Below are 57,671 nucleotides of genomic sequence, written 5' to 3'. Positions count from 1 at the left end.
TTTGCCGCAAGCGCGCAAGCGCTGTAAAAATTCGCCAACCTGAGGGCGAATTTGTATTTTGTGTTTCACTTCTTCTTTTAAGCTGGAAATATCCACATCCAGCGCATTGGACCAAAATTCCAGGCAGTACCATTGCAGTGTGCCTTCGTGCTGGCGAATATCACCCGCTAATTTTTGTCGTGCGGTGGCCAGATCTACATTGTGAATTTGCGCGTAGCGCTGGGGCAGGTGATCCAGCCAAAAATAATTATCGAAATGCAGATCCAACAAGGTACCATCCATATCCAGCATGACAGTATCTATTAAGTCCCAATTGATCATAAAATTGTCTCTATCACTTTCTGCGAACTGTACTCTACGACTTATGCCGACCAAGCCCAGTATTTTGAAGCGCGCGACTGTTGCGCGCAGCCGATTATTCCGCGCCGATGAGCTGCACCTGCGATTTAGCAATGGCCAAGAGCGCACCTACGAGAAACTCTGTTCCGGCGGGCCGGGGGCGGTGCTTATTGTACCCTTGCTCGACGACAATACGGTGCTTTTGGTGCGCGAATATGCCGCCGGAATCGAGGATTACCACCTCGCGCTGCCCAAAGGTGCTATAGATCAGGGTGAAACTCTGCTGGCGGCGGCTAACCGCGAACTGAAAGAAGAAGTGGGATACGGCGCGCGCAAACTGCAATTTCTCAAACGCATCAATCTATCGCCTGCTTATATGGAGCACGGTATTAACATCGTCATTGCCTGGGATCTCTATCCCGAGCGTTTGGAGGGCGATGAGCCGGAGCCAATTGAGGTGGTGCCTTATCCGCTCGCGGATTTGCTGCAACTGATTGCTCGCGCCGATATGTGCGAAGGGCGCAGTATCGCCGCGCTGTTTATGGTGCGCGAATGGCTGGCGGGCAATTATCAAGCGGCTGAGCCGGTGTTGGACTTATCCTCTAGCGAGGTCACACATAATGACTAATCACCCTATTAGCCCTGAGTTAATTGCTCGTGCGGTTGATGTCAGTCGTCGCGCCGGTGCGGCGATTATGGCTATTTATAACAATCGCGATAGTTACAACATTGAACAGAAGGGTGATGACTCGCCCCTTACTGCGGCGGATTTGGCCGCGCATAGCTTGATTAGTGCGGAGTTACCTGCGTTGCTACCGCTGCCGATGATCTCGGAAGAGGGCGATATCCCGGAATTTGCCGACCGCCACTTATGGGAAAACTATTGGTTGATTGATCCACTCGACGGCACCAAAGAATTTATTGCAGGCAATGGCCAGTTCACCGTCAATATCGCCTTGATCCAGCGCGGCCGCCCGCTGTTGGGTGTGGTGCATGTGCCTGCCACCGACATTACTTATCTCGGTGTATTGGATGCAGAGATGAGCGAAAGCATCGGTGCTTTTAAGTATGAGCATGGGGGCAATCCTGAGCGGATAGCGGTGCGCCCGCTGCTGGAACGCTTTTCACAGAAACAATCCTTAACCGTATTGTTGAGTCATCGCCACGGCACTCAGGCCAATGTGGACTTGATGGCGACAATCACCCGCAATTGGCCGGGTGAGATAGAGACAACCAATGCTGGCAGTTCACTCAAGTTTTGCCTTATCGCGGAGGGGCAAGCAGATTTCTACCCGCGTTTGGCGCCGACCTGCGAATGGGATACCGCCGCAGCGCAAGCGGTGCTGGAAGCGGCTGGCGGGCAAGTGGTCTGTGCTACCCCCACTTTACAACCACTGGTTTACAACAATAGAGACGATTTAATTAATCCTCATTTTTATGCGCTGGGGGATAGGCATTTTTGCTGGGAGCGGTTATTAGTCGCTGATGAGCTGGTGCATTAAATCGATTGGTATTGCTAATGCACCTATTAAGTGCAGCGGCAATGCCGCTGCTTTTATAACCAAACTTTCATAGTGCCGAGAATAAAATATTCTAAGTTAAATTGGCTCATGACGGCGCTTCTAGGCTAGTCTTCATAAGGCAGGGAACCAAAACATCGCGCTGCAGTTTACCCAGTATTTTTTCCCGCTAGCGTTACGCGATACCGCTACACGATATTCAGTATTTTGTTCTTAGGGAGCGTTACCAATGAGAAGACAAAGCAAAAATTTAAAGGCCGATTTTAATACCACTCACTCTGATTTGATGCGCGATAAATTAATGCGCGAAATTTCCGATTACGAGCGCCAGCTCGCCGAATTAAAATTAAATGGGGCGCAGGTGAATTTCACCATGATTCAAACCTACAAAGATTTAATCAACGCCCGCCAAGCCATGCTTAAACGTTTGCCTGTGCATTATTAATTGACGGCGAGGGTATTTAAGCCGAGCGATTTTTACTGCGCTGCGCAACACTAAAGCGAGGATCAACAAATTCTTGCGGAACACTAAAGGCTGTTGTTAATCTGGAGAGGGCGTTTCCTTTTTCCTGATTAGCAATAGCCTTTGTTGTTTTACTTACTTTTTTTGCGTTGTATTGGTCTGTAGTTGCACGCAAAGACTTATGTTGCAACCATGCATTGGCATCATCAAAGGGCATGGGGCGATGAATAAAATAACCCTGCACTTGATCACAGCCCAATTCGCGCAAGCTACCTATCTGTTCAAATGCTTCTGCCCCTTCGGCGACAACCGCTAAACCCAACGCATGGGCTATTGAGACTATGCCTTGGGTAATGTCCCAATCCACTTTGTTAACAGGTAGCTCCGCTACAAATGAACGATCAATTTTGATCATATCGAGCGGCAGACGTTTTATATAGGTGAGTGATGCATAGCCAGTGCCGAAATCATCTACCGCCATGCGCGCACCTAAATCGCGGCAGCGCAGCATTATACGTTTGGCGCGCTCCAAATCTTCCAGCATTGCTGTCTCGGTAATTTCTATGATTAAGGCCGCACCAAAGCCCTGTTGTTGCTCGCAGAGTGTTTGTAATTCCGCTAAAAATGAAGGATGTAAAAAATGACGCGGTGAAATATTGATATGAATATCGGGTGCCAGTGAGTTTTTACTCCACAACTGCATTTGCCGTGCGGCTTCGCGCAAAACCCAATTGCCTAAACGGAATTCCAAATCGCCGCGCGCGGATTCAAATGTTTGAATTAGTGGCCCGGCGCTGATGATTTCACCATCTGGTTTGCACCAGCGCAACAGTGCTTCAAAACCGACTAACGATAAATCGTTTAACTGACAAATAGGCTGATACCACAGTTGTAATTCGTTGCGTTCCAATGCGCCTTCAACATCTACAATCGAAATTTGTGTTTCTTGTGGCAATTCGCTTTTTACCGAAGCGCGCTGAAAACGATCGCCACCTTGGCTTTTGGCGACATACATGGCCGCATCGGCTTTGCGCAGTAAATTAATTTCATCGACTCCATCTTGTGGTGCCAGCACCACACCAATGCTGCCACTTAAGCGCCCGCGTTTACGCCCTGTGCCATAGGGGATGCGCAATGCTTGTAAAAAGCGATTGGCTAAAATATCGATATGGGATGCGTCGCACTCGGCGATAATTAAAAATTCGTCACCCCCTAAGCGACCTAATTGATCGCCTTTGCGCACTACGTCCGATAAACGCTGGGCGACATCGCGCAATAGCACATCGCCAGTCTCATGCCCCCAGTGATCATTGGCCGATTTAAGCCCATCTACGTCGATAAAAAATAAAGCAAATGGGCGATTGTAGCGATGCAGTTTTTCCAAGCTGTCATCGACGCACTGTAAAATTCCGCGGCGATTTAATAACTTTGTCAGTGGATCAATCGTGGCAAGCGCGCGCAGTTGCGCTTCCAGTTTTTCGCGGTGACAAGCGACTGCAATCTGGCTGGCAATGCGCTCTGCCAGCGTCAATAATTGCGGGGAAATGTCTGCAACAGAATTGGTGTGTGCAAACCAGGAGGATGCCAGTACACCTAATACTTTGTCGGAAGAGATAAGCGGGATCACCAGGTTGGATTGCAATCCTGCGTCGATTAGTTGTTCCATAGCATCTGGTGCATTGGGGTAGTCGCGCGTAAAAATACTGGTTTTGCTCGTTAATACACGGCCAGAAATTCCCGTCGTAGCTGAAAAGCGCAACCCTTTAAATCCATTCAGTAAATGCTGTTGTTCACCTTCGAATAGTTTGTATTCAAAGGTCTGGTTATCATCATCAAGTAAAATTAAAGCAGTGCCGTCGGCGCCCAATAATGCGCGCACGGCCGCAGCCGCTTTTTTAAAGAAAATTTGGAAATCCGGTTCGAGTGTTAAGGCATCCATGGTTGCCAGCAGTGATGGCACTGCTGTATGTATCAGTAACGAATTATTCATGGAGACCTGCTCACAAATACATCAGTAGCACCTTGTTAAGGCATGGATTCAGAGAATTGCAATTAGCTTGCCAGTCACCTTGGGGCGAGCACTTTTTTACAAAAGGATGGGGTTTTGTTGATTGATATGACAAAAGCACAAAAAACACACGAGCAACAATGTTCGTGTGCTATCGCGCTCACCAAAACAATGCATCAAGGTTATCGGGTGGCATTAAATTAGTGCGGAGGTAACTCGGCGGTGAAGAAGATGGATATTACTTATTAATTTGTAACTGCCCAACAAAATTGCAAGGTCTATGGCGACTGTCTAATTGTTCTTTGATAATTTTTTCCCACGCGGTGGTGCAGGCACCGGTTGAGCCGGGCAAACAAAAAATTAAGGTGCGATTGGAAAACCCTGCAGTCGCGCGGGATTGAATCGTTGATGTACCAATTTCTTCGTAAGACACCTGACGAAATAATTCACCGAACCCCACGACGGTTTTATCAAACAAAGGTGTTACGGCTTCGACCGTGGAATCGCGCCCCGCAAACCCCGTGCCGCCAGTAATTAAAACGACTTGCGCTTGTGTATCAACAATCCAGTTGGAGAGCACGGCGCGAATTTGGTAAATATCATCTATCACTAATTTGCGATCGTGCAATCTGTGGCCTGCTGTGGTTAATAGATCTTGCAGTTTTTGGCCGGATGTATCGGTTTCCAACGTGCGGGTGTCGGAGACGGTGAGTACACAAATACTTAAGGGTTCAAATTCTTTTTGGGATGACACTCTAACCTCCAGTCATATTCATAAACCGCACAATTTGCGGTTCATCATCTAAATCAAACGTATGTTTTTCTGGCTTGTGTTGCATAGCATTGATAATGCGCGTGCGCACTTCGCTATGCGGATTTTCACTTTCACGTAAAGCTGCGCGCAAATCCACGCTATTTTCCTGACCTAAACACAACAATAATTTTCCGGTAGCGGTGACGCGCACGCGGTTGCAGCTGCTGCAAAAATTATTGGAGTGGGGCGAGATAAAACCAATCTGTGAATCATAACCGCTTGCTTGCCAGTAGCGCGCGGGTCCGGCGTTGTCTTGTTTGGCAGCAACTGGCTGCAGTGAATGATGTTGGCTGATGCGTGTGCGCAACTCATCGCTGCTGACAAATTCGGCGGCGCGGCCATGTTCATCGATTCGGCCGAGTGGCATCTCTTCGATAAAACTGATATCCAATCCCTCATCTAGTGCAAATTGCACCAGTGCGGGCACTTCATCGGCATTGTAGTGTTTGAGTGCAACACAATTGAGTTTGATGCGTTTAAAACCTGCTGCTTGTGAAGCCTTAATGCCCGCCAGCACTTGTTTGATGTCGCCCACGCGGGTGAGTTGACGGAAGCGTTCGGGGTTGAGACTATCAAGGCTGATATTAATACGGTCTACTCCCGCATCTTTTATTGCCTGTGCGTACTGGGGTAGATGGGTGCCATTGGTGGTCAGGCACAGTTCGGCCAAGCCGGGCAATTGCCCTAATCGCGCTAGCAGATCAACAATGCCGCGCCGGATTAAGGGTTCGCCACCGGTGATGCGCAATTTGGTTACGCCCAGTGCAACAAAGGTCTCGCCCAGTGTTGCTAATTCTTCAATGCTCAATACTTCGGCGCGCGGCAGAAAAGTCATTTCCTCCGCCATGCAATACACGCAGCGCAGGTCGCAGCGGTCAGTCACTGACAGGCGCACGTAATTGATGGTTCGGCCAAAGTTATCGATTAACTGCATATATAAAGAAGCTGATTCCAGAAAGATGAGGCACTCTAGCGATGCTATCCATTTCACTCAAGGCAATTCGATCTGGCCATTTCAAGTGGGGCAGCAGCATTGTGATTAGCAATCGGCTGGCCAGCTTTTCCAGCGCCTGGGCGGAGGCCTCTAAAAACCCTGTCCCAAAATGGGGATTTTTAAAATTCTACACCTTTAATTACCGCTCCCTTAGGTTTTTGTGTAATCACATCCAGCCTGAATAGCCAGTTATTCACCTGAAATCTACCTAAAATTTATAAAATGTTTTTATGTGGTGCGCCGTGCACCATAACAATGTTTTTATATGGTGCATTTTGTAAAAAAGCAAAAAGGCTATTTTGCTGTTCATTGGTGCAGCTTTGCACCATTTAAATTCACTGCGGCGCGTTATGAATAGAAGGGCTAAATCGGCTGCGCTGGTTACTGACTTTGTTTTCAATTATAAGCATATGAAACATAAGGGAAAATAATTTTTTTTTGCGTTTTGTGCGATCTGGCACTGAGCTTGCAAATATACACCTGTAACCCAATAGCAGGTGTATGCCATGACCCAATTTTTCAAAGCCAGCATAGAAACTCTTCCTTCTGCCATGCTGAAACAGCGCAGTGATGCTAATGACCGCGCTAAAAAATCCCGCGTAGGCAAGGTCTGGTTGGTAGGCGCAGGTCCTGGTGATGCTGAATTGTTAACGGTGAAAGCACTGCGTGCAATCAGTACCGCTGATATTATTTTTTACGATTATTTAGTTAGCGCCGATATTCGCGCACTCTTTCCTAAAAATATTCCCGCGCACTATGTTGGCAAAGCAAAAAACCAACACAGCATCGCGCAAGAAGATCTCAATCAATTATTAGTTAAGCAGGCACAGCTTGGTTTGACTGTGTGCCGCATAAAAGGTGGCGACCCTTTTGTGTTTGGTCGCGGCGGCGAAGAATTATTGGAATTGCGCAGCGCCGGTATCGAAGCCGAAGTGATTCCAGGTATTACCTCTGCCTCTGGCTGCAGCACCTATGCCGATATCCCCCTAACCCATCGCGGTTTGTCGCAAGGCTGTACTTTTGTTACCGGTCATGCAGAAAAAAGTTTGGATGTAAATTGGAATGCGCTGGCGCAATTGAATCACACCCTGGTGTTTTATATGGGGCTGACTCGCGCCGACGAAATCGCTAGCAAATTATTGGCCGGTGGTTTAGCTGCCGATACGCCGGTTGCCATTATCGAAAATGGTTGCCGCAAAGATCAGCGCAACATTATCTCTAGCTTGAATGAATTTCCCGCTGCGGTGCTACGCGAGCAGGTGCAATCACCGGCGTTGATTATTGTCGGCGAAGTGGTGCGCATGAAAGAAAAATTACAGCTGGCCATACAGGAGCATGCAGCACAAGCGCATGTCGCTGAAACCCAATACCTTTTGGCTTGATTGTTTTTTAGTTTATTTCTTATTCGTTAATACAACGTTATTTAATACAAAGTTATTTAATACAAAAAATCACGACCGTGAGGCAGATATGAAGAAGCGCATTGTAGTAGTCGGCAACGGCATGGTAGGGCATAAGTTTATCGATAATCTGGTGAATCACGCCGATGCGGATCAATACCAGGTCATTACTTTTTCAGAGGAGCCGCGCCTTGCCTATGACCGCGTTCAGCTCTCAAAATATTTTTCCGGTTCAACCGCTGAAGATCTGATGCTCACCAGCGAAGATTACTACACCGAAAAATCTGTTGAATTTATCCTGAAAGATAAAGTGGTCGATCTGGATTTTGAAAACAAAGAAGTGATCACTGCATCGGGTCGCCGTGAAGGTTACGACAAATTAGTTCTTGCGACGGGTTCTTTCCCATTTGTTCCTCCTATTCCCGGCAATAACGGTGAGCACTGTTTGGTGTATCGCACCATTGAAGATTTGGAAGCCATTACTCGCTCGGCACAACAGAGCAAAATTGGTGTAGTGGTGGGTGGTGGTCTGCTCGGTTTGGAGGCAGCGGCCGCATTAAAAGCTGCTGGCCTTGAAACTCACGTAGTGGAGTTTGCTCCGCGGTTGATGGCGGTACAGCTCGATGAAGGCGGCGGTAAATTATTGCGCCGTAAAATTGAAGCAATCGGCGTAAAAGTACACACGCAAAAAGCGACCAATGAAATTGTCGCCGGTACTGAAGCGCGCTACCGCATGAACTTTGCCGATGGCAGCCATCTTGAAACCGATATGATTTTGTTCTCTGCTGGTATTCGCCCGCAAGACGAACTCGCGCGCAAGTGCGGCATTCAAGTAGGTGAGCGCGGCGGTATTGTAGTCGATAACAATTGCCAAACGAATTTGGATGATGTGTACGCAATTGGTGAATGTGCACTCTGGAATAATCGTATTTACGGTTTGGTTGCCCCAGGTTACCAAATGGCAAAAGTCGCTCTGTCGCATATCACTGGTGGCAGCGAACAATTTATGGGTGCCGATATGAGCACCAAATTAAAATTGCTCGGCGTCGATGTGGCATCAATCGGTGATGCCCACGGCGCAACTCCCGGTTCATTAAGTTACACCTACAGCAACGATGTAGAAGAAGTCTACAAGCGCATGATTGTATCGGCTGACAATAAAAAATTGTTGGGCGCAGTATTGGTAGGCGATGTTGAAGCCTATGGTACTTTGCAGCAAATGTGTGTGAACGGCATGGATTTGCCGGAAGACCCCAACTGTTTAATTCTGCCCAGTGTTGATGGCGCAGGCATGGCCATTGGTGTAGATGCTTTGCCAGAAACCGCGATGATCTGTTCGTGTTTTGATGTGAGCAAGGGCGCGATTTGCTGTGCAGTGCAAGACGGTGCGCGCACCATGGGCGACATTAAAGCCGTTACCAAAGCCTCTACCGGTTGCGGTGGCTGTTCAGCATTAACCAAACAAGTGATGGATGCCGAGTTAGTGAAGCTCGGGGTAGAAGTAAGCAATCATATTTGTGAACACTTTCCGCACTCGCGTCAGGAATTGGCCGACATAGTGCGCATTAAACAAATTAAATCCTTTGATGATTTGTTGGATCAGCATGGCCACGGTTTGGGTTGTGAAATTTGTAAGCCAGCAGTGGCCTCAATTCTCGCCGCTTTCTGGAATGAATTTGTGTTGGATAAAAAGCACATAGGCCTGCAGGATACCAACGACATTTTCTTGGGCAATATGCAAAAAGATGGCACCTACTCCATCGTGCCGCGTGTTGCAGGTGGTGAAATTACGCCCGATAAATTAATCGCGCTTGGTCAAGTTGCTAAAGAATACAAGCTCTATACCAAAATTACCGGTGGTCAACGTGTCGATTTATTTGGTGCGCAATTGCATCAGTTACCCGCAATTTGGAAAAAATTAGTCGATGCCGGTTTTGAAACGGGCCACGCTTACGGTAAATCATTGCGCACGGTGAAATCCTGTGTTGGTTCAACCTGGTGCCGCTACGGTGTATTGGATTCAGTTGGCATGGCGATCACGCTGGAGAATCGCTACAAAGGTGTACGCGCACCGCACAAAATTAAATTTGGTGTGTCGGGTTGTACCCGTGAATGTGCGGAAGCGCAATCCAAAGACTTTGGTGTTATCGCCACTGAAACCGGTTGGAGTTTATATGTGTGTGGTAACGGCGGTATGCGCCCACGTCACGCGGATTTATTCGCCACAGGTTTGGACGATGCCACCTTAATTAAATATATCGACCGCGTAATGATGTTCTACATTCGCACCGGTGACCGTCTGCAGCGTACCTCGGTATGGATGGAGAATATGGAAGGTGGTTTGGATTACCTCAAACAAGTGGTGATCAATGACAAGCTGGGTCTCTGTGCGGAACTGGAAGAGCAAATGGCTTACAACATCAGCCAGTACCAGTGCGAGTGGAAAACCACGGTGGAAAGTGAAGAGTTGCAAAAACGCTTCAAACATTTCATCAATGCCGATGTGCCGGATAACAATCTTGCCTATGTGGTTGAGCGCGAACAAATTCGCCCGGCAACTGCACTGGAGCGCACCAATAGCAGTATTCAGTTTGTTGAGTTGGTAGATTAACTATCAGTAGCCCGCATGGAGTCTAACGAAGTGCGGGGTTTACTTGCCGATTGAATTTTTTCCCGTATTGCGCAAGGCGCCATAAGGGCTACGAAGAAACTTTTCAGTGAGAAATATCATGAGCGAAAAACCCTGGATTAGTGTGTGTGAAATAGATGACCTTTTTCCTGATACCGGCGTTTGTGCCCTGGTGAATAATCAACAGGTAGCGATTTTTCGCTCGCGCCGTTTAGATGAAGTTTTTGCAATATCAAATTACGACCCCATCGGTGAGGCCAATGTATTGTCGCGCGGCATTATTGGTTCGATTGGTGATGAGGTGGTAGTGGCATCGCCACTGTATAAAGAGCACTATAATCTACGTACCGGCGAATGCCTGGAAAAACCTGAATATACAGTCGCAGTATATCCAGTGCGTGTAGACGATGGTTTGGTGCAAGTGCAGGCGTAATTTCCTGTATGGAAATTGTGTTGTGCAATTGTTAGTTTTTGTGTGAGCTTCCCCTTCTTCTTCGACTGCTTCATGAGTCGGCTTAATGGGCAACCCAATGGGTTGCCCTTTTTTATTGAGTAGTAGTTAAACCGTTTGGGCAGATTGTGCGTGTTTTTGTTGATACATGCGTTGATCGGCAATTTGGGTAAGTTCGCGTGGGTCGCTGCTATCGTTAGGATAAAATGCCGTGCCGATACTACAGCCAATTTGGATTAGATGGTCGTCGATTAAAAACAAATCGCCGAGTGCTAGTTGAATCTTTTCACTCACTGCGCGCGCTTGATTAAGGTCATCAATTTGGTGCAGCAAAATGACAAACTCGTCGCCACCAATGCGGGCAACCGTATCCGAGGTGCGGACTACCGCTAGTAATCGTCGCGCCACTTGTTTTAATAATTCATCGCCAAGTGCATGACCGTATTGATCGTTAACGGGTTTGAATTTATCGAGGTCGAGCAGCATCACCGCGAGCACTCGTTGGTGGCGCTTGCAATAATGTAGTGCCTGATTTAAACGATCGGAAAATAGCGCACGGTTGGGTAGCCCGGTTAAGCTATCGTGCTGCGCCAATTTGCGATGGCGCTCCTCGCTTTCGCGCAGTGCCTCTAGTGCCCATTTTCGTTCAATTGCAATCTCCGCCAGATAGGCAGACTCTTCAATCAGTTTGATGTCTTCAGCGCTGGGCTCCGCGATTTGTTTTTGGTAGATGACAAAAGTGCCGAGTACCTCGCCGCGATGATTGATAATGGGTTCGGACCAGCAGGAGGCAAGGCCAGCTTTGGTGGCTAGCTCGCGTGCTTCTACCCATGCTGGGTGAGCTTGAATGTCGCTCACAATCACCCGTTGACCGCTAGTAACGGCCATGCCGCAGGAGCCAATTTCGCGCTCGGCAGGCAGTCCATCTACGGCTTGGTTGTAAAAATCAGGCAGGTTCGGCGCCGCGACTACTTTGAGCGTATTGGTGGTGTGATCGAGCAGCAAAATACTGCAAGTCATCTCCGGCTTTATGTATTCCACGCCCACAACAATGCCGAGCAATATATCTTCCAGTGCATCGTCGGCGACAATTTGCGCCAGCACGTTGTTGTGGCCGCGCTGCCAGACGTCTGCCCTGCGCATCAAGCGCACCATGTTGCGCAGTTTTTGGTTGGTTCGGTTGACGTGCACGGCGGCGGCGATCACCACCACTACGCCAAATAATGCCGCGAGTGCGATATATATACTATTCACTTCTATCCTCGCTGCGCAGCTTCAGTTCCGCTTTGGCGATGGCAACTTTTAAGACGCAACTTGTCGTCATTCAATACTCTCCATGAACGAATAACTCTACTTGGCACAATCAGTGTAGCGACTGACGTGAGCAATTTTATCAGTGTAGCCAGTGAATGCTGGGTCTAGTTGATCGAGCGCAAGGCTTCACCTAATTTTATACAAGTGTCTTGTGCAAATTCAGTGCCGTCGAGTGCGTGATGGGTCAATTCATCCTAATTGTACGGGAGGTGAATTGGTGCGCCATGTTGGCAAAGGTATGTTTATTTTGCGAGTGTGTTTGCATTTTTTGGAGGTTGCTTCATAAATTGTGTGCTCGACCCTGAGTTAGTTGTTGCAAGGTTATCGTTTGAGGCTTGAGCTAGATCGCCAATTGCTTCAAAACTGTAAAGGAATTCGATGTTTTTTGGTGTGCGACAGATTTTTAGACGGATTGGGCAAGATAATTATTGTTGTTGCTGTGAACCTTGTTCCGGTTTTTTTTGTATGAAATTGGATAATGGCGCCGCTAATCTCTGGTGCATAACAATAACCAATAATAATGCCGCATCTGTTTTTACACAGGGCGTGCGCGCCCGAAACAAATTCACCGTTAATGCAATGTAAGGGGTAATTTGTTTTTATATTTTTGCCATTGTTTGTTGAATTGCAAACAATAAGGCGATGCCAATGCCTATGCAAAAATACCAACAATAATAAGATCCGCATGAATGCGATTGCGATAGTTTCAGTGAGTCTGGTGTAGAGGCAATCGCCTTGGGGAATAACACCAATAAACACATGCCAGACAGAAAAAATTGCTCAGGATAAGGAAGCCCCCCGTGCCTACCCAGGCAAAAGCCCAGTATTGGGCTTTTGCTTCCCCCATCGTACAAATTGCTTGATCTGCGTTAGTCTGCTGTCATTCGTTGATGTTTATGGCCGCTTGCTAAGGAATCATAGCTATTGGCGCAGCTGATCTTGTAAAATTCGCCTATTTGCACCTACGAGATTCCCCTCCATGAAGTACCTTTTGGCCCTAATCGCACTGACCAGTCTAAGCATGAGCGCATTTGCCGATATATTCGCCGTATTTCGCGAAGAAGATGGCAGCACCAAATGGCAGTATGTTGCCAATACCACGGCTAGCGTATTGATTCTCTCGCTGTTGATAGTGCTAATTTTTTTAATCCGGGCGCATCTGCGCTCCATGCGCGCCAATCGCGCGTTGACCAATATTAAAGCAACACTGGAAGATCGCGTCGCACATCGCACCGCAGTATTGCAGGAGACGACTGAGCAGCTGCGGGCGCGCGAGGCATACATTGCCAGCATCGTTAATTCTATGCCGGTGATGTTGATTGGTTTGGATCAAGCCTTGCAAATCACCCAGTGGAACAAAAAAGCAGAAGAGATTACCGGGCGGCCATTTAAGGATGTTGTAGGCAAAAACTTATGGGAAGCCTATGCCGCTATCACCCTCACTCAGGAGCAGGTGCAATCGGTATTGGAGTCAGGTGAAACGCTGAACCTTAAACATGCACAGCGCGGCCAATACAGTTTTGATATCACTCTTTATCCACTCGACCACAAAAACGACACCGGCCTGGTGATTTTGATTTCCGATGTCACCAAACAAGTAAACGCTGAAAATAAAGTCGCCGAGCGCGATAAGGTTTCGGCGATGGGCGAACTGGCGTCAGCCATGGCGTACGATATCAGCTTGCCGATGCAAACTATTTTGTCGCGCGTCACTCGTGCGCGGCAGGAAATTGAAGCAGCGGAGTTGGGAGAAGTAAAAGAATTTTTATTGCAAGAAGTTGAAACCGTGCGGTTGAGCGCGCATCAGGCTACGGCGATTGCACAGAACTTGTTGGATCTTGCCGGTAGCCATCGCGATACCAAGCAGCTTGCCGATGTGCCGCCAATTATGGATCGTAGTATTGCGCTGGCGACAAAATTATTTACCGATGTTGATAGTCTCGCATTTAAACACATCAATATTCGCCGCAATTATGCCGCTACGCTGCCGCAAATTCCCTGTTTTCCGGCAGAGTTGGAGCAAGTATTTGTGCGCTTGATGCGCAATGCGTTTTATGCCCTCAACTCAAAAGTCTGGGATGACAAGAACAAACCCTGGATCAATATTGAGATCGGCGAATTTTACGACTCACTCTGGATTAAAATCGAACACAACGGAAAATGTTTGAGTCCAACAGAGCAGCTGGATATCTTTCAGCCATTTTTTGCCATCACCAAACACGAGTCTACCTGTCCGGTAGAGCAACGCCTTTCCTACTCCTACTTCATCATCACCGATCATCATCGCGGCCAAATGGCTGTCACATCAGATGATAAAAACGGAACCTGTTTTAATATTCAGTTAGCGTTGAGTTAATTATTTAACGAATGCTGGTTAAAAGCTGCTGCCAAAATCTGACAGCAGCTTTTTTTATGCTTGCCATTTTTAACCGGAGATAGGCTCAGTGAGCGATACCGATAATAGTCCGTTGATGAAAGATGGTTTGGGTGTCCATGCAATCAAACGTATCGCTAACAGTGTTGCATTGGTTGTGCCGGGTTTTAATGCCAAAGCGTTTCAGAAAGATGCTGAGCGCGGTCTGGATGAGCTGGAATTAAAGGCGCGAGTGCATCACCTGATTGCGGTATTGCATCGCCATTATGATTTGCCATTTAAACAACTCAGTAAACACTTGCAGAAATTGCCTGAGGTGTGGGATAGGGGCAGTGCAGCAGATGCTAAGGCTGGTTTTGCCGCCTGGCCACTGATTGATTATGTCGCGGTACATGGTTTGCAACATCCTGAAGCGGCGCTGCAACTGCTAGAGAAGTTAACCCACCTGTTCAGTGCAGAGTTTGCGATTCGCCCATTTATCCAACAACACACGGAATTGACTTACGCAACATTATTGCAGTGGTGCAAACATCCATCGGAACATGTGCGCCGTTTAGCGTCCGAAGGAACGCGACCACGTTTGCCCTGGGGTATGCGACTGCCGCAATTTATTCACAACCCAGAACCGCTGCGGACTATTTTACAAACATTAAAGGTCGATGAGAGTTTATATGTGCGCCGGTCGGTGGCCAATAATCTCAACGATATCAGTAAAGACAATCCTGAGTGGATGATTGATTTGTGTCGCAGTTGGCTCGCTGATACGCACGAGCATACCGATTGGATTGTAAAACATGGTTTGCGCAGTTTGGTAAAAGCTGGTGATGTGCGGGTGTTCCCATTATTGGGTTATGCGGCAAAACCCAATGTGCTGGTGAGTGAAATTCAGTTGGATAAAAAGCACATCAAGTTGGGTGATGCAATAGCGTTTTCATTCACGCTGAGCGGCAGAACAATTGCGCAGAATTTGGTAGTGGATTATGTGGTCTATTTTATGAAGGCTAACGGCAAGCTGGCACCCAAGGTATTTAAATTAAAGAATATCCTGCTAGCTAAAAATGAAACAGTGGTGATAACTAAAACACACTCGTTTAAACCTATCACTACTCGTCGTTATTATGCCGGTCAGCATCAGCTTGCTATTCAGATCAATGGTCAAGAAATGGCTCGAACGCAATTTCTGTTGGATCAATAAAAGCCTATTTATTAGTGTTGAACTGGCCAAGGTGGTTTTTATAAAACACTGAGTGCGGTATTTAGTTTGTTTTCCAGCTCGGCTTTGAGTTGTAAATAGTGGCCAAGTTGCACACCAGTTTGCTGTGCTATGGTCTCGTGGCAGAGGGATAGGTCGAGATCGGTAATGTAGCAGGGGTAGCGTTCACCATGCTGGCGACGACCGATAATATAACTTGCTACTGCGCTAAATAATTTATTGCCATAGGCCAATGCAGAAAATTCTTGTTCGTTGCAAAAAATGGTAAAGCGCAAACGTTGCTCTGCATCTATTTCGGCAATTGCTTTGATATTAATAAAATGCAGTTGGCTTAAATCACTTTGTAGTTGCCTGCGCTCGGCATGGCCTTGCTGCTGTTTTATATTGCCGACCAGTTCGTAGATGGCAATATCTTTACTGTCGGGCAGTGTGCCGCTGTTGTCGCCATCTAATAATTGGCGCCGCATTGCGGCATTAATAAAATTAATCAGTGGGCGCAGCAGTGTCTGTTGGTTGTGGTATTCGGTGTGTGTGGTAAATACTGAACCTTTTTCATCAACAATGGTTATGCGTGCCCGGCCATGTTCCAGTTGATAAAAAACATAGATGCCGCGCTGTTTGATCTGCGCGCAAATAATGCGCAAAGGTTTATCGCGCAGGCCATAGCGATCAATCACTATGGGGCTGAAATCAGTTTGTGCCTGAGCTAATTTTTCTAATAGTTTATCGTAGTGTTTAAAACGCTGTATTTGCAGTTGCTGTTGTACAAATTGCAGTAGTAAATACTCATCGCCCATTTCTAAAATATAACGGCAGCTGCGTGGATGGGTGCCGGAGTAATAGCAGCTAATTAAGTCGCGCCACAATTCGGTCAATCGCTGGGTGATGTTGTTGCCTTGGCCACTGCTAAAGCAGCGCACACTCAACTCGGGCAAGCTAAATTGTTTGCCCGGTGGAAATAAACGGAAATAATGTTGCAGGCAATTAATTAATGCATCCACTGGGTAGTGGCGGCAAATTAATTCGCCCCAGGAGTTAAGTTGAATAATATCGGCACTAATCATCAAGTTTTCACGCAAGCCGCTATAGCCAAGGGCATCGTTTTGGCTGCTGAGCATTTGCATACCCTTTTTATGCAGATCCGCTTGTGGTTCAACGCCGGTGTTGACGATGATTAAAAGTTTTTCGATAGCTGCAGCGCGGGTAAATTGTTGATGATCAACTGCCAGTGGCACGGGTAACCACTGTTGTATTGCTTGAATAAGTTGCTGCTTTTGATTGGCACTTAGGAAAAAATCCCGGCCAATAATATCGACTTTGGTGTGACTCGCTAAAATTTCGTTTGCATGGCACCAGAACAGCAGTTCCAATAAACTGCGCGACCGTTTGATTGGGTCTACATCTATATTGCGCAGTGCTAAATCATGTTGGCTTCCCCGTACAACTTGCCAGCTTTCGCCGCTATCGTTCTCTTCGCGAATAAAACACAGGTTGTCTTCACTTAAATCCCGCGATATGCCGGGGTTAATCCATTCAATTTTTCCCGCCTTGCGCTCAAATGCCGCGTGCAGTTTTCGCCCGAGAATATTTATTTCATCGCTGCTGATGGCTATATCATGCTGTTGGTGTTTATTTAACTCATTCAGCAAGCGGTAACTATGGTTGAGTTCATTGACTAACAGCGCGCGCTCGGCAATCACGTGGGGAGCTTTCCAGTAGGCGCGGTTATCGAGCATATGCAATTGGTGAGATGACCAGTGCCAATCTTTTACTAGCTGCTCCAATAATTTTCGCTGCCAGGACTTGTTAGGTTGGCGATTGGTGCGCGACAGAGGTTTATTCACTTTAAAATAAAAACAGCGGCGCACCAGATCCAGCCGCTGCAATTGATGGTGTTGTTGTAAATATTGCTCAATGTGGCGATACACCATTACATAAGGGTCTAGTGTATCGGCATCTGGCTCTTGCGCGTAAAGTGCGCGTTTAAAACTGAGCGCCAAGGGCTCGCTGGTGAGAGGTTGGTTTTGTTCAATCGCGCTCGTTGTATCTTCTTGTCGGCTAAGCGCTGCATTGATGCTGTCTTGATATAGGTTAATACCTGATGATGTATCTGTGGCAAGTGTTTGCGTATGGCTGGCGTGTTCATTATTTAACTCGCTGCTAGCATAAACTTCCAATAGCAGTAGTTTTAAAACGGACTTGTAAGGTGATTCAATCGCTTTATATAGTTGCCAAATTCCTGCTCCGATAAATTCATTGGTGGGAATAGTGGGCAGACCGCCAAAATCAATAACATCTTCCTGTTTGAGAAAACGTTTACCTAATAATTTATCGCGATAGTTGTTGTAATTGTGTTCTTGTGATGCGGGAATAAACCACCAGAGTGGATATTTTCCGGCGAGCCACAGGGCTGTGCGATAAAATTCATCGAGCAATAAAAAATGTTGCGCTGAGCCGCTGGCTTCGCTGCTTAGTGATTGGCGGCGTTGGCCAGAAAATTCATCGCTGCGCATTAAAAAGAAATGTACTTCCAAGTGAATCTGCACGGCGGCCCACTGGCTAATCAGTTGGCACTTGCGTTCTAGTTCAGGTAAAAAAGGATGGCTCTGGTCGAGACTGTGGCACACCCATATATCCAAATCGCTTGAATCGCTTTGGGCAATAGTGCCCACACTGCCCATCACAAAAAGCGCATCAATCGCGGGTTGTTTTTCAGTAAGGTCGCGATTGTATTGAAAGCTGCGCGCCAGAATTTTTGCCAGACGCAATTCGTCATTATTGGGTGTGTATTGATAAATGCCTGCAGGTGTGCTGTGAGAAATATAACCGGGCAGCATCGGGTGGTTAACATGAAACAAGAGCGGTAACGCTTGTAGAAATTGTTGTTGGCGCTCAGTCAGTGCCGCGCAGGTGCGCGTGTAGCGCTTTGTATTTAAATCCAGAAAGCGTTGCTTGAGTTGTGTGAGTTGCTTGCGGTCAACACCCTCATCAATATCGTGTATATCAATCGAACGAGAATACATAAGGCTCAGGATTGTGGATTTTGGTGAGTTATTTTTTTCTTGCGTAAGATATCGGCGAGCGTGGTGTAGAGTAATTCCGGGTTAACCGGTTTGGATAAATAGCCGTTCATGCCCGCCGCCAAGCAGCGTTCGCGATCGCCGCGCATGGCTTGCGCAGTGACTGCGATAATGGGAATGTCCTGCTGTTGATTGTTGGTGCGTAATTGTCCGGCGCGGATTCGTCGTGTTGCTTCTATACCATCCATTTCCGGCATTTCCAAATCCATTAAAATTGCATCAAAAACGTCGCTGTTATTTTCCAGCAGTTTCAGAGCTTCAATGCCATTGGCGGCGATAGTCGTAATAATCTTTTTCTTTTTTAGTATGCCGCGAATCACCTGCTGGTTAACGACATTGTCTTCGGCGATTAATAGATGAGTATTTTCCAGCAGCGCTAAAGTGTCATCTGCACTAGTCAGTTCCGGACTAAGATCTTGCAAAAACTGCTCGCGGCCAATTGCTTGGCTAATGGCATCAAACAGACGCGATTCGCTGACTGGTTTGCTGAGGAATTCATCGACCAAAATAGCATTGGGATCGGTATTGGAAATCTCGTCACGGTGATAGGCGGAAATTAAAAACACTCGCGGTTTGTGTTTTAAGCTGCGATCGGATTTTATTAAACCTGTCAGTTGCAAGCCGTTCATATTGGGCATGCGGTAATCGAGCAAAACAAAGTGATAGGGTTGGCCGAGGTTATCTGCTTGGCGAATACGCTCTATGGCACTAATCGGATTGTCGATTTCATCAACCTGTAAATGAATACTGCGTGCGGTACTGGCAATAATAGTGCGCGCAATACTGTTGTCATCAACAATGAGCGTGCGAATATTATTGAGATCGCGGGGGTGATTGACCAGGGTTTTTTCACCTAGATGGCTGCGTTCAAAGGATGCGCTAAACGTAACTTTGCAGCCTTTATTGAGGTGTGAATCAATATTAAAGTCACCTTGCATTAAATGGACTAAATGGCTGCAAATGCCCAGACCATAGGTATGTTTTTCATGTTCATTTGAATTTATATTGAATACCAGCCGCTCTTTAATGTGCGCCAGTTTTTCTTCGGTCATACCCAAGCCTTTGTCTTCAACCGTAAACTCCAGCATGACCTGTTTGGCATTGTGCGCGCGGCGGCGAACACGCACCAGCACTTGGTTGGTATTGGAGTATTGGAAGGCATTGCCAATCAGATGGCCGAGAATTTGACTGAGGCGCGACGCGTCGCCGCGTAAAAAGCGCGGCACATCGGGTTTGATGTCATACACAATGCTGACAGACTTGTGCAGCGCACTGATTTCAAACAAGCGCGAAATTTTTTCAAATAGCTGATCAAGATCGAAATGGGCGTGTTCTAGTATGACTCGCCCCGCTTCAATTTTAGAGAAGTCGAGTAATTGGTTGATGATTTGTAGCAGCGAATCCGCCGCGGAATTCATGCTGGTGAGATAACTTTGTTGCTGTTCATCCAGCTTGGTGTCATTGAGCAAATACCCAATGCCGATAATCGCATTCATCGGGGTGCGAATTTCATGGCTGATACGAGCTAAAAATTCGCTTTTAGTCTTGCTCGCTAAATCCGCTTGGGCATGGGCGCTAACGAGTTCTTCGCGCGCATCCATAAAATCGTTGATATTGGTGTTCACACCTACGCAGCGAGTGGGGTGCCCCTTGTGGTCGGGTTCAAAAAATTTGGCTTTTGACAATACCCATATTTCACTGCCATCGCGGTGCAACATACGCAGCTGCAACTGCAGTGAATCGCGATTGTTATCAATCGCTGCCTGATATTCGCTGAGCATGTTGTCCAGATCATCTGGGTGGACAAAATAGTCGCGCAGCGTATCCAGGTTACCGGGCAACTCTTCGTAGTCGTAACCGAGCATACGCAAATAGCTGCGGCTGAAATAAATTTTATTGGTTAGTAGATTCCAATCCCACAAACCATCGCTGGAGGCTTCCATCGCATAGCGGTGGCGGATATCACGGTCATTCAGGCGGGCGAGCTCGTCCTCTAGCTGCCGGATTTTGGCTGCCAGTGCCTCTTCAGCTTCACCTGAATGCAATGATTTTTTACCCATAGTGCCTACCTGTGTCCCTTTCAAGCGCTCAGCCTGCTTGGACAAAAAACAAACTGCCAGACCTAAAGGCTAGTCTATTTTGCTGTAAATACCAGTGGTTAGCGGGAATATAAAAGCGATTTTGACGACAGCGACATTGGCTGGCAGGAGCGAGGGGAAATAGCTGAGTGGTGTGGTGCAAACACCTCCCCCTTTTGGGCGGGGGAGGCGAGGGAGTAGGGTGTTACTGACGGCTTTCCAAGCTGGCTTTGGCGCGCCCAACGGCGGCTTTTACCTGCGCTGGCGCGGTGCCGCCTATATGGTTGCGCGCGGCGACCGAGCCCTCCAGCGTCAACACCGCAAATACATCCTGCTCGATCACGGTAGAGAACTGTTGTAGCTCGGCCAGCGTCATTTCCGACAAGTCTTTGCCCGATTGCACGCCATAACCTACCGATTTGCCTACAATCTCATGGGCGTCGCGGAAAGGAACACCTTTGCGCACCAAGTAGTCGGCCAAGTCAGTTGCAGTGGAGAAGCCGCGTTTGGCCGCTTCGTACATCTTCTCTTTGCGCGGCTGAATGGCCGGAACCATATCGGCAAAGGCGCGCAGGCAGTCTTTGACGGTATCGATGGCATCAAATACCGGCTCTTTATCTTCCTGATTGTCCTTGTTGTAAGCCAAAGGCTGGGATTTCATCAGGGTTAACAGTGCGGTCAGGTGACCATATACACGGCCAGTTTTGCCGCGCACCAGTTCCGGCACGTCAGGGTTTTTCTTTTGCGGCATGATCGAGGAGCCGGTGCAGAAACGATCCGGTAAATCGATAAAGCTGAATTGCGATGAAGTCCAGAGCACCAGCTCTTCGCTCGCGCGCGACAAGTGCATCATCAAAACGCTGGCAAAAGCGGCGAATTCGATCGCGAAGTCGCGGTCGCTTACGGAGTCGAGTGAGTTCTCGGTCGGCGCTTCAAAGCCCAATAGCTGCGCCGTGTAAGTGCGGTCGATCGGGTAAGTAGTTCCGGCCAATGCAGCTGCGCCTAACGGCAAATAATTCATCCGTGCGCGGCAGTCCATCAACCGCGAATAATCGCGCTGCAACATTTCAAACCAGGCCAACAAGTGATGCCCAAAGGTCACTGGCTGGGCAGTTTGCAAATGGGTAAAGCCGGGCATGATGGTATCGGCATTGGCTTCTGCCACTTGCAGCAAGCCCTGTTGCAATCGGGTCAGCTCTTTGGCGATAGCATCGATTTCGTCGCGTAAATAGAGGCGAATATCGGTCGCCACTTGATCGTTGCGCGAGCGTCCGGTATGAAGCTTTTTACCGGTGATGCCGATGCGCTGGGTGAGTACCGCTTCGATGTTCATGTGTACATCTTCAAGACTGACCGACCAGTTAAATTTGCCGGCGACGATTTCTGCGCGTATCTCCTCCAAACCAGTGATGATCTGGTCGCGCTCGGCGTCAGTGAGCACACCGACTTTGGCGAGCATGGTGGCGTGGGCGATTGAGCCGTTGATATCGTGATGATAGAGGCGTTTATCAAAGTCGACGGAAGCGGTGAAACGCTCGACAAAGGCATCGGTGGCTTCGCTGAAGCGGCCGCCCCAGGGTTTGATGGGCTGATCGTTTTGGCTCATGAGCATGTGTCCACAAACTGGAAAGAATGAAAGAGATGTCGGGTGCGATTAGGCTACCATTGAGCATGGCACCACAGGCCGCGCATTATAGCCCAATGCCTATTCAAAAACCGTCCCGGCGATCTATTAATGGAAACCGCGTTAACACCATGAAAGCACCCGCATCCGACAAAACCAAGGCCAAATCCAAAAATGGCGTGCCGCGCACCGAGCCTGCCAATCCGTTTTTGCCGGATTTGTGCAGCAGCCAGTCGGTTTTCTTACTGGTATTGGTGGCGGAGTTGCTGGCCGTGTTGCTCACTATTAGCGGGTCATCCGGTCTGCAACATTTTAACTGGGACAAGCTCGCATTCATCTCAGTGCAGGTGCAATGGATTGTGGTATTCAGTGCGGTGGCGCTGTGTCGCCTGCGTTTTTGGCTGGGCAGGCAGAATCATGTGCGCGCGGGCAGTGTGAGTTATGCGCTGGTGTTGGGCATCACTTTGGTGCTCTGCGCCGCCGGGCAGTGGCTTATTTATGGCGCAAGCGGTATGGCATTTGCGGGCGATCAGGAATTTCATTTTGACGGTTGGCTGCTGCTTAACAATATGGTGATTGCGGCGATTTTATCGGGCATTTTATTGCGCTATTTATATTTGCAGCAGCAGTTGCGCAATCAGCAGCAGGCCGAAATGCACGCGCGGATTCAGGCGCTGCAATCGCGCATTCGCCCGCATTTTTTATTTAATAGTATGAATTCGATCGCCAGTTTAATTGCGACTGATCCGGATACCGCCGAGCGCGTGGTAGAAGATTTATCGGCATTGTTTCGCGCCAGTCTTGCTGAGCCTACATTGATTCCACTGGAGCGGGAATTGGCGTTGTGCAAACACTATTTGGATATAGAACAATTGCGTTTGGGGCGCCGCTTGCAGTTGGAATGGCAAATTGGCAGCTACAATAAAGAGCTTAAAATCCCCAGTTTGATGATGCAGCCGCTGGTAGAGAATGCGATTTTCCACGGCGTAGAGCCGCTGCCCAAAGGTGGAAAAATTACTATTCGAGTGTCGCAAAACGACAAACAGCTCAGCATAGTGATTAGCAATCCTTATCTGTTGGTGAAAAAAAATAATCACCAAAATGACGCCTCGGCGCGCCATAACCGCATGGCGCTGGACAATATTCGCCGCCGCTTGACCGCGCACTTTGGCACCGCAGCGCGCTTATCCAGCAGCGCTGAAAACGGTGTGTTTACCACTTATATTTTTTGTCCTTTAACGTTGTAATCAAATTAAAATCGATACCAGGCGCAAATAAATAAGAACGCGTTTACTACAAAAAAGCCAGAGACAATAACGATGGATATTTTAATTGTTGATGATGAAAGCCTCGCCCGGCAGCGCCTGCTGCGCATGGTGGAAAAAATCGAAGGATTTACGGTGGTTGCCGAGGCAGATAATGCCGAAGATGCGCTGGTCGCCATCACTCAATATGACCCGGATATAGTGCTGCTGGATATTCGTATGCCCGGTCGCGACGGCTTGAGCCTCGCGCAGGATATTGCCGAGTTGGATGATGCACCTGCAGTGATTTTTTGCACTGCGTTTGATCAATACGCATTGGATGCCTTTGGCACTAACGCCGTGGGTTATTTACTCAAGCCAGTGAAAGCCGAGCAGCTGTTACAGGTGTTGGACAAGGCGAGCAAACTCAACAAAATCCAGCGTGTGGCGGCGCAAAAAGATAATGCGCCGCAAACCGATAATCAGCGCACCCACATCTCCGCCAAAACGCGCCGCGGCGTAGAGCTTATCGCGCTGGAAGATGTGCGTTATTTTCTTGCGGATCACAAATATGTCACCGTCTATCATCGCACCGGTGAGCAATTGCTTGACGAAACCCTGAAGGAATTGGAAGAAGAATTTAGCGGGCGTTTTGTGCGGATTCATCGCAACTCGCTGGTGTCGATCAAGCATATTGAAGCGCTGGAGCGCAATGCGCAGGGACAGTATCAAGTGCGCTTGGCGGATATAGAGTTGCGCCCCGTGATTAGTCGTCGCCATGTGAGCAACTTAAAAGAATTATTAAAAGTGTTGTGATGATGGTTTAATTTTCTCGCTAAAAATCCCTCGCATATTATTCACTTCCGATATTTATCGTCACTCCCGCTTGCGGGAGTCCAGTTGTTGCTCTTGATGTTGATCATGGATCCCCGCTGCGCGAGGATGACGACTCCCTATTTCCGTAGGTCATCGTCATTCCCGCGAGCAAGTATTAGAGAGTTTAATTAACGGCAGGTCACTGCAGGCATTTCTACACTGCCGCCATTGGTATTGCCCTGAAATCCAAACTCAACAGTTTGCCCTGCGCCTATGGTGCTATTCCAGCTCACGCCAGTTGCGCTGTAGGGGTTGCTGCCGCTGAGGCTGGTATTCCATGAACTGGTAATGCGGTTGCTACCGGAATATTGCCAGCTTGCTGTCCAGCCCGATTTGCTACTGGTGCCCGTATTGGTCACGCGAATAGCGCCGGTAAAACCTGATCCCCACGAATTGCTCACCACATATGTACAGCTTACGCCACCGGTATTTGCAGCGCTGCTTGCCGCTCTGCTCGATGCCGGAATTGAGCTGGGTGCAACACTGCTCGCTGGCGTGGAGCTGGGCGCGACACTGCTTCTGCTGCTCGATGCAGGCGTAGAGCTAGGCGCGGCGCTGGAGGTTGCGCCACCCTCAATGCCGTAGGGCGCGGGTAATGCGGCGCAGCTGGTGCGACCGACACAGCTCTGCTGATTTTCCCAACCCCAGCCACTCGCGGTACTGGTGCAAATCGGGTAGCGGTTGCCATACCAATTACAGGTGCCGCCACTGGCGACCGACGATGGTGTGCTGGAGCGGCTGGATGAGCTGGGTGCTACCGATGAAGGTGCTGATGAGCTAGGGGCGACGCTGGAGCGCGCGCTACTGGCAGCGCTGCTGGTGGTACCAGTGAAATGTGTGGCTAATTTGGAGGTAGCCTTGATCCCGTTGGTACTGTTGATCAGATAATTGCCCCAGGTGCTGAGCGACGCCGCATTCCAGTTATTCACTATGTCCAACTGCGCACAGCAGCTGCCATTGCCCGACCAGCTCCAGCCCAGATAGCCAATGCCCATATCCTGCGCGTATTGCAAAATCGCCTCTTCCGCCACATTGCTGCCGCCGTGTTCGGCGCCAAATTCCCCAACTACCAGCGCTAAACCACGGGTTTGAAAGCTGTTCATATAGCTCTGCACAATGCTGGCGTTGCCGTACACCTCGTACATGTGTACGGAAAAGATCGTATTTTTCAGCGTGTCTGCAGCAAAAATGCTCGGTGCATTATCGCGCATCGCGTTTTGCCAATCCTGCCCCCAGTTGGCTGCATCGACCATCAGCATATGGGTCAAACCACCACTGCGCAGTGCGCGAATGGCAGTGATGTGATCGGCAGTGTAAGTCGCTGCCGAGGTGCCATTGCCAAAGGGTTCGTTGGCGATATTCACAATCACATAATCTTCCTGCCCGGTAATGGCCGCCTTGATGTCGCTGCTCAGCCAGTATTCGGTCGCGCGGCTCATATGGGTCGCGGCAGCACTTTCGCCATAGCCGGTCGAGTCGTGTACTTCTAGCACGCATACGAGTTTATTGGCTTTACATTGATTGATCACATTGGTCACATCGGCGCCGTTGTTGCGCGTCCACTGGGTGCCGTTGCTCAGCACCACACGCACCGAGTTGGCACCGGTCGCGGCTATATCTTTTAACGACTGGGTGAGGCGGTCGGTATACCAACTGTGCGCGTGGTTGACCCCGCGAAACACAAACTTGTTGCCGTTAGGGTCGAGCACTTGGGTGCCGTTGACCGTCCAACCGGCAAACGCCGGCGCGATCATGGCGGAGGTGATGAAGGCTAAAGCGGTCTTTTTGAGAAGCTGTTTTTTGAATGTCGTCAGGCGTTTCATAGTGGTTTCCTTTGGGCAGCAAAAGGCCCTTGCAGGCGGGATTGCTGCAAATAAACGTTATTGTGGGTATTGGGGCGACTGCGAAGCTGCCGGTTGATTACATTGCTCGATTGCCCTGAGGTGCTGCGGCGCTTACTGGAGAGGTATCGCCTGTTGTTATTGTTACAGTCAGGTTTGCATGATTTCTGTAATCGGTTACATGATAGGCTTATTTAGAAGTGAAAGACAAGCCCGGCACTGTGTACAAGAGTGCACTGTTGCACAAAAATGCTAATTCAGTGCGAAGCGCAGGGCGTCACAATTCAGCTACAAATTGGGTGCTGCTGATCGGGGGTGGTGGAACCTTAGGCGCGCTTGCACTCGGTGCATCAAACAAACGAAAAATCATTGGGATACTGATGGTAGCCATCAAAGTCGCCTTTGCTTAGCGGCACACCTACCTGCCGGGCGATGCTGTAAACCATACACAGGTGAAAGAAAAAATTGGGTAGAGCGTAGCAATTCAGGTATTCATCAGCGGTTAAACTCAATTCGTTAAATCCTGCTTTATCCTTAACCCGCTCTGGCGGCTGATGGAAATCAGCGGCGGGAATCGCCTGCAGATAGGCGATGGTGTCATCCAGCTGTTGTTGCAATCCTTCATAGGTTTCCTGCGAGTTATCAAAATTGATGCGTTCGCGCCGGGCGAGCGGGCAGCAAGTGCGCAGGGAAAAATTCGCGGCGGTACGTATTTGCGCCAGCAGCGGCAGCATGTCGCTGTGCAGGCTGGTGTAAAGCAGTGCGGGATTGTGCTGTTGGTGATCAGCAATTTTTATCACTATCCGTTTGAGTTGGTTCAGGTAGTGGATAAAAATTCCGGTTGGATTTTGTTGCATAACAAATCTCAAAATTCTAATTCAATGGTGCGATAGGCTTGAGCAATGCGTTTCGCCCATTGCTCAATTCCGGCTTGGGTGGTTAGTCCATCCTGACGTATTTCAATCATGGCACTGGGTAAACCACGCGCCTCACCGTGCACGGGAATACTATAGTCGAACGCATCCTCAATGGGATAGGGTTCGTTCAAGCCGACAATAATGTCTTCCTGTTTAACTAGTGCCTTATATAAATTTTGGGCGAAGCGGTCGTCACTTTTATGTGAAACACCTATGTGCCAAGGGCGCTGCTGATTAAAAAGAAATGGAGTAAAACTGTGAATGCTCAAAAATGCAATCGGACGCAACGTTTGTTCGAGCGTGCGCTCAGCCACTAGTTTTTCGATTGCCTGATGATAGGGAATAAATAAATGTTTGATCCGTTGATCGCGTTCGTGCGATGACAAATTTTGATTGCCGGGAATGATAACGCCTGCGCTCTGTTGCGGAATTAAATCACTACTCGCCAGTGGCCGGTTGCAATCAATCACTAACCGGGAATAACCACTCAGCAGCAGCGGTGCATCAAGGTCTTGCGCCAGCAAGCGCGCCACTGCCGCTGCACCTGGGTCCCAACCAATATGATCGGCTAGTTGCACATCGTTCAAGCCCAATTGCTGTAAACATTCCGGTACGCGGTTGGAGGCGTGATCGCACACCAACACAAGATTGCGTTTACCTTGCTCGTTGAAAATTTCGACTGCTGCGGGTTCAGTCGCTAATAAAAATACTGGTAGAGTTCGTGAATCATTCATTTTTATGTGGTTTTACTTCATCGGTCCAAACGGTAAAACTTTTTAAGGTGTTGGGGCCAAATACATTGGTGAGGGGAACATCGGTTGCATCGCGCCCGCGAGCGATAAGAATATGGCCGATACGCGGAATATTGTTGCGCGGGTCAAAGGTGTGCCATTGGCCATCCAGATAAGCTTCAAACCAAGCGGAAAAATCCATTGGGTTAGGTGAAATTGGCACGCCTATATCGCCCAAATAACCGGTGCAATAGCGCGCGGGAATATTCATGCAACGGCACAGAGTAATCGCAAGATGAGTGTAATCCCGACATACACCAACCCGCTCATTATAGGCTTCGAATGCAGTTTTGGTTGCGCGAGCATATTGGTAACCAAAGGTAATATGGTTGTGTACAAAATCGCAAATGGCTTGCACGCGCGCCCAGCCCATAGGTGTATTGCTAAATAAATTCCACGCGATCTCGGATAAACGATCTGTTTCGCAATAGCGGCTGCCAAGTAAATAAACAATGGTGTCTGAGGGCAAGTGCTCTACAGCATGTTGGTGCGCATAGGGAAAAACAGGATCAACTAACCCCGAGTCTCGCAATTGTGCATCGGTTGAAATCGTAAATATTCCAGGTGGTGCCACAATGCGGCTGCACCAGTTGCCAAAGTCATCGCGGTACGCGTTGATGGGAACCGCGGGGTTAGTGATGATGTGATCGGGAATGACAATATCGGAGGCGCGGGTGAAGTGCAGGTTTAAAGTAAGCAACATGGGAGTTGGCTGTGGGCATTCATAAATTAATTCATAGCCGACGCGAATATCCATTCTATATTTCCTCGTATAACAATTGGGTTACTGATACCGCAAGCAGGCATCATTTTTCCAAATCTGTCAGTTCGCTAGCGCACTTACGTACAAATACAGGGAGACGGAAAATCTTGGGCGAGGGTGTAACGCGATACAGAGCGAGGGGAGAACGGATTGCACCTAAATAATGCAATCCGTTTTTGTTGTCGAAAAAATAATTATTTTTTTCTAAATAACAAAGTCACCCGATTGGATTCACCAATCGCCTGATTTGCGGCTTTTTGCTCATCGCTAGTTCTTAAGCTTGGCGGTAAACGCCACACATTGTCGTCAGCTTGCGGATTATCTTTGGGGTTTTTGTTGATGTCATTTTCGCCCACAAATTCAAATCCGGCGGCGGTCATGGCGCTAATCAACATCGAGCGTTTTAAATAACCACGGCTGCCATCGGCCCAGGCATCGGGTTTATCTTCGCTCATTGCGTGTTGCACTATACCGACTACGCCGCCGGGTTTTAATACGCGATGGGTTTCTGCCAATGCCTGTGTTAAATAATTTCCTTTTGCATCAAACCGTGCGAGGTTGTGCAGTGCGCGAATAAATAATACCGCGTCAACTTTGCCGGTTAATTCTGCGGGAAGATTTGCAAAGGTATAAGCTTCTGCCGCTGCGCCGTCGGCACCACCCCAGGTTTTTGCATCCACTGCCCACTGCGCAGGCCAGGCCTTGCGCCCGTCAATAAATTCCGGTGTTGCCCAGGCGCCAAATTCCGGCCACATGGTGAGGCTGTAATCCACCCCAATCAAACGCCCTTGTTTACCCAAATAGGGGAACAGGATTTGTGAGTACCAGCCCTCGCCGGGCAGTGCTTCTACTACTGTATCGCCCGGTTTAATACCAAAAAATTCGAGGGTTTCCACCGGGTGACGTGCATTGTGACGAGCTTGGTGTTCAGCGGGCATGCTTTGGGTTATTTCAACCAGCCGTTGTTTATCTGCAGTGGTGAGCGATGTGCTGGTGGTATCTGTCGCACAGCCGTGCAAGAAGATGGCGGCGGCCAAAAGGGCAAATCTTTTCATGTCAGGATTCCTTTATTGATGAGAAAGCTCGCTAGAGTGTGCCAGCCAATGGCTTCAGCCAACAGCGTGGAAGGATTATTTTTTGTTAAGGAAGGGTATTGAAGGGAATGTTAATGGCGTAAAAAACCCGCCGAAGCGGGTTATTTTGGTTTTGACCGAATGCCATCCATGATCTTGTTTTTCGCTTGCTGTTTAAATTAGTAGACCAGAGTTTGCATCGCGTGAGCGGGGATGTTTACGCTGGTTTCTATGTCGCCAATATACAGGCGATAGTCAATGGCTGCATCAGTGCTGTTCATCACCACGGTAATCAGTTGGTTGTTGGTGTTCAGCCACGAGGTGGTTTGCAATGAGCTGCGGCTGGGTACGGCGCTGACGCGTTTGGCATCGGGGCGGATAAATTTGGAGAAGTGGCCGAGGTAGTAATAGGTCGGGGTGTAAATTAGTTCGCCGTTGTTTTCATGGATTGGTGCGAAGCAGAAATTGCCAACATGGTTGGGCCCGCCGGTGTTGTCGAGCAGAATATTCCAATCAGTCCAGGCGACTGCACCTGAGTTGAAGTCGTTAATGATCGAATCACCGTAGCGCTCAGCGTTGGGCCAGTAGTGGAAACGTTCGGCATTGAATTTTTCTACTGTGGCTTCGGTCACTAACAAGTTCAGATTGGGGTAGGCGCGATTCACTTCCGCAACATTGCCGTACATCGGCTTGCCGCCCGCCCAAGTCTCATACCAGTGGAAACCAACGCCCCACACATATTTTGCCGCTTCCGGATCATTCATGATGGTATTGACGCGATGCACAATTAAATCGCGGTTGTGATCCCAGACAATAATTTTTTTATCGCCCAAACCTTCTTGTTGCATTACCGGGCCGAGATGATTTTTTAAAAAATCGCGCTCGTCTTCGGCAGTGTAAATCATCGACTCCCAGGTCTGTTTTGCCATAGGTTCGTTTTGAATAGTGATGCCCCAAATCGGAATGCCTTCTTTTTCATAGGCTTTAATAAACTTGGTGAAGTACATTGCCCAGGCGTGGTTGTATTCGGGCAGTAATTTGCCACCTTGCAACATATTGTTGGTGTCTTTCATAAACGCCGGCGCGCTCCAGGGGCTGGCGTAGGTGGTGATCTCGCCGCCCGCTGCTTTGATGGCCGCTTTTAACATGGGTAGACGATATTTTTTATCGTGCTTGATGTTAAAGGTTTTTAATTCTTTATCGCCTTCTTCGATGTAAGTGTGGCTGCCGCTGGCGAAGTCGGAGCTGTGAATAGTGGTGCGCAGTAAGCTGTAGCCTATGCCGTCTTTTTTATCGTAATAGGCTTTGAGAAATTCGGCTTTTTTCTTGCTGCTTAATTTTGCAAATGTTTCTGCGCTCGCATCGGTAATCGCTCCGCCAAAACCTAAGAAGCTTTGGAATTGTTTTTGCGGGTTCACGTAAATCGCAATATCTGTTTCCATATTTTGTGTTGCGGGTTTAAAGCTGAGTGTGTCGGTCAGGCTCAGTTTTTTATCGCTATCTTTGGCAGTGGTGTAAACACTCAGGGTTTTTGCTGGAGTATCGGCAGCCAGCGCACCAAAGCCGGGGCTGGCCAGTGCGAGTGCGACGATTAATTTTTTAAGGTGTTTATTCATGCTTGTGGTTCTCGTCTTTTGTGGTTAAAAATTGAGTAGAAATTTTCTTGATACTTGTCTAATTGGGTAAAAGCAATGGATCCCCGCTGCGCGAGGATGACGACTCCCTACTTAACGAGTTATCGCTATGCTCACGTTGCGAAATCCTTTTTTATTTCTCTGCCGTCACCCCCGCGTGCGGTATCCAGTATTAGGTGTCGTCGTCACCCCCGCGTGCGGGGGGCCAGCGGTTGCTTTACTGCTTTTTAATTTCAAACCAATTGATATTCCACTCTTTGCCGATGGAGCGGAAACGCAAGGTGTGGTTGCCTGCACTTAACGCAAATATCGCACTGGTTTTAGTGATGTAGGTTTGCCAGCCGCCGGTTGCCGCAACCGCTTGGGTATCGACTACTACATCATCGATCAGCACTTCAAACCCGGTGCTGCCGGTTTGGGTGGCGAGGCGATAATCAATGGCGTAGTTGCCTGCAGTGTCGGCTTTGATTTTGAACTCGATAAAATCGCCCGTTTCAAAATGGCCAACGTTAGTGCCGCCGCCTATATCGCCGCAGGCTTCGGTTTGAATGCCGCTCATGGCGGTGAATTTTTCTGCTTCGATTTTGGCGGGCACTGCCACAAACAGCAGTTGGGTGTTGGCCTGTGCGCTGGCGTAACCCTCGGCGATGCTATTTTTTGCGGCGACTGAGTAGTAGTAAGTTTCCTCTTCACTCAGGCCGGAATCGGCAAAGTTGGTGACGGTGAGGCCTTCGGCGATCAAGGTGCCTTTTGCCCCGGCACTGGCTGCGCGATAGACGTTGTAAGTAATACCTGTGCCGGTGACAGCCGCCCAGGTCAGTGCGACATTGTTGCCGGTTTGCACCAGCTTGAGATTGGTTGGGCGCGCCGGGTAGTCAAACACGTCGTTGTGTTCATCGGTCACCAACCATTTGGCCAAACCACTATTCACGTCGTAGCCCACCTCGCCGTAGCTTTTGAATAGGGCTTCGATGTCGGCAATCGGCGCGGTGGTGAAATCCACTTTGCCCGCGTTATCCACCACATCTTTACCGGCGACTGGTGCCTCTTCGATCAAATAGATCTCCGCCCAGGTATTCACACTGCTATTGCCTTTGAATACACCGCTGAAGTTGTAGGTCTGGCCGCCTTTGAGCGTGACTTGCTGGTAAAGCGCGCCGTTAATTTCACCGGTTACGCCAGCCGGGCGAGTGATATGCATCACGGCGCCTTCGCTGCCAGTGGGCGCTTTGCTCGCGTCAGTACTGTTGTAGTTGAAGTTGAGCGAGCCGCTGATGCTCAATTCCGACCATCCGCCACTTGCGCCGAAGCTGCCATTGGCGAGCAGTTCTTGGTTAGTGGTGGTGTTTTTCAGGCTGATGCTGTCGAAGGTTACGTCGGGACTAGCGCCATCGTTAGCCCCGGTTTTAACCACCAGATAATAGGTTTTATCGCCCGTGCCACCGGTGGTGATGGTGGTGGCTTTTTTGGCACAAGCCTCAGCGAAGGTGGAGTCCCAGTTGTTGCAATCCCAGGTGCTGGCTTTGGTGATCAGGCCAACGCCGGTATCTAAACTGGTATTGATTTCATTGGTCACCATGCCCCAGGTGCCTTTGCCCTGACCGCCCGCAACCGAGACAAGTTTGTAAGCCCAGCTGGTGGATGCCCAGTTGTAACTGGCGTAGGTGTCGTAGGTGGCGCGGCCAATTTTGCCGCCTAATTCCAAACCGGCGGACTGCCAGGGTTGGAATTCGCCCATCAGCATGGGGGTTTTGAGTGCGGTTAACTTGGTGTTCCAAGCGCATACACCACTGGTGCCGGTTTGACCGCACTTGAGCCAATCGCGATGGATGTCGTAATGACTGTCGCCGGGTCTATCACCAAACAGACCGGGGTAGGGGTGCAGTTCAAAGGCGACATTGCTCATGCCCTTGGCAACCGGGTCGCCATAGACTTCGATATCGCCGTAGTGGCTGGGCAACATTACTATGTGTTTGCTGTCGATCTTGCGGATGGTTTGGTACAGCTCTTCTACGCGCACCGCCATATCTTGCGCAGTTGAACCCCATGGCTCATTGAGCGGGTCGTAAGCGGCGACGGCGGGTTCATCTTTGTAGCGGGTGGCGATTTGCTCCCACAACCATTTGGTGCGGTCTTGATATTCGGTATTGATCCAATATTTGTTTTGACCAGAGCAGCCGGTGTGATCGTTCGGCGTTTGGCCGCCCAGCGCGCCGTGTAAATCGAGAATCACATAAATGCCGCGTTTTTTTGCTTCGGCGATGGACCAATCCAGGTAATGCCATGCATCGGCACGCAGGGTTCGAGGATTTTTTTCGTCCTCGATCACATTCCACAGGATCGGCAGGCGTACGACATTAAATCCGAACGCCTTAAGTTGATCCCAATCGCGCTCTTTGATCCAGTTATCGCGGAATAATTTGATCAGGCGCTCTTTTTCGTCATAGCCGAAACGCTCGGTGAGTTTGGCCTCCAGAGTGCATTGGTCGTGCACGCCGTTGCCGCCTTGCCCCATCATCCAAAATTCTTGCACCAGCCAGTTACCGAGGTTGGTGCCTTTAAGCAGGATCGGCGTACCGCTGGCCTTGACCCATTGGGTGTCCTTGGTTTTGAGCATGGTCATGCCTTCATCGGGCACGATACTGCTGGCGGCGCTGGATGAGGATGGCGCTACTGAGGCCGCTGATGAGCTTGCAGGCGTAGACGACTTACCGCCGCCGCCACTGCCACCACCACAGGCGACAAGGCCGATAATGCAGGTGCTGAGCAGGCTGGTTTTCAAAGTGAAAAACGGGATTTTGCTGTTGAAGTAAGTCATAGAGGATTCTCTTATTGTGTCCATAGTTATTGTTTGGCATTTCTTATAGGTGCCATGTTGTATTTGCCACGAGAATCCTGACCTATAGCGCTGGCACATGCGCCCGTTTAAATTTACTCGAACTGGTTCAGGTTGGAGTTTGCCTAAAATGGGAAGCGTGCCAGCGCTGTTTTTCGATAGAAAACCCGGCTTCGCGTCCTGCTGCGTGCAACAGAACCTGAAAGCGAAAAATGGATGAGTTTGGTTGATGGAGGGAGGTGATCGGTGGGGCAGTGTTAATTCATCCTTTATGGATACCTGCGCTTGTGGTTGGATGCTTGTCTATTTATAGTGGTTTCGCTAATACATTTTCGGAGGTTTTATGAATGCACAACAATTAATCGCCGAAGCGAACGAGCTGCCGTTGGAGGATCGCGCACTGGTGGTCGATTCGCTGCTGCATAGCCTGAATGCATCCTCTACTGAACTGGATCAGCAATGGCTTGCGGTTGCACAGCGTCGTTTAGATGAAGTGCAGTCAGGCAAAGTCGCCAGCGTTTCTGCGCAAGAAGTCTTCGGCAAAATCTGGAACCGCTTCGATAAATGAAAGTGGATTTTCACCAAATATCCCACTGCGTGGGCGCCACTCAATACAACTTTTCGCTGCACCTTACTCCGCCGTTTCCCCTTCGGTTTGATTTACACAATAGACGAAAATAATCTGCTGGTTGTGGCGGTTATGAACCTTCATCGAGAGCCGGGCTACTGGCAAAACCGTACCGAATAAATCGGTACTTAACCAAGTGATACGCTCTTCAGTATTGTCTTTCCGAGTCATTTTTTGTAAATGCCTTGATTTTGTAATCTGCCGTCTCCAAGTACGTTACTGGACATTGATTCCATTTAAAGCGAGTGAGTTATTTATCGTCCGTATTTTTATGGTGTCGTTAAGCCCACTATAGGGCAATTGATCGGAGTAGCTTATGCAGATTCAAATCAACAGTGATCACAATATTCAAGCAGACGAACGCTTGGCTGAGTATGTTCGCACTACCTTGCAAAGCAAATTAAATCGCTTTGCTGACCATGTAACCCGAATTGAAGTGCATTTAAGTGATGAGAATGGCAATACCAAACATGCAGGCAAAGATAAACGCTGCATGTTGGAAGCTCGCCTAGAAGGTAAAGCACCAGTAGCGATTACCGAATTCGCAGAAACACTCGGCCAAGCGGTAAGCGGCGCTGCCGAAAAAATGCAGCGCAAGTTAAGCTCGGAGCTTGGTAAAATGCGCGATAAAAATACCCGCGCTGAAAGCCCCGATTTTGCCAAGCTTGAAGAACCCGATTTTATCGAACCTGGCGAAATAGTTTAATACCTACCCGTATCATCTCTCTGTAGCGCAGCAGCACAGCGCGTGCTGCGCAATCAAACAAAAGCTTCCAGCTTTTTTGCTGGGGTCATAAATCTTGGTCACTTTATAAGTGGTAAATATGCCCGTAACTTATTAGATTTCATGCGGGCGGTATGCTAGTTACTGCATTAATAGTTCTCTATTACGTTCGAGTTTAATACCCCCAAAAAATCTGCGAAATTTTTTCTTAATGCGGTGTCAATGGCAAACTTGATTCTAGATGATGGATCTTTTGCGTTAACAGGTGTTCCAAGATCTGGAAATCCAAATTCTATATCTTCCTGTCTTGAAGAGCGATAAGTATTTGTCGTAACTATATGTTTGTTGTAATCGGTATGGCCTGTTAAGGCATGGTTTATCCCTTCAAGTAAGGGAGCTAATTTGCTGGATTTAACGATAGCTCTACTTTCAATGTTTTTTGTTAGCACGGTGGTATCAGTTAGCGTGCTGATAACTTCGTATTGAATCGTTAAACTTACTTCGTTTGTGAACACTCCACTTATATCCCCATTTGTTAGCTTAACATTTACTTTAAATTTGTCGCTTTCTGTTATGTAATTATTTCCAGAAAGGCTTTTAGTGAATGCTTCTTTTAAGTCATTTGAAGGAATTTTTCTAAAAGACGATGTTACTTCTCCTATTCTGATTGATTCATAAAAGATATTGCTTGGAGTAATTGATCCGGCTCGTAGATGATTGTATTTAATAGAGTTAGCCTGGCAGCCAGATAATAAAATTAGCAAAAAAATAATAGATGTGTGATATAGTTTCATTGGGTTATCCTCAATTTTTCTGGACGTTTTTTAGTTATTTTATAGCACGTCATAAACGATGCTAATCATTACTGTGCTGTTTGGAACAGGCTTTGTGCACTCTTTATCTTCGCAGAGCGACAGCGTAATTGATCCTTGATAGGTTCCCTTTTTTAAGTCTGTAAAAAATGGTTGTGCTGCATATATCGTGAGTGTTGAATCAGCATCCATGTGAATAATTGGAAGATACATTCTTTCAATCAGTTCGGGATTATTATTTTTTGCGAATATATATATGTTTCCATTTAGGTTCTCAACTTTAAATCCAATCTCTTCTTTATATATATTAGCGGTTCCTCCCTCTTCTGCTTGAATGTACAGAATGCTCTTTTCAAGTTTGATGGTCGGGTTTTTGCTCGGTTTCTTTTCTTCTGTTCCTGCTCCTCCACAGGAAGCTAAAAACATAGAAACTACGAGAATTAAAAATTTATTTTTCATAAGGGTCCTTTTGGGATTGGTAATGCGCTTGTTGGCGCTTTTGTTGGTTTTTTACTATGATTTGGCTTGCAGTTTTGCAGAAATGCCGCAATGGAATACCAGCAGATGAAGCGAAACTAAATCTGACGGGTACGAATCTGAGGTGAGCGGGGAAGTAGGTAAAGAAGTAGTGCTTTATATCCATAATTCCATAGCAGCCGAGCGTGTATCCAAAATCCGTAACACCTTTCCTTGGGGCTGTAACTGCTTGGTCATTCCTGTGACGGAAACCGCATAGTCTATGCGGTTTTGTGTGGGGGATGATATTACACCTTATTTCAGCGGGAAATAGATATCGGTAAGCAGTTCGCATTCATCCACTTGGTGAATAAAGTTGATGTAGTGAAAAAAGCAGGGGTAATCGCGCATTTCTTCGCCGCTGGTGGGGAGCCATTCGCGGTAGAAGGCGTAGATGCTGGTGTCGACATTATTGAGGCTGCCTTTGTGGCGAATCACCGCGCATTTGCCGCCGGGAATTTCTCCGGTTTTTACACCGTACTCATTCGCGGGAACATCGCTATCAATACTGCCGCAAACATACCAGCGAAATTCTTCTGGCGCTGTGGTTTTTGGGTCGCTGTAGGGAATGCCGAAAGTTTTGCTGGTTTTTACGGGGGATAGCCCGGTGGCTTTGCGCCATGCAATAAATTTTCCTGCTGTCGCCAGGACTGTTTCAGGTGAGCCTAGATGTTCCAGCAGCGCGACTTTTGTGGTTTCAAATTGAATAACATTGACGTTCATCGGGATGTCTCCATAAGGCTTTGGCTAAAATTCAAACCGCAAATGCCATTCTGGCCAATTGGGTTTCGCCCTGAATTCAGACGGCTATTGATCAAAGGTGCGTTTGAAGGCGCGCGCAAATGTTTCAGGGTAAAACCTTCCATTTACCGTCTTTTTTAGATCCTTCGTATGCCAATCGATTTTGGTTTTTCAGCTTGCTTACTGCGCGTTCAACGGCACGCAGTGATCGTCCAATCGTGGCAGCCACTTCAGACAGGCTTAGCTCTGGACGCAAACGGAGTAACTCAAGAATCTGGGTTTCGGTGGTTATCCGAACTTTTACCGGCGTTATTACCGGCGCTTCTACCGGCGTTTTTGTCGGTGCCGTGGTGTTTTGCAAGGCGATAGCTTCATGCAGGGATTCCTGGATGGATTGCAGCAAAAACTCAATGAATACAGAACAGTCAGCCTGTTTATCGGCTTCACCGAGTAATCGGTAGTAATCCTGTTGGCGGTTTTTAATCACCGTCTCTACCGGCAAGTAAGCCAGTAGCGGTTGCCAGCTGCTGAGAATCAACGTTTGCCAGAGTCGCCCCATGCGCCCGTTGCCATCAGAAAAAGGGTGGATAAATTCAAACTCATAATGAAATGCAGTAGACGCAATTAACGGATGCGCCTCGGTCGCGCTCAGCCAATCAAACAAGTTCTCCATGAGTCGCGCCACTTGGCTCGGCGGCGGTGCCATATGCACTAGTTGTTGCCCTTGGTAAATCCCTGAACCGCCAGAGCGAAAGTGCCCAGCATCGTCTACTAATCCGTGCATCAATAAACGGTGCGCACTCAACAAATCATCTAGTCGCTGTGGTTGCCAATGCTCTAGTTTTTCGTAAGCCGCAAATGCATTGCGCACTTCCTGTATTTCGCGCGGCAAACCCAATACAGTTTTTCCCTCTAATACGGCTGTCACTTGCTCAAGGCTTAGCGTGTTCTGCTCAACCGCCAACGAAGCCTGAATAGTTTTAATCCTATTGCCACGCCGCAACTCCGGCACCAACGCACCCTGATTCACGGCTTTCCATGCGCCGATCAATTCAGAAATTTCCGCCACACGCTTTGTCATGTTGTGGGTTAGGTGGAAGGGTGGTTGGTAAGTCATTGTGGGCTCTTGTTTGGCATTATTGCTCATCAGTTTGTTAGGTCTCAGGCAATTGTGCAACGGCAAGTTACGCAATTAGTACTGCGCATGAAAACAAAAAAGCCGATGCATTTCTGCATCGGCAAGGGAGGGCTCCATTACAAACCGGAGGTTGGTAATGAGGCTATGGAGAGCTCGTTGATACTGGGTGGAATTTATTGTTTGGTCAGTTGCCACCAGTTGATATTCCAGCCGCCTTTGCGCACAAAAATCGCTAGGTCTTGCTGGCCTGCTTGTAAGTTCACGGTGATGTTCACCGTCTGCCAGTTTTGCCAGCCACCTGTATTGGGTACAGTCACTACACCTAAATCCGAACCGTTGCGGCTGAGCACTAAAGTGCCGCCAGAGTAGGGCGATGCCACGCGCACTTGCAGGGTGTAATTACCGCCGGTGGGGATGTTGATGGGGTAGCTCATCCAGTCGTTGTCATCGGTGCTGCCTGCGTTAAAACCGCCGCCGGAATCGGTCGTGGTTTCCATGCGGATGCCGCTGTGATCCTTAAACATTTCGGCTTCGATGCGTGTGCCCACTTCGGCTTTCCAGTTCATCCAGGTGGCGATGCTTTCATTGCGCACTAAGGGCTGGGTGCTGAACTGTTTAAACCAGTTTTCGATTTGCGCCGCGCTCGCATTGCTCACATTTATCCCGTTCATGCCGCCGCCATTGCTGGAGTTGGTGACCATGCCCCAGTTCCAACCGCTGGTATCGCCATTGGAGCCGGTTGATGAGGTGGTTTTCCATGCCCAGTTGGTCGCTGCCCAACCGTAGCTGTTATAGATGTCGTAGGTTTTGCGGGTCATCTGGCCGCCGTAGCTGCCGAGCAGTGTCCAGGGTTGGAATTCGCCGACCAAGAAAGGTGTTTGCAATCCGATGATTTTGTTGCGCCAATCACAGCTTTCGCCCAGGCCGTTCTGGTTGCAGTGTAGCCAGTTCGCATGCACGTTGGCTTGGTAGGTGGGCTCTTCGGAGGCACTATTCCAGCCCCACAGGCCAGGGTAGAAGTGCATCCAGGTAGAGACGTTAGTGCGGCCGTTGTTCGGGTTGCCGTAAGCGTCGATACCGGAATTGTGGCCGGGTAATAAGATGATGTGATTGGCATCTTTCGCGCGCACTACGTTGAACAATTCATAAGAACGATTGGCGAGAGTGGTCGCGTCTGTGCCCCAAGGCTCGTTCAACAAATCATAAGCGGCGACAGCGCTGCGGCCGTTGTAGCGCTGGGCGATCATATCCCACAGCCATTTAGTGCGATCCCAGTAGTTAGCGTTGGTCCAGAGTTGCGCTGCGCCTATACAGCCGTCGTGCTGCTCGGATACTGCCGCTTGGCCGCCGACGGCGCCGTGCAAATCGAGAATGGTGTACATGCCGCGTTTTTCGGCTTCATCAATCGCCCAATCCAAATACTGCCAGGCATCGGGGCGCAGATTGTAAGGGTTGTATTCGTCTTCAATCAGGCTGTAAAGGAAGGGGATACGCACCACGTTCATGCCCATCGCCTTCATCATGTCGAAGTCGCGCGCAGTGATAAAGTTGCTGCGGAACACTTTCATCAAGCGTTCTTTTTCGCCATTGCCGAAGCGTTGGGCGAGGGTGGATTCGAGCGTGCATTGGTCGTTTATGCCGCCGTTGTTGGTGGACATAAGCCCGCCCATCATCCAAAACTCCTGGATCAGCCAGTTGCCCAGATTGGTGCCGCGCAAGTCCACGCGCTGATTGGTATTGGCGTTTACCCAGAGGTGGCCGTTTTGTTTGATGGCGGGCAGTGGCGTCCAGCTTTGGGTTTGCACCGGGACGATTCTGAACCAGTTGAGGTTGAATCCGCCGGCATTTACCTTGATGCCAAAACGATGCACGCCCGCGCTCAAGGTCACGCGCTGTTTGATGGTGGTCCAGTTTTGCCAACCGCCAGTGCCCGGTATGGCGATGCTGCCGTAAGCGGGAGTTCCGCCGGCCTCTTCAAAGGTGATATTACCGCCGCCGCTGGGGCTGGCGATGCGATACTCAATATCGTAAGCGCCGCCGGTGGCGATGTTGACGGGATTGTTGCTGTAGGCCATCCAGTCGTTGGCATCGATCCAACCGACATTCTGGCCGCCGCCGGTATCGCTGGTATTTTCCAGCTGCACACCGTTCATATGACTGTAGGCTTCCGCCTGTAGGGTGGCGGGCGGATTAACCTGGCTCGCGCTGTAGTGACTGAATAATGCGCTGCTGAGGCAGAGCGCAATTGCTGATTTGTTCATTGTTGAGTACCTGTAAAGTTATTGTTATTTGCCACAGAGTACGAAAGCCTGATTCCGCGTTACGGCATTCCCTGTTGTTATGCGCTGTGTTGGTGTGCGCTGGATTTCGTGACAGCGAGAATAAGCCGGTGCATTAAAGGCTGTCGTTCGAGAGTAAAAGTGGTACTTAAAAAAGATGAATGCGAACGGGTTCGAGTGCGGGAAAGATGGTCGTACGCTGGTTCACGTGCCAGCACGATGGCTTCCGGTATTGACTCCAGGACACGCCGTTAATACATCCCTGTAGGCTCGACTGCGACATCCATGTCGCAGACGGTCCCGGAGCCAACACCGGAATCCATCTGAGCAAGGGTGCCTGCGGGAAGAGAAAAACCAATAGCCCACGCTGTTCATCTTCTATAGTATCCGGCGTGAAACAAATGGCTGTGGCAGATGATTGCAGCCGTAAAAAATAAGAAGTGTTGGGGAGAAACCATGAACCAGGTAGTTTTCAACTTCCACGATGTCATCCTGTTGATGACCGCAATGCTCTGTTGCTGCTTTGCGCTTTTACTCATCGCCACCAATCCGCCTAAAAACATCAGCAACTACTTTCTCGCCGCCTTTTTAGTGGCGCACGCACTGATTCCTCTGCACGAACTCATCCTCTGGGGGGCGGAATTTAAACTGCAGGTGCGCGCGCATTGGCCGCAGGTCTATTTTGTCGGCGCCTTCGCCTATTATCTGGATGCTGTGTTGCTCTACTTTTATGTGAAGTCACTGGTGTTCCGCGATTTTCACCTTCGCCCCAAAGATTATCTGCACCTAATTCCCTTCGCCTTGTTTGCGCTATTTATGGTGTTTGCCTTCTATCGCTTCCCCGGCGCACTGCGGCAGGAGTGGATAAATACCGAAACGTTTGTCTACAGCCCCGGCTACATAGGTATGGATGTGCTGATCAAATGCCTGCGGGTGGGTTACTGTGTAGCGGGCTTTCTGTTGATTTATAAATACAAAGACATACTCAAAAATACCCACTCCAATATCGAAAAGGTCGATATTCTCTGGCTCAAAATTCTAGTGGTAGGTTTTACCCTCGTTACCAGCATGGAGGCCTTTCTCGCCCTCGCCAAAATAGCGGGTCTATTTGTGCAATACGATTTTCTGCATCCCGATCCTGACGGCAACCCCATCGAGTACATAGGTTTGAGCGGTTATTACGCGCTGTTTGTATTGGTGTGTACTCTGGTCTTTACCAGCATGCGCTATTTCAGCAATTTTGAAGCGGTAAAACAAAAAGACACCAAAGAACCCGCCAAGAAAAACACCCAGGAAAAACTGCTCAACCCGGAATATGCCGCAAAAATAGATGGCTTGATGCGCGCGCAACAAACCTATCTCAACCCGGAATTAACATTGGATATGCTCGCCGATACCCTTGCGATTCCGGCAAAAGATTTGTCGATGATTATCAACCGCCACTTCAATTTAAATTTCTACGAATTTGTTAATGGTTATCGTATTGAGGAGGCACAAAAGCGCCTAATCGATCCAGCCAACAAAGACAAAACCATTACCGATATCTATCTGGAAGTCGGCTTTAACAGCAAATCGGTATTCAATACATTTTTTAAAAAACTGGTAGGCAAAACGCCGTCGGAGTATCGCCAGCAGCCAGCGGCTGTGGCCGGAAACTAATATGCAACAGTTTGTGATTTATGCGCTGGGAACCGGTGGCGATATTGACCCAATGGTCGCGATGGGAATTGAATTGCTTCGGCGAGGTTACCAAGTCAGCTTTTTATCCAACGATTATTTTCAACCCAGAATTGTTGCAGCGGGGCTGGAATTCATTTCAGTCGGCACCATTGAGCAATACCATAAAGGTAATAGCGTTACGGCTTGGGAGCCAAGGAATCACGCGGACAACTTTGCGCACTATCACGCTCCCGCGTTTGAGCCTGCTTTCAATTATGTAAAAAGTCTGGCCGGTACAAATACACTGGTGCTTGCCTTGGGTGAAGAAAACGGCGCGCGGGTAGCGGCGGAAAAATTCAGCCTTCCTTTTATAAAAATGCTGTTATCACCCAACATTGTATTTTCAGCCTACAGCCCGCCAGCGCCAATGAAGTGGGCAATTCCCGCCAGTATTCCGCGTTTTATTGTGCGCTTTTTATTGCGCCGCAACCGCAAAACCCGCTTCAAGGTGTTTTGTAAAATGGAGCATAACGCCGCCTACCTTGCTACCCGTGAACGTTTGCAGTGCCCTTTAGTGTTTCAAACGGAATCTGCGGCAATACTGCAAATTGGTTTTTTCCCGGAATGGTTTGGCATGCCCGCAAAAGACTGGCCCAAGAATTTAAAACTGGTGGGGTTTCCATTGCAGAATCGCGCCAGTATGAATAGCCGCTCTGAATTAGATGCTTTTATTGAACAACAGGGTGCGCCACTGATTTTTACCTCGGGCACCGGCGTGAAAGATGTGGAGTCGCTGTTTGCCGTAGGGCGAAAAATTTGCGAGCAATTACAAGTGCCCGGCGTATTTGTTGGTGGGGCGAGCGGCGCAGAACTCTTGCAAGGTTCTGCGCTCTGCTTGCATCTGGATTACATCGATTTTGAATACGCTTTGGCAAAATCCCTGGCGATTATCCATCACGGCGGTATGGGCACCACGGCGCAAGCGATTAAAGCGGGAATTCCACAACTGATTCGCCCCATCAAATACGACCAACCGGATAATGCTGATCGCATTTATAAATTAGGCTTGGGTACTTATGTAATGCCAGAGAAATTTAAAGCAGAGCAGGTCGCTCCGATGATTGGCAATATGTTGCAGAAAGCGAAAAGCTCTAGAGCACTGCTGCACTATTCTGCAGATGTTAGAAACAGTAGTGCGATTGTGGATGCGTGTGATTTGGTTGAGCAGGTAGGTAGAGGTTTGAGCGTGGAATCAAAGAGTGTGGCTGGGAGAGTCGCGGTGCACTCCTGAATAAGCGAGTGCATGCGAGCTTGGCAATTAGCCAGTAGTTACCTCAGGGTCAAGGTAATAGGCGGCTTTTTTACCCTTGTATGTATAAAGCCCCAATAGATGAAAGATCCAAGAGCCCTTACGTTCGTGAGCAACTTCCAGCGGTTTCCCGAATAAATCCTCAGCAATAAAGTCAATGCTTGCTCTGTCATAAGGGGGGGCAAAGGGGCTTGGGCCGATTGAGCCGTTGACAGGATAAGATGTATATAACGCACTGTTAATCTCACTGCACTTGGTGTTGTTTGCTACAACAAATGTAATCGTGTCGCCTGGGGAGAATTCCTCTGGCATTTGATTGGTTGGTAGGGGTTCTTTTGTTGTTAAATTGGTTACTTGAAAATCGGTATCAGTGACTATATTTTTTTTCGGTTTTTTATTGAACAACAAAGCAAAGCTATAATCTGCCATCTCTTACTCCTTCTTACATGGTTAGGCTTTTCTTGAATATTACGATAATTAAAAAACACCGCTAGATCGGCGCAGGTCAAGCAGATCTGGCTCTGCTTGAATAAGCTTCACAGGAAAGCCAAGTTCAACTGCTTTGATGAGTGACGCAAGAGCAGCATCACGTTCACCTAACAGCTCATATGCTAAGCCAGCCCGAAAATGAACATAGGCATTTTTTGGTGAAAGTGCAATTACACGTTCTAACATTGATTCTGCTTGTGTGCGATCATTCAGCCGAGCAAGGTAGAGTGCCATACGTGAAATCATTGTCACATCATCAGGGCTTCTCGATAGTATGGGTACTAATAAATCGTGTGCTTTGCGGTAGGCTTTTTGCGCTTCAGCTCCTCGTCCGGGAATCCAGAGCAGAACATCTGCCAAATTAGCCCAAGCCAAATAGTTGCCGGGATTACCTGTGCTGGGTGATACAGCCGCCTCAAATGCGGAGGCGGCCTCCAAGTAATTTCCTCGTATAAACAAGGCGTTACCTAAATTTCCATAGAGTGCGGCACTGGATCTTATTTGCAAACCTTGCTGCAAAATTTGCATGGCTTCATCAGCGCGGTTTTGGCGCTCTAACGCAATATGGAGGCCCGCATAGGCGGTAACGGCATCGGGATGCATATGAATACTTCGTCGGAAAACCTCTTCTGCTTTTGTGTAATTGATAGTATCAATGTAGACATTACCTAATTCGTCCGCAAGAAATCGCTCTTGCGGGAATTGTTCCAAGCCTTGTTGTGCAAATTGAATCGCCTCGTCATAGCGATGTGCCGAACGTAGTGCAGAAACCTTGCCTCGCCATGCAAAAATATTTTTCGGTTCAAGTACGAGTGCTTGTGCAAACGCGGCGAGGGCTTTGCCGTGCTCGGCTTTAATGGTAAGCAAGCGCCCCAGTGCGACATGCACCAGTGCAAGTTGGGCATTTAATTGAAGCGCTTGTTGCGCACTTGCATCGGCTTTTTGCATCCAGATTGGATCTTCACTATCGCCGCTGTAGCGATAGCTGTATACCAACGATAGGCCCGCAACCGCCGCTGCGTTGTTAGGGGTGTGCAACAGAATTCTGTTAAAACTTTTTTCTGCTGCTTCCAGGCTACCCGGTCTGTCAAACAACTTGAGAGCCTCAATTCCCTTATTAAATTCACGTGCTTGCGAATAGGGTTCTTCTGTCAGGTTTTCGGCGATGTCATTGCTGGTTTTAAATGGCTGTAATTGCCACACCGCTACCGCTGCAACAATCAACACACTGAATAACCCAAAACCCACGCTGATTTTATTGTCGGCCACGTAATTCTTAATCGACAGCCAGCGCGATTTTTTCGGCGCTGTATTAACCGCAACAAAGCGTGTTTCAAAGGTGGGGTGGTCTTGCGTTTTTACGGCGCGATTAATCCCGGTATGTTTTACATTCGATGGATTCGCCGCGCTGCCATTGGGAATCAGCGCTTGGGTTTCATCGCTGGCAAATTCGTTTTGCAGTTGTAGGTGGCTTAACGCTTCAAACTGCGCGGCGACCCAGTGGGTATTGTCCGGGCGTTTGGCGGGGTCTTTACTGAGCAGTTGACCGAGCAAGTCATTAATCTCGGCGGGCAAATTCGGATTGTGTTTACTGGGCGCAATGGGCGGATGGGAAATAATCCGCTGCATTAATTGCAATTTATTGTTGGTGTCGCCAAACGGATGGGCGCCGCACAACAGTTGATAAGCCAAAATGCCGAAGGAAAATAAATCGCTTTTAAAATCGATGGCCTCGCCCATCGCCTGCTCGGGCGACATGGAGCAATAGCTACCGGCGACGTGATCGGTCAGGGTGGCGTTGTAGTCTTGCGATTTGGCGATACCCAAATCGGTAATCTTGGCGACCTGGCGCTGGTTGATCAGAATATTTTCTGCTTTTAAATCGCGGTGGATAATACCGGCGTCATGCGCAACCGCGAGGCCTTGGGCGATTTCGGTGAGCCAGCGCATGCGCTGCGCGAAGGGAACAATATGTTCACGCAGGTGCAGCTGTAAGTTTTGACCTTCCACCAATTCCATCACCAGCGCGAGCTGGTCGGGTGCTTCGATAAAATCGTAAATCTGCACAATATTGGGGTGGTTTAATTTCGCCAGCAGCAGCGCTTCGCGTTTAAATCGCTCGACGTAGTGGTGTTCAAATAATTCGGTGCGCAAACATTTAATCGCCACTTGGCGATCCAGCCGCGTGTCGCGCGCGCGATACACCAAACCCATGCCGCCGCGCCCAATACAATCGTGCAGCTCGTAGTGCCCGAGCTGAATCAGTTCAGCCGGCGCTGCGTTGGTTGATGGGGGGAGGGAATTATTCATTTAGCATTCAACGGCTTTTAGGTGGTGAGACAAGGGTGAGTTTGTTGCCACGGTAGATTTTGAATTTTTCGCAGCCAAAACGAATTTTACCGCCGCGCCGCTCCAGTAGGCACTGCTGACCTTCGGCATCGGGCAGGCTGTCGGCGAGTTGTTTGCGTGCGCGGAAAATCTGGATATTCATATGGGTGCCATCTACGCCTAATTCAGCGGCGAGTTGGTCGGCATAAACCCAGCCCTGGCTTTTGCTATCCAAGCCGCGCTCGGCATCTTCCGCGCGGTGGCGGGCGAGTTGCAGTAACAAATAGTGGTGAGTGCGCGCTGCCAAATCCAGCGTCTGCTGGTGGTGCAATTCGAGCTGGGTGGTTTCTTCATCCAAGCTCATATTAAAAATAAATTCGTAATCATTGATGTGGCGGGAGGATTTTGCCTCGGTCGGGCCGTAAATCTGTGCGCGCACAAATTGCCAGTGGCTATCGTTGAATTGCACCAGGTCGCCATCGTTGAGTTCGGGCTGCTCGTGTTCGCTCTGCTGGTGCAGTGCCTCGCAGTGCCACTGCTGGGCGCGCTCGTTGTAAAACAGGGCAAGCTCCGGCTGTTCGGCGTCGGGCAGCAGGTGGTAGCGCGAGAGATAAATCGGTTCAACGTCTGCGGGGCTGCTATCCAGCGGCCAGAGCATATCGGCGGGCGGTGCCAGATTGATCACCTTAAAACCCGGGTCGGTCTGCTCGGCGAAATGAATTTCATCCTGCAAGCTCAAGTTGCGGGTATCGCCCTGATTGAGGTTGTCGCCATTGACCCAAGTGCCGTTGAGACCGAGATTTTTCAGGCGCCAATGGCTGCCGGTCCATTCAATCGCCGCGTGTAGTTTTGATACGTAGGGTTTGTTGATGTGTGTATCCACGCTTGCGGCGAGTCTGCCAAACGTGTGATGGGGTGCGAGGGGAAAGTAGTTCTCTGCAGCGACATCCAGCAAATAAGCCATAGTTTTTCCGCGTAAAAGTAAGCGTCTCCAGCGAGCGACGGTGCCAATTCTTTAGCTCCTTTGTTGAATGCTACCCGTGCGCCGCAAATCTGTGTAATAGCCTGTAATAGGCAAATTCTTATAAGGGCTATAGATTGCCACAAGATGCCCAAGTTTTCCCATCTATTGTCTGCATGAATCAAGAGACTGTCGCCATGATTGCCCTCTTTCAAGCTACCAAGAGCCACAAACCGGTTGCCCGCGCTATTCATAGATTCAATCAGTCCGCTACTGCCAAGTGGGTACCGGTCAATAAAAGTTTTATCACGCTCAATAAAATTATCCTGCGCGCTGCGGCTGAGCGCTTGGGGCTTGCCTATATGGCGATCACTTTGCGCTGCGTCACGCATCAGGGCTATCGCCATTTATTGCTGGTGAATGATGTGCAGGATTTGCAGCTGGCCGCCGCCGGGCGAGTGGAAGAGTTTTTTATCTCCACCCAAGAGGTGAACCATTCGCCCTTTGAGGATTTTGTGGCCGAGACAGCATTTAGTTTGTCGCTCAATTTCAAACAACCCCAAGGCCAGCCGCAGCGGTTGGGGTATTTGGTTGCACAGGTTGCGTCGGGCGTCGCTACGTCGGGTGCAGATGCTAAATCCGAGTGGCTGGCGAAAGAGCTGGCGCTGGTGGCGGATGAAATTATTCGCACTATTGGCCGCTACCAAACCCGCTATCGCGCGATCCATATTTATGGCGACCAGAGTTACTGGATCGGCAATAGCAAAGCATTGCGTCAATTGGATCAACGGATTGATCAATTGGCCAAAGGGAGTAAGCCGGTATTGATCCGCGCCGATAAAGGTTGCGGCAAAGTGATTGCGGCGCGCAGCCTGCATTGTTTATCGCGCGCCGATACCGCTCCCTTTATCGAATCTGACTGCAAGGAATGGGAGGAGGGCGCAGCGGCAAGCATTCTGCAATCGCTGCACACCTATGCCAATAGTGGCACCTTATTTCTGCGCAACATTGATGCATTGTCCACTGTGGGTTTTCAATCACTGCGTAATTTTTGGCTCAAGGCTGCCAATACAAAATTCGATGGCGCTTACAGCGTGCGTTTGATTATGAGCCTGAGCCGTGTGAATGCATTGCTTGCACCCATGCAGGCTCAATGGTTGGCGCAGTATGCGCAGGAGCTAGCGCTGCCCACACTGCGCGAACGTCATGGCGATTTACGCGATCTAGCGCAGTTTTATATCCGCGAATTTGCGCTTACCGCAGAGTTCGATTTAACCGAAGACGCCTGGCAGTTGCTGGAGGTGAGCGATACGTTGATCGATGTTGAGCAATTAAAAACGGCGATTCAAAAGCTCGCCCTGATTGCCAATGGCGCGCTGGTATCAGCGGAGGAGTTGCGCGCGGTATTGGATTAATTCTGCTGTTTGTTTTCCTCAATTTAATTTTCATCTCTCCGGCTCCTTAATATATAGGGAGCCGTCATCCCCGACGGCAAGAATCCATTTATATGGGAGTCGTCATCCTCGCGCAGCGGGGATCCATAGGTCTTGCTTGTAAATCAAAAGTTGGATTAGCTTCGCTGGTCTGTCGGCTCCCGCAGGCGGGAATGACGATGGAAAAGTAAGCGGGAGTGACGATGGCTATTTGCAGGGTTATACTTCCCCGTCTTTTATCCTGACCCTGTACGCTTACAGGGTGTCATCGGACTCTGGTTATGAAAATTGCAGTTGTATTGGTGTTGCTCTGCCTAAGCCTTGGTGCCTGTGGTCAGAAAGGCCCGCTCTATTTGCCCCAGCCCAATAAACCTCAGCCAGAAGCGCCTGCTCCGCAACCTGAGCCGACGAATCCTGCTGACTAATTCCTATTAATCCGCCCTACCGCTTTTTGATCGAGATTTCTTATGCAACATTTCACCGAACGCAATGGCGAACTCTACGCTGAAGATACTCCACTGAGCGCCGTCGCCGAGCGCTTTGGCACTCCCTGTTATGTGTATAGCCGCGCGGCCTTTACCCAGCAGTATTTATCCTACGCGCAGGCGCTGGGTGCACACCCAGGTATGATTTGTTATGCGATCAAAGCGAATTCCAATCTCGCTGTATTAAATATGCTCGCCAAACTCGGCGCCGGTTTCGATATTGTCTCTGGTGGTGAATTAGAGCGGGTATTGCTCGCCGGTGGTCAGCCATCGCGCATTGTATTTTCCGGTGTGGGTAAAAGCGCCGATGAAATTGCGCGCGCCTTGGACGTAGGTATTTTCTGTTTTAACGTTGAATCAGAAGCGGAACTGGAGTTGCTCGCGCAGATCGCCGCCGAAAAAGGCAAGGTGGCGAACGTATCGCTGCGGGTAAATCCGGATGTGGACGCTAATACTCACCCCTATATTTCTACCGGATTAAAAGAAAATAAATTCGGCATCGCCATTGAGCGCGCACCGGCGGTCTACGCACGTGCAGCACAATTGCCGAGCCTTGCAATTAAAGGTCTGGATTGCCACATCGGCTCACAGCTTACCCAGCTCACGCCATTTTTGGATGCGCTGGACCGTTTGTTATTGTTGGTTGATGAATTGGCCAGCAGCGGCATTCATATTTCCCATCTCGATTTGGGTGGCGGTTTGGGTGTGACTTATCGCGATGAAACGCCGCCGCCGGTGGCCGATTACATGGCCGCTATCAAAACCAAATTGGGCGAGCGTAAATTAGCGTTAATGTTTGAACCTGGCCGCTCCATTTCGGCAAACTCGGGTGTGTTGCTCACCAAAGTGATGTTTTTGAAACCGACCGAGCACAAAAATTTCGCCGTGATTGATGCCGCGATGAATGACAATATTCGCCCATCGCTATACCAAGCCTGGCAAAACATTCGCGCGGTAAAACCCCGTGCAGGTGAAGCTAAAAAATGGGATCTGGTCGGCCCGATTTGCGAGACCGGCGATTTTCTTGGTAAAGACCGCGATCTGGCCATTGAACCGGGCGATTTACTGGCGGTAATGTCCACTGGCGCCTATGGTTTTAGCATGAGTTCCAACTACAACACTCGCGGCCGCGCTGCAGAAGTGGTGATCGATGGCGATCAAATGCATTTGGCGCGGGCGCGCGAAACCTTTGAAGATATGATTCGCGGCGAAATGTTGTTGCCGGAATAAGTTGCGAGAGGCACTAGGAAAAAACATGCGTTTACGTTTTAGCAAAATGCACGGTTTAGGTAATGACTTCGTGGTTATCGACGGAGTCAGCCAAAGTGTGCGTTTAACGCCGGAAAAAATCCGCTACATTGCCGACCGCAATTTTGGTGTGGGCTGCGACCAAATTTTATTGGTCGAAACACCCGATACGCCCGATGTGGATTTCCGCTATCGCATTTTTAATTGCGATGGCAGTGAAGTAGAAAACTGCGGCAATGGCGCGCGTTGTTTTGCGGTATTTGTGCGCGAGCGTAAACTCACCGGCAAAAATATTATCAAAGTGCAAACCGCGGGCGGCTTGATCGAGTTGCGTGTGCAGCAAGATGAACAAGTCAGTGTCGATATGGGGGCGCCGCGTTTGCAACCGGCACAGGTTCCGTTTGTCGCCGATGCACAAGCAGTGACTTATCCATTTGAGGTGGCAGGTAAGAGCTACCAAATTTCTGCTGTGTCCATGGGCAATCCCCACGGTGTACTGGTGGTGGATGATGTGAAAACAGCTCCAGTTGCCGAGCTCGGCCCTTTAATTGAAAATCACCCGCGTTTTCCCGCGCGCGTGAATGCCGGTTTTATGCAGATTGTGTCGCGCAATGAAATTAATTTGCGTGTATTTGAGCGCGGTGTAGGCGAAACTCTCGCCTGCGGTACCGGTGCGTGTGGCGCTGTGGTTGCTGGCCGTTTGCGCGGTTTGCTCGACGCAACAGTGAAAGTAAATCTGCCCGGTGGCAGTTTGCACATAGAGTGGCCGGGTGAAGGTCAGCCGGTGATCATGACGGGGCCTGCGGTTACCGTCTTTCATGGACAAATAAAAATATAAGCTTATGAACGAAAAAATCCCCACGCTTGCAGATCCATTGGAACCGGAACAAATCGAAGCCTACTTGCGCGAGCATCCGGATTTTTTTGAACAGCACCAGGATCTTCTCGCCGAAATTAGTTTGCCCCATGAATCGGGTTCGGCGGTGTCGCTGGTAGAGCGGCAGGTGTCGATTCTGCGCGAGCGCAATATCGACATGCGCAATCGCCTGAGCAAATTGCTCGACAATGCGCGCGACAACGATAAATTATTCGACAAAAGTAAACGCTTGGTACTGAGCCTGATTGAAGGGCAGGATATGGGCGATATTATTGATGCGCTCTACTATAGTTTCGATAAGGATTTTAATATTCATTACACCAGCCTGATTCTGATTGGCAATGCCGACAAAATCCCCAGCAGTCAGGCGCGCATTGTGTCTATCAGTGAAGCGCGCGAACAGGTGGGCACGCTGTTGAAAAACAGCCGCGCGGTGTGTGGCACGCTGGGCGCCAAAGAAATGAAGTTTATTTTTGGCGAGCACGCGAGCGAGATCGGCTCAGTTGCAACTGTGCCGCTAATCCACGGCAGCGTGTTTGGTCTGCTCAGTGTGGGCAATCGCGACCCGCATTATTATCGCTCCAGCATGGGCACTTTGTTTTTGAGTTATATTGCTGAAGTGCTTAACCGTTTATTGCCGAAATATTTGCCGCGTTAACCCTTGATACTTTCTGGGCGCGCTTAGCGGAGATTTATGACCGACCTTTCTCCACCGGCTATTCCCTTGCCCTTCGCTGAACAACTTGCGGCGTTTTATCTTTATATTCGCAGCGAGCGGCAGTTATCCCTCCATACCCAAACCAGCTACGCGCGGGATTTGGAAAAATTCCAGCACTTTTGCGCTGAAAAATCCGTTAAAGAATTGCATATGCTCGGTGTGAATCACATTCGCATGGCTGTTGCACAATTGCATCGCGAAGGGTTAGGCGGGAAAAGTTTGCAGCGCTGGCTGTCATCACTGCGCAGTTTCTTTCAATTTTGTATTCGTCGTGGCTGGCTTAAAAATAATATTGCCGACGGCATCACCGCACCTAAATCCCCCAAAGCATTGCCCAAGGTCTTGGATGCCGACCAAGCCGCGCAATTTGTGCAAGTGGAAGGCGATGATTTTATTAATAAACGCGACCGCGCCTTGGTGGAATTAATTTATTCATCGGGTTTACGCTTGGCCGAAGCGGTAAGTTTAAATTTGGTCGATATCGACTGGAGCGATGCCATGCTCACCGTCACCGGTAAAGGCCGCAAAACCCGCACGCTGCCCATCGGCTCTCACGCCATTAGCGCACTCAAAGATTGGTTGGAAGCGCGCACGCTCTACACGCAAAATGATGAGCAAGCACTCTTCACCACCCAGCGCGGCCAACGCATCAGCCATCGCGCCGTGCAAATGCGCATGCAACAACTCAGCATCAAACAAGGCATGGACAACCCCGTCCATCCCCACATGCTCCGCCACTCCTTCGCCAGCCACATGCTTGAATCCAGCGGCGATTTACGCTTGGTCCAAGAACTCCTCGGCCACGCCAACATCTCCACCACTCAGGTTTACACCCATCTCGATTTTCAACATCTTGCGAAGGTTTATGATCAGGCGCATCCACGCGCGGGAAGGAAGAAAGATGTGGATGATGAGATGTAACGTGAAAGCAAAAGGAATATTGATCGTTATTGCATTGTTGTTTTTTGCTGTTGGTTATTGCGTATTAGCGTTAAATTAATCTAAAAAACGCACCCCAAGCAGAGGGTGCGTTGCGATAAAAACCTAATCGAGTTTAATCCGACTTTTGCGTAAGAACTAATTGGCCATCTTGTACTGGGATGCGTGAGCCTGGGTCGTACGACATTTTTACGGTGGATTCTTTTTCATCGAAACGATAGGTCACGTTGTAGCCGGTAATATCTTCGCGGGTTTCGTAAACTGTTTTGCAGCGTTGCTCAACCGTGGTGTAGGTGTCACCTTTTTGCATGTTGGCTTGCACTTTGTCACCGGCATAACCACCGGCAACTGCGCCCGCGACAGTTGCGACTTTTTTGCCGTTGCCGCCGCCGACTTGATTGCCCAGGGCGCCACCGACAACGGCGCCAATCACTTTACCGGCAATACGATTTTGGTCTTGCACGGGTTTTTGGCGCACAACGGTTTCGTCGCGGCATTCTTGGTGCGGAATTTTGGTTTGTTTGGTGATGGGGGTGCTGCTGATCACTTCTGCGTAATTTGAATCTTTCATTAATTGGTAGCTGCCGATTGCGCCGCCAGCAGTGGCAATGCCTGCGCCTAAAATTATGCCTATAACCATTGATCTGTTCATGTGAATCTCCTGCTGTTTTGCCCCTGAATTCGGGGGATGAGCCAGTGTAGTCAGGCCTCAACTTAACAAAACCTTAATAACAGTGGTGACAGACTCAGCTTGCGGCATAGCCGGCATTTACTCTGTGCGCTGGTCAACATTCGATGTCGGCTGGCATTACCGATGGCGTAATATCCCGTCTTGAACTTTACTTAACTGTGCTCTTTTCTCTGGGCTTTAATGCCTGCCGGTAAGTGTGCAATAGGTTATTGCCGGTATGGTTTGTTGTGGCTGCAGAGCTGTTAGTATTCCCCCTTATCGATACCGCGTTGACGAGTTTCTGTTTATGTTGAATTTTTCCGCAATTCCTGCCGAGTTACACGCCCAAGCCCAGCGCTACTGGGATCAATTTGAGGCTGCCATTCAAAATCAAAATTTGGCGCATCCGCGCGATTTGCTACCGGTATCGGTGACGGCGGATGAGTTTTCCCGCCAGTTGACCTGCGCATTTGTGGCGAGTGAGTTTATCGCTAAGACGGTGGCACAGCGGCCGCAGTATTTGCTTGAGTTGATGCAGTCTGGCGAATTATTTGATGCGCAAACCGATGCGCATTTGGATGCATTTGCCGCAGCGGTGAATGCGTGTAATAGCGATATGGAATTGGATAAATGTCTGCGCCACCAGCGGCAGATGGCGATGATTCGGATCATCTGGCGCGATTTGAATCGCATTGCGGATATGCAGGTGATTACTGCGGAGCTGTCGCGTTTTGCGGATAAATCCATTTTGCTTGCGGCGGAATTTCACTATCGCGCATTGGAAAAAATGTACGGCACACCCATCGGACGCGAGTCAAATTCAGCGCAGCCGTTTATGGTGTTGGGCATGGGCAAATTGGGCGCGGGTGAATTAAATGTCTCTTCGGATATCGACCTGATTTTTACCTATCCCGAAAGTGGTGAAACCAATCATGTCAGCCGCGCGATTAGCAACCAGGAATTTTTTATCAAGCTCGGGCAAAAATTGATTAAGAGTTTGGATACAGTCACTGCTGATGGTTTTGTGTTCCGTGTGGATATGCGTTTGCGCCCCCACGGGCAGAGTGGTGCGCTGGCGATGAGTTTTGCGGGCATGGAAGATTATTACCAAACCCAGGGGCGCGAGTGGGAGCGCTACGCAATGATTAAAGCGCGCACTGTGGCTATGGCGGGCGGCGAAGGGCAAATCGCCGCGCGCAAGTTACTGCGCAAAATGTTGCAACCATTTACTTATCGTCAATATATCGATTTCAGTGCGATTGAATCCCTGCGTGAAATGAAGGGTTTAATTGCGCGGCAAGTGCAGCGCAAGGGCATGAACCTGGATGTGAAATTAGGTGAGGGTGGCATCCGCGAAGTGGAATTTGTGGTGCAGGTATTTCAATTAATTCGCGGCGGGCGCGATGCGCGTTTGCGCAAACGTAAAGTGCCGGTGCTGCTGCCGTTTCTAGAGCAGGAAAATTATTTGCCGCCGGGCGCGGGTTCAGCATTGCTTGAAGCCTATATTTTTTTGCGCAATACCGAGCATGCGATTCAAGGTTATCAAGATAAACAAACCCAATCCCTGCCGACTGATCCGGTTGGACAATTGCGTTTGGCTTGGGTGATGGGCTTTGACACTTGGGATAGTTTTTTTGAAACCCTCAGCCGTTATCGCCAGTGTGTGAATGCCGAATTTAAAGCGGTGATTGCCGCACCGGAGGAAGAAGATTCCATCGACCAAAAAGTACTGAATTTTTGGTTGGGTTTATGGGAGGGCAGCTTGCAGGGTGAAGACGCGATAAACGCACTGGAGGCATTTGATATTGAAGGCGCGGCGGCATTGTTAAAAAACCTCGCCGATTTGCGCGAGAGCCGCACGATTCTGTCGATGCAGGCGAGTAGCCGCACGCGCTTGGAGGCGTTTATTCCGCGCTTGCTGCAAGCCTTGGTGCACGAGGCGCAGCGCGGCAAGTTGCCCCTGACCATCGCCGAGACATTTGCGCGCATAGTGCCGCTGATTGAAGCGATTGCACGCCGCAGCGCCTATCTGGTGTTGTTGGTGGAGAACCCTACTGCCGTGCAGCAGCTTATCAGCCTTTGCGCCGCCAGCCCCTGGATCGCCGATCAGCTTACGCAATACCCGGCGCTGCTCGATGAGTTGTTAACGCCCGAGAGCCTCTATACCCCGCCCGATAAAGATTTGCTGCGCGATGAGTTGCGCCGCGATGTACTGCGCTTGAATTGGGATGATCTGGAAGGGCACATGGAAGCCTTGCGCTACTTTCGCTCGGCCCATGCTTTGCGGGTGGCAGCGAGCGAAGTAACTGGTGTGCTGCCGTTGATGAAAGTGAGCGACTACCTCACCTGGATTGCCGAAGTGGTTCTGGAACATGTGCTGCAATTGAGTTGGGAGCATTTGGTCGAGCGCCATGGTCGCCCCAAGCGCGCCGACGGTTCAGTGGATACATCACCGGATTTTGTGATTGTCGGTTATGGCAAGTTGGGCGGGATCGAGCTGGGGCATGGTTCGGATCTGGATTTGGTGTTTATCCACAACGCCGATGCCAATCTCAGTAGCGACGGCGAACGCTCCATCGACAACATCACCTTTTACACCCGCCTCGGTCAGCGCATTATCCATGTGCTCAATACCTACACTCCCTCGGGCAAGCTTTACGAAGTGGATATGCGGTTGCGCCCGTCCGGCAACTCGGGGCTGCTGGTGACTTCGCTCGCCGCGTTTGAAAAATATCAAGCCAATGAAGCCTGGACTTGGGAGCACCAGGCGCTGGTGCGGGCGCGAGTGGTGGCGGGTGATGCGCGCTTGGCTGAGCTGTTTGATGCAGTGCGCCAGCGGATTCTGTCGCAGGCGCGGGATTTGGATCAGCTGCGTACCGATGTGAGCGACATGCGCCGCAAAATGCGCGAGCAGTTGGGTAGCGAGGGGAAATCCAAAGCAAATGCGCTAAACAGCTCCAAAGCCCCCGCGTTATTTAATTTGAAACAGGATGCCGGTGGTATCGTGGATATTGAATTTATGGTTCAATACGCGGCTTTGGCTTGGGCCGCTAAGGCGCCTGAGATCATCCGGTACACGGACAACATTCGCATACTCGGATCACTGGAAGAGGCAGGCTTACTCGATGCCCAGTCCGTGGCCCACCTGATCGCGGCTTACAAAGCATACCGATCCACCGGGCACCGCCTCGCGCTACAGCGACAAGAGGCGGTACTAGAAGGCGACAATCACTTCCTGAGCGAGCGCGCGCAAGTCACCGCTTTGTGGCAGCAGCTAATCGATCACGACTGATAGATCGCCCCGAATAGAATGCAGAGCACGGCTGAGGCTGTGTCTGACAATCCCGAAAACAGACTTTTTTACACAGAAATCTTAACAAAGAATTTGGAGTTGCTATGTCTTTTGCCGATCGCGACGGCGTTATATGGCTTGATGGTGAA

Annotated in this window: 47 protein-coding genes (2 of these 47 running past the window's edge); 22 read left to right on the top strand and 25 right to left on the bottom strand. The window is 49.3% G+C overall.

The window, feature by feature from the left end; all coding sequences use genetic code 11:
• Window positions 1–321, bottom strand: the 5' portion of a protein-coding gene (gene yrfG / locus AWU77_RS14435) for a GMP/IMP nucleotidase (RefSeq protein ID WP_062064708.1). 327 nt of this gene lie to the left of the window's left edge; the window shows 321 of its 648 coding nt (coding positions 1–321); the start codon lies at window positions 319–321; its stop codon lies beyond the left edge, outside the window.
• Between the two features lie 43 nt (window positions 322–364).
• On the opposite strand from yrfG, the gene nudE reads away from it, so the two are divergent.
• The 3 genes from nudE (at window position 365) to AWU77_RS14420 (ending at window position 2,304) form a co-directional block, all read left to right on the top strand.
• Complete coding sequence (gene nudE, locus AWU77_RS14430) at window positions 365–967, top strand: ADP compounds hydrolase NudE (protein WP_062064706.1); 603 nt, start codon at window positions 365–367, stop codon at window positions 965–967.
• Window positions 960–1,841: a 3'(2'),5'-bisphosphate nucleotidase CysQ gene (gene cysQ, locus AWU77_RS14425; protein WP_062064704.1), complete on the top strand. Its 882-nt coding sequence runs from the start codon at window positions 960–962 to the stop codon at window positions 1,839–1,841. Before nudE ends, cysQ begins: the two co-directional genes overlap by 8 nt.
• A 247-nt stretch (window positions 1,842–2,088) precedes the next feature.
• Complete coding sequence (locus AWU77_RS14420) at window positions 2,089–2,304, top strand: hypothetical protein (RefSeq protein ID WP_062064702.1); 216 nt, start codon at window positions 2,089–2,091, stop codon at window positions 2,302–2,304.
• 16 nt (window positions 2,305–2,320) lie between these two features.
• Here the strand turns inward: AWU77_RS14420 and AWU77_RS14415 are convergent, their stop codons facing one another.
• From AWU77_RS14415 to moaA, 3 genes are all read right to left on the bottom strand, one after another.
• Window positions 2,321–4,312: a bifunctional diguanylate cyclase/phosphodiesterase gene (locus AWU77_RS14415; RefSeq protein WP_062064700.1), complete on the bottom strand. Its 1,992-nt coding sequence runs from the start codon at window positions 4,310–4,312 to the stop codon at window positions 2,321–2,323.
• Window positions 4,313–4,568: 256 nt separating this feature from the next.
• Complete coding sequence (gene moaB, locus AWU77_RS14410) at window positions 4,569–5,084, bottom strand: molybdenum cofactor biosynthesis protein B (RefSeq protein ID WP_062064698.1); 516 nt, start codon at window positions 5,082–5,084, stop codon at window positions 4,569–4,571.
• A gap of 1 nt (window position 5,085) precedes the next feature.
• On the bottom strand, window positions 5,086–6,078 hold the full coding sequence (gene moaA / locus AWU77_RS14405) for a GTP 3',8-cyclase MoaA (RefSeq protein WP_062064696.1): 993 nt from the start codon (window positions 6,076–6,078) through the stop codon (window positions 5,086–5,088).
• A 611-nt stretch (window positions 6,079–6,689) separates the two neighbouring features.
• Here moaA and cobA point away from each other — a divergent pair.
• From cobA to nirD, 3 genes are all read left to right on the top strand, one after another.
• A complete protein-coding gene (cobA, locus tag AWU77_RS14400) occupies window positions 6,690–7,520 on the top strand; it encodes a uroporphyrinogen-III C-methyltransferase (RefSeq protein ID WP_062064821.1) in 831 nt (276 codons plus the stop codon).
• Window positions 7,521–7,608: 88 nt separating this feature from the next.
• A complete protein-coding gene (gene nirB / locus AWU77_RS14395; protein WP_062064818.1) occupies window positions 7,609–10,149 on the top strand; it encodes a nitrite reductase large subunit NirB in 2,541 nt (846 codons plus the stop codon).
• Window positions 10,150–10,267: 118 nt separating this feature from the next.
• Complete coding sequence (nirD, locus tag AWU77_RS14390; RefSeq protein WP_062064694.1) at window positions 10,268–10,600, top strand: nitrite reductase small subunit NirD; 333 nt, start codon at window positions 10,268–10,270, stop codon at window positions 10,598–10,600.
• A 126-nt stretch (window positions 10,601–10,726) separates the two neighbouring features.
• Here nirD and AWU77_RS14385 read toward each other — a convergent pair whose 3' ends face one another.
• Window positions 10,727–11,872, bottom strand: coding sequence for a sensor domain-containing diguanylate cyclase (locus tag AWU77_RS14385; RefSeq protein ID WP_062064692.1), 1,146 nt, complete (start codon window positions 11,870–11,872; stop codon window positions 10,727–10,729).
• 1,039 nt (window positions 11,873–12,911) lie between these two features.
• On the opposite strand from AWU77_RS14385, the gene AWU77_RS14375 reads away from it, so the two are divergent.
• Window positions 12,912–14,288 (top strand): PAS domain S-box protein, encoded by a 1,377-nt coding sequence (locus AWU77_RS14375; RefSeq protein ID WP_062064688.1) that lies wholly within the window; start codon window positions 12,912–12,914, stop codon window positions 14,286–14,288.
• A gap of 88 nt (window positions 14,289–14,376) precedes the next feature.
• Window positions 14,377–15,501, top strand: coding sequence for a hypothetical protein (locus AWU77_RS14370; RefSeq protein ID WP_062064686.1), 1,125 nt, complete (start codon window positions 14,377–14,379; stop codon window positions 15,499–15,501).
• A gap of 38 nt (window positions 15,502–15,539) precedes the next feature.
• On the opposite strand, the gene AWU77_RS14365 is transcribed toward AWU77_RS14370, so the two are convergent.
• The 3 genes from AWU77_RS14365 to argH form a co-directional block, all read right to left on the bottom strand.
• Complete coding sequence (locus AWU77_RS14365) at window positions 15,540–18,542, bottom strand: class I adenylate cyclase (RefSeq protein WP_062064684.1); 3,003 nt, start codon at window positions 18,540–18,542, stop codon at window positions 15,540–15,542.
• 5 nt (window positions 18,543–18,547) lie between these two features.
• Window positions 18,548–20,659 carry a PAS domain-containing hybrid sensor histidine kinase/response regulator gene (locus tag AWU77_RS14360; protein WP_084618425.1) on the bottom strand — a complete coding sequence of 704 codons (2,112 nt, stop codon included), beginning with the start codon at window positions 20,657–20,659 and terminating at the stop codon, window positions 18,548–18,550.
• Between the two features lie 223 nt (window positions 20,660–20,882).
• The gene (argH, locus tag AWU77_RS14355) at window positions 20,883–22,283 is read right to left on the bottom strand and encodes an argininosuccinate lyase (RefSeq protein WP_062064681.1); all 1,401 of its coding nucleotides are present in this window, start codon (window positions 22,281–22,283) and stop codon (window positions 20,883–20,885) included.
• 149 nt (window positions 22,284–22,432) lie between these two features.
• On the opposite strand from argH, the gene AWU77_RS14350 reads away from it, so the two are divergent.
• Together AWU77_RS14350 and AWU77_RS14345 are read left to right on the top strand one after the other, a co-directional pair.
• Window positions 22,433–23,548 carry a sensor histidine kinase gene (locus AWU77_RS14350; protein ID WP_084618447.1) on the top strand — a complete coding sequence of 372 codons (1,116 nt, stop codon included), beginning with the start codon at window positions 22,433–22,435 and terminating at the stop codon, window positions 23,546–23,548.
• A gap of 72 nt (window positions 23,549–23,620) precedes the next feature.
• Window positions 23,621–24,361 (top strand): LytTR family DNA-binding domain-containing protein, encoded by a 741-nt coding sequence (locus AWU77_RS14345; RefSeq protein ID WP_062064679.1) that lies wholly within the window; start codon window positions 23,621–23,623, stop codon window positions 24,359–24,361.
• A gap of 188 nt (window positions 24,362–24,549) precedes the next feature.
• On the opposite strand, the gene AWU77_RS14340 is transcribed toward AWU77_RS14345, so the two are convergent.
• From AWU77_RS14340 to AWU77_RS14310, 7 genes are all read right to left on the bottom strand, one after another.
• The gene (locus AWU77_RS14340) at window positions 24,550–26,244 is read right to left on the bottom strand and encodes a cellulase family glycosylhydrolase (RefSeq protein ID WP_062064677.1); all 1,695 of its coding nucleotides are present in this window, start codon (window positions 26,242–26,244) and stop codon (window positions 24,550–24,552) included.
• A 368-nt stretch (window positions 26,245–26,612) separates the two neighbouring features.
• On the bottom strand, window positions 26,613–27,119 hold the full coding sequence (locus tag AWU77_RS14335) for a DUF1993 domain-containing protein (RefSeq protein WP_062064675.1): 507 nt from the start codon (window positions 27,117–27,119) through the stop codon (window positions 26,613–26,615).
• Between the two features lie 8 nt (window positions 27,120–27,127).
• Window positions 27,128–27,913, bottom strand: coding sequence for an N-formylglutamate amidohydrolase (locus tag AWU77_RS14330; RefSeq protein ID WP_062064673.1), 786 nt, complete (start codon window positions 27,911–27,913; stop codon window positions 27,128–27,130).
• Window positions 27,906–28,727: a transglutaminase family protein gene (locus tag AWU77_RS14325; protein WP_062064671.1), complete on the bottom strand. Its 822-nt coding sequence runs from the start codon at window positions 28,725–28,727 to the stop codon at window positions 27,906–27,908. The genes AWU77_RS14330 and AWU77_RS14325 overlap by 8 nt, the downstream gene beginning before the upstream one ends.
• A 200-nt stretch (window positions 28,728–28,927) precedes the next feature.
• Window positions 28,928–29,788: a class I SAM-dependent methyltransferase gene (locus tag AWU77_RS14320; protein WP_062064669.1), complete on the bottom strand. Its 861-nt coding sequence runs from the start codon at window positions 29,786–29,788 to the stop codon at window positions 28,928–28,930.
• Between the two features lie 197 nt (window positions 29,789–29,985).
• A complete protein-coding gene (locus AWU77_RS14315) occupies window positions 29,986–31,422 on the bottom strand; it encodes a glycoside hydrolase family 30 beta sandwich domain-containing protein (protein ID WP_084618423.1) in 1,437 nt (478 codons plus the stop codon).
• A 235-nt stretch (window positions 31,423–31,657) separates the two neighbouring features.
• On the bottom strand, window positions 31,658–34,258 hold the full coding sequence (locus AWU77_RS14310) for a cellulase family glycosylhydrolase (RefSeq protein ID WP_238582449.1): 2,601 nt from the start codon (window positions 34,256–34,258) through the stop codon (window positions 31,658–31,660).
• A gap of 361 nt (window positions 34,259–34,619) precedes the next feature.
• Between AWU77_RS14310 and AWU77_RS14305 the strand changes: the two genes are divergently transcribed.
• The gene (locus AWU77_RS14305) at window positions 34,620–34,844 is read left to right on the top strand and encodes an addiction module protein (protein WP_062064666.1); all 225 of its coding nucleotides are present in this window, start codon (window positions 34,620–34,622) and stop codon (window positions 34,842–34,844) included.
• Window positions 34,845–34,907: 63 nt separating this feature from the next.
• On the opposite strand, the gene AWU77_RS20520 is transcribed toward AWU77_RS14305, so the two are convergent.
• The gene (locus AWU77_RS20520; protein ID WP_193747540.1) at window positions 34,908–35,075 is read right to left on the bottom strand and encodes a hypothetical protein; all 168 of its coding nucleotides are present in this window, start codon (window positions 35,073–35,075) and stop codon (window positions 34,908–34,910) included.
• Between the two features lie 145 nt (window positions 35,076–35,220).
• Here AWU77_RS20520 and AWU77_RS14300 point away from each other — a divergent pair, with 145 nt between their 5' ends.
• Complete coding sequence (locus tag AWU77_RS14300) at window positions 35,221–35,610, top strand: HPF/RaiA family ribosome-associated protein (protein WP_062064664.1); 390 nt, start codon at window positions 35,221–35,223, stop codon at window positions 35,608–35,610.
• A gap of 167 nt (window positions 35,611–35,777) precedes the next feature.
• Here AWU77_RS14300 and AWU77_RS14295 read toward each other — a convergent pair whose 3' ends face one another.
• From AWU77_RS14295 to AWU77_RS14275, 5 genes are all read right to left on the bottom strand, one after another.
• Window positions 35,778–36,422, bottom strand: a complete 645-nt coding sequence (locus AWU77_RS14295) for a hypothetical protein (RefSeq protein ID WP_062064662.1) — start codon at window positions 36,420–36,422, stop codon at window positions 35,778–35,780.
• A gap of 39 nt (window positions 36,423–36,461) precedes the next feature.
• Complete coding sequence (locus AWU77_RS14290) at window positions 36,462–36,899, bottom strand: hypothetical protein (RefSeq protein ID WP_062064660.1); 438 nt, start codon at window positions 36,897–36,899, stop codon at window positions 36,462–36,464.
• A 312-nt stretch (window positions 36,900–37,211) separates the two neighbouring features.
• The gene (locus AWU77_RS14285; protein ID WP_062064658.1) at window positions 37,212–37,679 is read right to left on the bottom strand and encodes a GyrI-like domain-containing protein; all 468 of its coding nucleotides are present in this window, start codon (window positions 37,677–37,679) and stop codon (window positions 37,212–37,214) included.
• 124 nt (window positions 37,680–37,803) lie between these two features.
• On the bottom strand, window positions 37,804–38,814 hold the full coding sequence (locus tag AWU77_RS14280) for a Fic family protein (protein ID WP_062064656.1): 1,011 nt from the start codon (window positions 38,812–38,814) through the stop codon (window positions 37,804–37,806).
• A gap of 194 nt (window positions 38,815–39,008) precedes the next feature.
• Window positions 39,009–41,096: a carbohydrate-binding protein gene (locus tag AWU77_RS14275; protein ID WP_062064654.1), complete on the bottom strand. Its 2,088-nt coding sequence runs from the start codon at window positions 41,094–41,096 to the stop codon at window positions 39,009–39,011.
• 474 nt (window positions 41,097–41,570) lie between these two features.
• Here AWU77_RS14275 and AWU77_RS14270 point away from each other — a divergent pair, with 474 nt between their 5' ends.
• Together AWU77_RS14270 and AWU77_RS14265 are read left to right on the top strand one after the other, a co-directional pair.
• Window positions 41,571–42,773 carry an AraC family transcriptional regulator gene (locus AWU77_RS14270; RefSeq protein WP_062064652.1) on the top strand — a complete coding sequence of 401 codons (1,203 nt, stop codon included), beginning with the start codon at window positions 41,571–41,573 and terminating at the stop codon, window positions 42,771–42,773.
• Window position 42,774: 1 nt separating this feature from the next.
• A complete protein-coding gene (locus tag AWU77_RS14265) occupies window positions 42,775–44,064 on the top strand; it encodes a glycosyltransferase (RefSeq protein ID WP_062064650.1) in 1,290 nt (429 codons plus the stop codon).
• A 27-nt stretch (window positions 44,065–44,091) separates the two neighbouring features.
• On the opposite strand, the gene AWU77_RS14260 is transcribed toward AWU77_RS14265, so the two are convergent.
• From AWU77_RS14260 to AWU77_RS14250, 3 genes are read right to left on the bottom strand one after another with little or no spacing between them, the layout of a single operon-like run.
• Window positions 44,092–44,511 carry a hypothetical protein gene (locus AWU77_RS14260; RefSeq protein WP_062064648.1) on the bottom strand — a complete coding sequence of 140 codons (420 nt, stop codon included), beginning with the start codon at window positions 44,509–44,511 and terminating at the stop codon, window positions 44,092–44,094.
• 48 nt (window positions 44,512–44,559) lie between these two features.
• A complete protein-coding gene (locus AWU77_RS14255) occupies window positions 44,560–46,881 on the bottom strand; it encodes a serine/threonine-protein kinase (protein ID WP_062064646.1) in 2,322 nt (773 codons plus the stop codon).
• Window positions 46,882–46,888: 7 nt separating this feature from the next.
• Entirely contained in the window at window positions 46,889–47,863 is a 975-nt protein-coding gene (locus AWU77_RS14250) for an FHA domain-containing protein (RefSeq protein WP_062064644.1), read from the bottom strand.
• Between the two features lie 194 nt (window positions 47,864–48,057).
• Between AWU77_RS14250 and AWU77_RS14245 the strand changes: the two genes are divergently transcribed.
• The 6 genes from AWU77_RS14245 (at window position 48,058) to xerC (ending at window position 53,542) form a co-directional block, all read left to right on the top strand.
• The gene (locus AWU77_RS14245; RefSeq protein ID WP_062064642.1) at window positions 48,058–49,275 is read left to right on the top strand and encodes a sigma 54-interacting transcriptional regulator; all 1,218 of its coding nucleotides are present in this window, start codon (window positions 48,058–48,060) and stop codon (window positions 49,273–49,275) included.
• 299 nt (window positions 49,276–49,574) lie between these two features.
• Complete coding sequence (locus AWU77_RS20160; protein ID WP_084618419.1) at window positions 49,575–49,718, top strand: lipoprotein; 144 nt, start codon at window positions 49,575–49,577, stop codon at window positions 49,716–49,718.
• 42 nt (window positions 49,719–49,760) lie between these two features.
• The gene (gene lysA, locus AWU77_RS14240; protein WP_062064640.1) at window positions 49,761–51,008 is read left to right on the top strand and encodes a diaminopimelate decarboxylase; all 1,248 of its coding nucleotides are present in this window, start codon (window positions 49,761–49,763) and stop codon (window positions 51,006–51,008) included.
• Window positions 51,009–51,033: 25 nt separating this feature from the next.
• The gene (gene dapF, locus AWU77_RS14235) at window positions 51,034–51,864 is read left to right on the top strand and encodes a diaminopimelate epimerase (protein ID WP_062064638.1); all 831 of its coding nucleotides are present in this window, start codon (window positions 51,034–51,036) and stop codon (window positions 51,862–51,864) included.
• A gap of 4 nt (window positions 51,865–51,868) precedes the next feature.
• A complete protein-coding gene (locus AWU77_RS14230; RefSeq protein ID WP_062064636.1) occupies window positions 51,869–52,561 on the top strand; it encodes a DUF484 family protein in 693 nt (230 codons plus the stop codon).
• 36 nt (window positions 52,562–52,597) lie between these two features.
• Window positions 52,598–53,542, top strand: coding sequence for a tyrosine recombinase XerC (gene xerC, locus AWU77_RS14225; RefSeq protein ID WP_062064634.1), 945 nt, complete (start codon window positions 52,598–52,600; stop codon window positions 53,540–53,542).
• A 133-nt stretch (window positions 53,543–53,675) separates the two neighbouring features.
• On the opposite strand, the gene AWU77_RS14220 is transcribed toward xerC, so the two are convergent.
• On the bottom strand, window positions 53,676–54,200 hold the full coding sequence (locus AWU77_RS14220; RefSeq protein ID WP_375600841.1) for a glycine zipper 2TM domain-containing protein: 525 nt from the start codon (window positions 54,198–54,200) through the stop codon (window positions 53,676–53,678).
• Between the two features lie 337 nt (window positions 54,201–54,537).
• Between AWU77_RS14220 and glnE the strand changes: the two genes are divergently transcribed.
• Together glnE and AWU77_RS14210 are read left to right on the top strand one after the other, a co-directional pair.
• The gene (gene glnE / locus AWU77_RS14215; RefSeq protein WP_062064629.1) at window positions 54,538–57,522 is read left to right on the top strand and encodes a bifunctional [glutamate--ammonia ligase]-adenylyl-L-tyrosine phosphorylase/[glutamate--ammonia-ligase] adenylyltransferase; all 2,985 of its coding nucleotides are present in this window, start codon (window positions 54,538–54,540) and stop codon (window positions 57,520–57,522) included.
• A 104-nt stretch (window positions 57,523–57,626) separates the two neighbouring features.
• On the top strand, window positions 57,627–57,671 hold the beginning of the coding sequence (locus AWU77_RS14210; protein WP_062064627.1) for a branched-chain amino acid transaminase. The gene runs 885 nt beyond the window's last position; only the first 45 of its 930 coding nucleotides appear in the window; it begins with the start codon at window positions 57,627–57,629; its stop codon lies beyond the right edge, outside the window.

The organism is Cellvibrio sp. OA-2007 (assembly GCF_000953825.1).
GTDB lineage: Bacteria > Pseudomonadota > Gammaproteobacteria > Pseudomonadales > Cellvibrionaceae > Cellvibrio.
The sequence above is the reverse complement of the archived record's forward strand: the minus strand, read 5'-3'. Positions and strand labels throughout refer to the sequence as shown.

Bases quoted from the DNA above. Each gene is read 5' to 3' on its own strand.
- AWU77_RS14295 (WP_062064662.1), bottom strand. From the start codon at position 36,422: ATGAAACTATATCACACATCTATTATTTTTTTGCTAATTTTATTATCT.
- AWU77_RS14275 (WP_062064654.1), bottom strand. From the start codon at position 41,096: ATGAACAAATCAGCAATTGCGCTCTGCCTCAGCAGCGCATTATTCAGT.
- AWU77_RS14340 (WP_062064677.1), bottom strand. From the start codon at position 26,244: ATGAAACGCCTGACGACATTCAAAAAACAGCTTCTCAAAAAGACCGCT.
- AWU77_RS14345 (WP_062064679.1), top strand. From the start codon at position 23,621: ATGGATATTTTAATTGTTGATGATGAAAGCCTCGCCCGGCAGCGCCTG.
- AWU77_RS14350 (WP_084618447.1), top strand. From the start codon at position 22,433: ATGAAAGCACCCGCATCCGACAAAACCAAGGCCAAATCCAAAAATGGC.
- nirB (WP_062064818.1), top strand. From the start codon at position 7,609: ATGAAGAAGCGCATTGTAGTAGTCGGCAACGGCATGGTAGGGCATAAG.
- AWU77_RS20520 (WP_193747540.1), bottom strand. From the start codon at position 35,075: ATGACTCGGAAAGACAATACTGAAGAGCGTATCACTTGGTTAAGTACC.
- cysQ (WP_062064704.1), top strand. From the start codon at position 960: ATGACTAATCACCCTATTAGCCCTGAGTTAATTGCTCGTGCGGTTGAT.
- AWU77_RS14420 (WP_062064702.1), top strand. From the start codon at position 2,089: ATGAGAAGACAAAGCAAAAATTTAAAGGCCGATTTTAATACCACTCAC.
- AWU77_RS14285 (WP_062064658.1), bottom strand. From the start codon at position 37,679: ATGAACGTCAATGTTATTCAATTTGAAACCACAAAAGTCGCGCTGCTG.
- AWU77_RS14305 (WP_062064666.1), top strand. From the start codon at position 34,620: ATGAATGCACAACAATTAATCGCCGAAGCGAACGAGCTGCCGTTGGAG.
- AWU77_RS14315 (WP_084618423.1), bottom strand. From the start codon at position 31,422: ATGAATAAACACCTTAAAAAATTAATCGTCGCACTCGCACTGGCCAGC.
- AWU77_RS14375 (WP_062064688.1), top strand. From the start codon at position 12,912: ATGAAGTACCTTTTGGCCCTAATCGCACTGACCAGTCTAAGCATGAGC.
- AWU77_RS14310 (WP_238582449.1), bottom strand. From the start codon at position 34,258: ATGACTTACTTCAACAGCAAAATCCCGTTTTTCACTTTGAAAACCAGC.
- AWU77_RS14415 (WP_062064700.1), bottom strand. From the start codon at position 4,312: ATGAATAATTCGTTACTGATACATACAGCAGTGCCATCACTGCTGGCA.
- AWU77_RS14330 (WP_062064673.1), bottom strand. From the start codon at position 27,913: ATGAATGATTCACGAACTCTACCAGTATTTTTATTAGCGACTGAACCC.
- AWU77_RS14360 (WP_084618425.1), bottom strand. From the start codon at position 20,659: ATGGGTAAAAAATCATTGCATTCAGGTGAAGCTGAAGAGGCACTGGCA.
- AWU77_RS14320 (WP_062064669.1), bottom strand. From the start codon at position 29,788: ATGAAAAGATTTGCCCTTTTGGCCGCCGCCATCTTCTTGCACGGCTGT.
- dapF (WP_062064638.1), top strand. From the start codon at position 51,034: ATGCGTTTACGTTTTAGCAAAATGCACGGTTTAGGTAATGACTTCGTG.
- lysA (WP_062064640.1), top strand. From the start codon at position 49,761: ATGCAACATTTCACCGAACGCAATGGCGAACTCTACGCTGAAGATACT.
- AWU77_RS14325 (WP_062064671.1), bottom strand. From the start codon at position 28,727: ATGGATATTCGCGTCGGCTATGAATTAATTTATGAATGCCCACAGCCA.
- cobA (WP_062064821.1), top strand. From the start codon at position 6,690: ATGCTGAAACAGCGCAGTGATGCTAATGACCGCGCTAAAAAATCCCGC.
- AWU77_RS14230 (WP_062064636.1), top strand. From the start codon at position 51,869: ATGAACGAAAAAATCCCCACGCTTGCAGATCCATTGGAACCGGAACAA.
- AWU77_RS14250 (WP_062064644.1), bottom strand. From the start codon at position 47,863: ATGGCTTATTTGCTGGATGTCGCTGCAGAGAACTACTTTCCCCTCGCA.
- AWU77_RS14255 (WP_062064646.1), bottom strand. From the start codon at position 46,881: ATGAATAATTCCCTCCCCCCATCAACCAACGCAGCGCCGGCTGAACTG.
- argH (WP_062064681.1), bottom strand. From the start codon at position 22,283: ATGAGCCAAAACGATCAGCCCATCAAACCCTGGGGCGGCCGCTTCAGC.
- AWU77_RS14270 (WP_062064652.1), top strand. From the start codon at position 41,571: ATGAACCAGGTAGTTTTCAACTTCCACGATGTCATCCTGTTGATGACC.
- AWU77_RS14280 (WP_062064656.1), bottom strand. From the start codon at position 38,814: ATGACTTACCAACCACCCTTCCACCTAACCCACAACATGACAAAGCGT.
- nudE (WP_062064706.1), top strand. From the start codon at position 365: ATGCCGACCAAGCCCAGTATTTTGAAGCGCGCGACTGTTGCGCGCAGC.
- AWU77_RS14265 (WP_062064650.1), top strand. From the start codon at position 42,775: ATGCAACAGTTTGTGATTTATGCGCTGGGAACCGGTGGCGATATTGAC.
- AWU77_RS20160 (WP_084618419.1), top strand. From the start codon at position 49,575: ATGAAAATTGCAGTTGTATTGGTGTTGCTCTGCCTAAGCCTTGGTGCC.
- AWU77_RS14245 (WP_062064642.1), top strand. From the start codon at position 48,058: ATGATTGCCCTCTTTCAAGCTACCAAGAGCCACAAACCGGTTGCCCGC.
- AWU77_RS14220 (WP_375600841.1), bottom strand. From the start codon at position 54,200: ATGGTTATAGGCATAATTTTAGGCGCAGGCATTGCCACTGCTGGCGGC.
- nirD (WP_062064694.1), top strand. From the start codon at position 10,268: ATGAGCGAAAAACCCTGGATTAGTGTGTGTGAAATAGATGACCTTTTT.
- AWU77_RS14290 (WP_062064660.1), bottom strand. From the start codon at position 36,899: ATGAAAAATAAATTTTTAATTCTCGTAGTTTCTATGTTTTTAGCTTCC.
- AWU77_RS14365 (WP_062064684.1), bottom strand. From the start codon at position 18,542: ATGTATTCTCGTTCGATTGATATACACGATATTGATGAGGGTGTTGAC.
- glnE (WP_062064629.1), top strand. From the start codon at position 54,538: ATGTTGAATTTTTCCGCAATTCCTGCCGAGTTACACGCCCAAGCCCAG.
- AWU77_RS14335 (WP_062064675.1), bottom strand. From the start codon at position 27,119: ATGCAACAAAATCCAACCGGAATTTTTATCCACTACCTGAACCAACTC.
- xerC (WP_062064634.1), top strand. From the start codon at position 52,598: ATGACCGACCTTTCTCCACCGGCTATTCCCTTGCCCTTCGCTGAACAA.
- AWU77_RS14260 (WP_062064648.1), bottom strand. From the start codon at position 44,511: ATGGCAGATTATAGCTTTGCTTTGTTGTTCAATAAAAAACCGAAAAAA.
- AWU77_RS14300 (WP_062064664.1), top strand. From the start codon at position 35,221: ATGCAGATTCAAATCAACAGTGATCACAATATTCAAGCAGACGAACGC.
- moaA (WP_062064696.1), bottom strand. From the start codon at position 6,078: ATGCAGTTAATCGATAACTTTGGCCGAACCATCAATTACGTGCGCCTG.